This is a genomic window from uncultured Polaribacter sp., from assembly GCF_947497125.1.
In the GTDB taxonomy this organism is placed as follows: Bacteria; Bacteroidota; Bacteroidia; order Flavobacteriales; family Flavobacteriaceae; genus Polaribacter.
The window spans coordinates 57,672-115,342 of sequence record NZ_CANMFI010000005.1; the positions used below are offsets into that span (position 1 = coordinate 57,672).

At 31.1% G+C, this 57,671-nt stretch carries 52 protein-coding genes (2 of these 52 cut by a window edge); 26 read left to right on the top strand and 26 right to left on the bottom strand.

The window, feature by feature from the left end; genetic code table 11:
* From Q0678_RS08790 to rplU, 10 genes are all read right to left on the bottom strand, one after another.
* Window positions 1-1,253, bottom strand: partial view of an ATP-binding protein gene (locus tag Q0678_RS08790; RefSeq protein ID WP_299057169.1) — the 5' portion only. The gene continues 157 nt to the left of window position 1, outside the view; only the first 1,253 of its 1,410 coding nucleotides appear in the window; it begins with the start codon at window positions 1,251-1,253; its stop codon lies beyond the left edge, outside the window.
* Between the two features lie 95 nt (window positions 1,254-1,348).
* A complete protein-coding gene (locus Q0678_RS08795) occupies window positions 1,349-2,521 on the bottom strand; it encodes an NTP transferase domain-containing protein (RefSeq protein WP_299056746.1) in 1,173 nt (390 codons plus the stop codon).
* An 84-nt stretch (window positions 2,522-2,605) separates the two neighbouring features.
* Window positions 2,606-3,079, bottom strand: a complete 474-nt coding sequence (gene moaC / locus Q0678_RS08800) for a cyclic pyranopterin monophosphate synthase MoaC (protein WP_299056748.1) — start codon at window positions 3,077-3,079, stop codon at window positions 2,606-2,608.
* A complete protein-coding gene (locus Q0678_RS08805) occupies window positions 3,079-4,335 on the bottom strand; it encodes a molybdopterin molybdotransferase MoeA (RefSeq protein WP_299056751.1) in 1,257 nt (418 codons plus the stop codon). The genes moaC and Q0678_RS08805 overlap by 1 nt, the downstream gene beginning before the upstream one ends.
* Before the next feature lie 122 nt (window positions 4,336-4,457).
* Window positions 4,458-5,450 (bottom strand): GTP 3',8-cyclase MoaA, encoded by a 993-nt coding sequence (moaA, locus tag Q0678_RS08810; protein WP_299056754.1) that lies wholly within the window; start codon window positions 5,448-5,450, stop codon window positions 4,458-4,460.
* Window positions 5,451-5,864: a YeeE/YedE thiosulfate transporter family protein gene (locus Q0678_RS08815; protein WP_299056757.1), complete on the bottom strand. Its 414-nt coding sequence runs from the start codon at window positions 5,862-5,864 to the stop codon at window positions 5,451-5,453. It abuts the gene before it with no gap.
* A gap of 12 nt (window positions 5,865-5,876) precedes the next feature.
* Complete coding sequence (locus Q0678_RS08820; protein ID WP_299056760.1) at window positions 5,877-6,434, bottom strand: YeeE/YedE thiosulfate transporter family protein; 558 nt, start codon at window positions 6,432-6,434, stop codon at window positions 5,877-5,879.
* 18 nt (window positions 6,435-6,452) lie between these two features.
* Window positions 6,453-7,703 (bottom strand): glycosyltransferase N-terminal domain-containing protein, encoded by a 1,251-nt coding sequence (locus Q0678_RS08825; protein ID WP_299056763.1) that lies wholly within the window; start codon window positions 7,701-7,703, stop codon window positions 6,453-6,455.
* 91 nt (window positions 7,704-7,794) lie between these two features.
* Window positions 7,795-8,055, bottom strand: coding sequence for a 50S ribosomal protein L27 (gene rpmA / locus Q0678_RS08830; RefSeq protein WP_036824185.1), 261 nt, complete (start codon window positions 8,053-8,055; stop codon window positions 7,795-7,797).
* 21 nt (window positions 8,056-8,076) lie between these two features.
* Window positions 8,077-8,580, bottom strand: coding sequence for a 50S ribosomal protein L21 (rplU, locus tag Q0678_RS08835; protein WP_299056778.1), 504 nt, complete (start codon window positions 8,578-8,580; stop codon window positions 8,077-8,079).
* Between the two features lie 237 nt (window positions 8,581-8,817).
* On the opposite strand from rplU, the gene Q0678_RS08840 reads away from it, so the two are divergent.
* Both Q0678_RS08840 and Q0678_RS08845 read left to right on the top strand, forming a co-directional pair.
* Window positions 8,818-10,131: a pitrilysin family protein gene (locus Q0678_RS08840; protein ID WP_299056780.1), complete on the top strand. Its 1,314-nt coding sequence runs from the start codon at window positions 8,818-8,820 to the stop codon at window positions 10,129-10,131.
* Window positions 10,132-10,150: 19 nt separating this feature from the next.
* Window positions 10,151-12,199 carry a pitrilysin family protein gene (locus Q0678_RS08845; protein ID WP_299056783.1) on the top strand — a complete coding sequence of 683 codons (2,049 nt, stop codon included), beginning with the start codon at window positions 10,151-10,153 and terminating at the stop codon, window positions 12,197-12,199.
* 859 nt (window positions 12,200-13,058) lie between these two features.
* On the opposite strand, the gene Q0678_RS08850 is transcribed toward Q0678_RS08845, so the two are convergent.
* Window positions 13,059-13,931 carry a DMT family transporter gene (locus tag Q0678_RS08850; RefSeq protein ID WP_299056784.1) on the bottom strand — a complete coding sequence of 291 codons (873 nt, stop codon included), beginning with the start codon at window positions 13,929-13,931 and terminating at the stop codon, window positions 13,059-13,061.
* 93 nt (window positions 13,932-14,024) lie between these two features.
* On the opposite strand from Q0678_RS08850, the gene Q0678_RS08855 reads away from it, so the two are divergent.
* Window positions 14,025-14,477: a heavy-metal-associated domain-containing protein gene (locus tag Q0678_RS08855; RefSeq protein ID WP_299056786.1), complete on the top strand. Its 453-nt coding sequence runs from the start codon at window positions 14,025-14,027 to the stop codon at window positions 14,475-14,477.
* Window positions 14,478-14,548: 71 nt separating this feature from the next.
* Here Q0678_RS08855 and Q0678_RS08860 read toward each other — a convergent pair whose 3' ends face one another.
* Window positions 14,549-16,090 carry a glycine--tRNA ligase gene (locus tag Q0678_RS08860; RefSeq protein WP_299056789.1) on the bottom strand — a complete coding sequence of 514 codons (1,542 nt, stop codon included), beginning with the start codon at window positions 16,088-16,090 and terminating at the stop codon, window positions 14,549-14,551.
* A 125-nt stretch (window positions 16,091-16,215) separates the two neighbouring features.
* On the opposite strand from Q0678_RS08860, the gene Q0678_RS08865 reads away from it, so the two are divergent.
* From Q0678_RS08865 to Q0678_RS08875, 3 genes are read left to right on the top strand one after another with little or no spacing between them, the layout of a single operon-like run.
* Window positions 16,216-16,902, top strand: a complete 687-nt coding sequence (locus tag Q0678_RS08865; protein WP_299056791.1) for a ComF family protein — start codon at window positions 16,216-16,218, stop codon at window positions 16,900-16,902.
* 57 nt (window positions 16,903-16,959) lie between these two features.
* The gene (locus Q0678_RS08870) at window positions 16,960-18,576 is read left to right on the top strand and encodes an Ig-like domain-containing protein (RefSeq protein WP_299056793.1); all 1,617 of its coding nucleotides are present in this window, start codon (window positions 16,960-16,962) and stop codon (window positions 18,574-18,576) included.
* A 55-nt stretch (window positions 18,577-18,631) separates the two neighbouring features.
* Window positions 18,632-19,432 (top strand): hypothetical protein, encoded by an 801-nt coding sequence (locus Q0678_RS08875; protein WP_299056796.1) that lies wholly within the window; start codon window positions 18,632-18,634, stop codon window positions 19,430-19,432.
* Window positions 19,433-19,437: 5 nt separating this feature from the next.
* On the opposite strand, the gene Q0678_RS08880 is transcribed toward Q0678_RS08875, so the two are convergent.
* Both Q0678_RS08880 and rsmI read right to left on the bottom strand, forming a co-directional pair.
* Complete coding sequence (locus Q0678_RS08880; protein ID WP_299056799.1) at window positions 19,438-19,785, bottom strand: HopJ type III effector protein; 348 nt, start codon at window positions 19,783-19,785, stop codon at window positions 19,438-19,440.
* Window positions 19,786-19,806: 21 nt separating this feature from the next.
* The gene (rsmI, locus tag Q0678_RS08885; protein WP_299056802.1) at window positions 19,807-20,478 is read right to left on the bottom strand and encodes a 16S rRNA (cytidine(1402)-2'-O)-methyltransferase; all 672 of its coding nucleotides are present in this window, start codon (window positions 20,476-20,478) and stop codon (window positions 19,807-19,809) included.
* Window positions 20,479-20,690: 212 nt separating this feature from the next.
* Between rsmI and aspS the strand changes: the two genes are divergently transcribed.
* The 3 genes from aspS (at window position 20,691) to Q0678_RS08900 (ending at window position 25,010) form a co-directional block, all read left to right on the top strand.
* Window positions 20,691-22,448, top strand: a complete 1,758-nt coding sequence (gene aspS, locus Q0678_RS08890) for an aspartate--tRNA ligase (RefSeq protein ID WP_299056805.1) — start codon at window positions 20,691-20,693, stop codon at window positions 22,446-22,448.
* Between the two features lie 72 nt (window positions 22,449-22,520).
* Window positions 22,521-23,228 (top strand): DUF6503 family protein, encoded by a 708-nt coding sequence (locus tag Q0678_RS08895; protein ID WP_299056808.1) that lies wholly within the window; start codon window positions 22,521-22,523, stop codon window positions 23,226-23,228.
* Window positions 23,229-25,010 (top strand): chloride channel protein, encoded by a 1,782-nt coding sequence (locus tag Q0678_RS08900; RefSeq protein ID WP_299056810.1) that lies wholly within the window; start codon window positions 23,229-23,231, stop codon window positions 25,008-25,010.
* A 182-nt stretch (window positions 25,011-25,192) separates the two neighbouring features.
* Here the strand turns inward: Q0678_RS08900 and glpQ are convergent, their stop codons facing one another.
* Window positions 25,193-26,167 carry a glycerophosphodiester phosphodiesterase gene (gene glpQ / locus Q0678_RS08905; RefSeq protein WP_299056813.1) on the bottom strand — a complete coding sequence of 325 codons (975 nt, stop codon included), beginning with the start codon at window positions 26,165-26,167 and terminating at the stop codon, window positions 25,193-25,195.
* A 48-nt stretch (window positions 26,168-26,215) separates the two neighbouring features.
* Here glpQ and Q0678_RS08910 point away from each other — a divergent pair, with 48 nt between their 5' ends.
* Window positions 26,216-26,455, top strand: a complete 240-nt coding sequence (locus tag Q0678_RS08910) for a hypothetical protein (RefSeq protein ID WP_299056816.1) — start codon at window positions 26,216-26,218, stop codon at window positions 26,453-26,455.
* Here Q0678_RS08910 and Q0678_RS08915 read toward each other — a convergent pair.
* Entirely contained in the window at window positions 26,452-27,426 is a 975-nt protein-coding gene (locus tag Q0678_RS08915) for an endonuclease/exonuclease/phosphatase family protein (protein ID WP_299056819.1), read from the bottom strand. The genes Q0678_RS08910 and Q0678_RS08915 overlap by 4 nt on opposite strands.
* A 321-nt stretch (window positions 27,427-27,747) precedes the next feature.
* On the opposite strand from Q0678_RS08915, the gene hflX reads away from it, so the two are divergent.
* A complete protein-coding gene (gene hflX / locus Q0678_RS08920) occupies window positions 27,748-28,968 on the top strand; it encodes a GTPase HflX (RefSeq protein ID WP_299056822.1) in 1,221 nt (406 codons plus the stop codon).
* A gap of 52 nt (window positions 28,969-29,020) precedes the next feature.
* Here hflX and Q0678_RS08925 read toward each other — a convergent pair whose 3' ends face one another.
* From Q0678_RS08925 to Q0678_RS08950, 6 genes are all read right to left on the bottom strand, one after another.
* Window positions 29,021-30,136 (bottom strand): CNNM domain-containing protein, encoded by a 1,116-nt coding sequence (locus tag Q0678_RS08925; RefSeq protein ID WP_299056825.1) that lies wholly within the window; start codon window positions 30,134-30,136, stop codon window positions 29,021-29,023.
* A gap of 87 nt (window positions 30,137-30,223) precedes the next feature.
* Window positions 30,224-31,141, bottom strand: a complete 918-nt coding sequence (locus tag Q0678_RS08930) for a DUF3078 domain-containing protein (RefSeq protein ID WP_299056836.1) — start codon at window positions 31,139-31,141, stop codon at window positions 30,224-30,226.
* A 56-nt stretch (window positions 31,142-31,197) separates the two neighbouring features.
* On the bottom strand, window positions 31,198-32,079 hold the full coding sequence (locus Q0678_RS08935; protein ID WP_299056839.1) for a DUF3078 domain-containing protein: 882 nt from the start codon (window positions 32,077-32,079) through the stop codon (window positions 31,198-31,200).
* Window positions 32,080-32,089: 10 nt separating this feature from the next.
* Entirely contained in the window at window positions 32,090-32,596 is a 507-nt protein-coding gene (locus Q0678_RS08940; RefSeq protein ID WP_299056844.1) for a DUF2480 family protein, read from the bottom strand.
* Window positions 32,597-32,692: 96 nt separating this feature from the next.
* Window positions 32,693-33,013 carry a DUF59 domain-containing protein gene (locus tag Q0678_RS08945; protein WP_299056847.1) on the bottom strand — a complete coding sequence of 107 codons (321 nt, stop codon included), beginning with the start codon at window positions 33,011-33,013 and terminating at the stop codon, window positions 32,693-32,695.
* Between the two features lie 31 nt (window positions 33,014-33,044).
* A complete protein-coding gene (locus Q0678_RS08950; protein WP_299056850.1) occupies window positions 33,045-33,464 on the bottom strand; it encodes a SufE family protein in 420 nt (139 codons plus the stop codon).
* Between the two features lie 155 nt (window positions 33,465-33,619).
* Here Q0678_RS08950 and Q0678_RS08955 point away from each other — a divergent pair, with 155 nt between their 5' ends.
* The 3 genes from Q0678_RS08955 (at window position 33,620) to Q0678_RS08965 (ending at window position 39,670) form a co-directional block, all read left to right on the top strand.
* Window positions 33,620-34,546, top strand: a complete 927-nt coding sequence (locus Q0678_RS08955; protein ID WP_299056852.1) for a PfkB family carbohydrate kinase — start codon at window positions 33,620-33,622, stop codon at window positions 34,544-34,546.
* Window positions 34,547-34,615: 69 nt separating this feature from the next.
* On the top strand, window positions 34,616-36,514 hold the full coding sequence (locus Q0678_RS08960) for an amidophosphoribosyltransferase (RefSeq protein WP_299056855.1): 1,899 nt from the start codon (window positions 34,616-34,618) through the stop codon (window positions 36,512-36,514).
* A 177-nt stretch (window positions 36,515-36,691) separates the two neighbouring features.
* Entirely contained in the window at window positions 36,692-39,670 is a 2,979-nt protein-coding gene (locus Q0678_RS08965; protein ID WP_299056857.1) for a T9SS type A sorting domain-containing protein, read from the top strand.
* Window positions 39,671-39,698: 28 nt separating this feature from the next.
* On the opposite strand, the gene Q0678_RS08970 is transcribed toward Q0678_RS08965, so the two are convergent.
* Window positions 39,699-40,847: an aminotransferase class I/II-fold pyridoxal phosphate-dependent enzyme gene (locus Q0678_RS08970; RefSeq protein WP_299056860.1), complete on the bottom strand. Its 1,149-nt coding sequence runs from the start codon at window positions 40,845-40,847 to the stop codon at window positions 39,699-39,701.
* Between the two features lie 60 nt (window positions 40,848-40,907).
* Window positions 40,908-41,363, bottom strand: coding sequence for a DinB family protein (locus Q0678_RS08975; protein ID WP_299056863.1), 456 nt, complete (start codon window positions 41,361-41,363; stop codon window positions 40,908-40,910).
* A 40-nt stretch (window positions 41,364-41,403) separates the two neighbouring features.
* Here Q0678_RS08975 and Q0678_RS08980 point away from each other — a divergent pair, with 40 nt between their 5' ends.
* Window positions 41,404-41,757, top strand: a complete 354-nt coding sequence (locus tag Q0678_RS08980) for an arsenate reductase family protein (protein WP_299056866.1) — start codon at window positions 41,404-41,406, stop codon at window positions 41,755-41,757.
* Here Q0678_RS08980 and Q0678_RS08985 read toward each other — a convergent pair.
* Window positions 41,754-42,737, bottom strand: a complete 984-nt coding sequence (locus Q0678_RS08985) for a glycosyltransferase family 4 protein (RefSeq protein ID WP_299056869.1) — start codon at window positions 42,735-42,737, stop codon at window positions 41,754-41,756. The two genes, Q0678_RS08980 and Q0678_RS08985, sit on opposite strands and share 4 nt — an antisense overlap.
* An 11-nt stretch (window positions 42,738-42,748) precedes the next feature.
* Entirely contained in the window at window positions 42,749-43,489 is a 741-nt protein-coding gene (locus tag Q0678_RS08990) for a hypothetical protein (RefSeq protein WP_299056871.1), read from the bottom strand.
* A gap of 156 nt (window positions 43,490-43,645) precedes the next feature.
* Here Q0678_RS08990 and Q0678_RS08995 point away from each other — a divergent pair, with 156 nt between their 5' ends.
* From Q0678_RS08995 to Q0678_RS09045, 11 genes are all read left to right on the top strand, one after another.
* On the top strand, window positions 43,646-44,284 hold the full coding sequence (locus Q0678_RS08995) for a thymidine kinase (protein ID WP_299056874.1): 639 nt from the start codon (window positions 43,646-43,648) through the stop codon (window positions 44,282-44,284).
* Window positions 44,285-44,312: 28 nt separating this feature from the next.
* Window positions 44,313-45,416: an alanine racemase gene (gene alr, locus Q0678_RS09000; protein WP_299056876.1), complete on the top strand. Its 1,104-nt coding sequence runs from the start codon at window positions 44,313-44,315 to the stop codon at window positions 45,414-45,416.
* Window positions 45,417-45,461: 45 nt separating this feature from the next.
* Window positions 45,462-45,872, top strand: coding sequence for a large conductance mechanosensitive channel protein MscL (gene mscL / locus Q0678_RS09005; protein WP_299056878.1), 411 nt, complete (start codon window positions 45,462-45,464; stop codon window positions 45,870-45,872).
* Window positions 45,873-45,972: 100 nt separating this feature from the next.
* On the top strand, window positions 45,973-47,130 hold the full coding sequence (locus tag Q0678_RS09010) for a tyrosine-type recombinase/integrase (protein WP_299056881.1): 1,158 nt from the start codon (window positions 45,973-45,975) through the stop codon (window positions 47,128-47,130).
* Window positions 47,131-47,179: 49 nt separating this feature from the next.
* Window positions 47,180-47,836, top strand: coding sequence for a hypothetical protein (locus Q0678_RS09015; RefSeq protein WP_299056883.1), 657 nt, complete (start codon window positions 47,180-47,182; stop codon window positions 47,834-47,836).
* A 150-nt stretch (window positions 47,837-47,986) separates the two neighbouring features.
* Window positions 47,987-49,033: a nuclease-related domain-containing protein gene (locus Q0678_RS09020; protein WP_299056885.1), complete on the top strand. Its 1,047-nt coding sequence runs from the start codon at window positions 47,987-47,989 to the stop codon at window positions 49,031-49,033.
* 316 nt (window positions 49,034-49,349) lie between these two features.
* Window positions 49,350-52,403 (top strand): TaqI-like C-terminal specificity domain-containing protein, encoded by a 3,054-nt coding sequence (locus tag Q0678_RS09025; RefSeq protein WP_299056889.1) that lies wholly within the window; start codon window positions 49,350-49,352, stop codon window positions 52,401-52,403.
* Window positions 52,404-53,254: 851 nt separating this feature from the next.
* The gene (locus Q0678_RS09030) at window positions 53,255-53,911 is read left to right on the top strand and encodes a hypothetical protein (RefSeq protein WP_299056883.1); all 657 of its coding nucleotides are present in this window, start codon (window positions 53,255-53,257) and stop codon (window positions 53,909-53,911) included.
* Between the two features lie 150 nt (window positions 53,912-54,061).
* Complete coding sequence (locus Q0678_RS09035) at window positions 54,062-54,586, top strand: hypothetical protein (protein ID WP_299056892.1); 525 nt, start codon at window positions 54,062-54,064, stop codon at window positions 54,584-54,586.
* A 1,277-nt stretch (window positions 54,587-55,863) separates the two neighbouring features.
* The gene (locus Q0678_RS09040) at window positions 55,864-56,181 is read left to right on the top strand and encodes a DUF6660 family protein (protein ID WP_367181511.1); all 318 of its coding nucleotides are present in this window, start codon (window positions 55,864-55,866) and stop codon (window positions 56,179-56,181) included.
* A 75-nt stretch (window positions 56,182-56,256) separates the two neighbouring features.
* Window positions 56,257-57,671: the 5' portion of a TonB-dependent receptor gene (locus tag Q0678_RS09045; protein ID WP_299056899.1), read on the top strand. It continues 745 nt past the right edge of the window; 1,415 of the gene's 2,160 nt are visible here — the first part of the coding sequence; it begins with the start codon at window positions 56,257-56,259; its stop codon lies beyond the right edge, outside the window.

The following is a 57,671-nucleotide window of genomic DNA, read 5'->3' on the forward strand; positions in this document are numbered from 1 at the left end:
TCTTTTACATTTTCAGAAATCCCTTTACCATTATCAGAAACTATAATTTTTATTCGATTTCCTTCGGATAAAACGGTTACTTCTATCTGCGGATTTTTTGTATTCTCTATAGCCTGATTTGCATTTTTAACCAAGTTTGTTACTATTCTAATCAACTGTGTTTTATCTAGATTGGCAAATAATTCTTGCTCTTTTGGCAGGTACTTTATGTAATCTTCATTAAAAATATCTAGAGCCATTTTTACCACACCAATTACTTCTATTTTTTCTCTTTTTTGAGTTGGCATTTTTGCAAAATCAGAAAATGCAGAAGCAATCGAACTCATAACATCTATTTGCTGAATTAAAGTTTCGCTATATTCTGCCAATTTCTCTTTAGAGTTGGCGTCTTTTGGATCAAATTTTCGCTCGAAACTTTGAACTGTTAAACGCATAGGAGTTAACGGGTTTTTAATTTCGTGGGCAACTTGTTTTGCCATTTCTCGCCAAGCTTGTTCTCGCTCACTTTTTGCCAATTTAACGGCACTTTCTTGCAACTCATCAATCATACTATTGTAGGCCTCAACCAAAACCTCAATTTCTGTACTTGCATTGTTTAGGATAATTTTTTCATTACGCTTGTTTAATCGCGTTTGCTGCATTTTATCAGAAATAGTTATAATTGATCTAGTTATATAACTAGACAAAAAATAGGCAAACGAAATTGCAATTAAAAACATCAATATATAGACTATTCCTAACCTTAAAATAAACTCTCTTAACTCTTTTTCTATTTCAGAATTGTCTTGGGTAAATTGCAATTCTAAAATACCAATTCTATTAAATTTTGCATCATGAATGTATGAATATGAAGACTGATAACCAATACCATTTTGTTCGCTAGCTTTTAAAATTTTATGGTTCGAATTCTGAGACAACTCTTTAATAATATCTTTTGGTATAGGTGGCAACTCAATTTTTTCGAAAGCTGCAGCAATAGAAGTCTTTAATAAGTTACCTTTAAGATCATAAATAGAAATATTTAAACTATTAATTGTAGATATCTCATAAATACGCTCTTTAAAGATTTTAGCTAAATTTTCTGTATTTACTTGATACGTAGTTTTACTTTTTAACTCGAGCTCTATGGTTTGTTTTGTTGTAGACTCTTTTCGTTCGAAACGCTGAATGTTATAATCTTTGGTTTGCTCGTCATATTGATAAACTGTAACTACCAATATTAGTATAGATGCCAATAAAACCAATAGAATCATCGATAAAAAAATACGAATTCTTAAAGATATGTTTTTAAAACCAATCAAACTTTTTACTTTATTTATGTTAAAAATTTATTTACAAGTGTTTAAAGTTACAACTTATTTAGTTCATTTAATGCCTCTTTAAATGCCAATGGTGTGTTAATATTTCGAATTAGTGCATCCTCTATTTCAATAATTTCAACATAAGAATTGATTAACATTTTTCTTGGACACGAATACCCTTGCGCTAAATATTGTAATAAAATAGGATACGCTTTTGGTTCGTAAATTGTAATTAATGGCTCTACAAATTCCTTTCCTTTTCCTTTAATTGCAGTTGCAACTTTAGATGGATTTCTATTTTTTAACAACAATTGAATTACGTCTTCATCTACAAAAGGAACATCTGTTGCCATTACCAACCAAGCCGAATTTGGGTCTTTCTGAAACGCAGAACAAATGCCCCCAAAAGGACCAAGATTTAAAAAAACATCTGGAATTTCTTGAGACTTCTCGGCTGTGCTCGAAATGACATCAATTTCCTTTTTGTCAACTTGAGCATAGTCGAAAGGTCTAACCGAATAAAACGTTTCCAAATTATTGTTTTCTAACAACTCTTTTACATGTTCTTTTTGTGGTTTACCAAAATAATTTAATTGCGATTTATCGGCTCCCATTCTGGTGCTTTTTCCACCAACCAAAACCAAACCTTTTACATTCGGAATTGTTTTTTCTAGCAATCCAGAAATATGATTTGTAATTTTTTCAATCTCAGAAAGTTCGTATTGCGGAATCTCTTTCCAATTCGGAAATTTATCTTTTATAGATTGAAAAGGAGCAACATCTTTAGACAATTTGATGAAAAATTCAATCTCAGAAATTTGGTCAATTCTTTTATTAATGGATGCTTCTTTTTCTATATCTAAAAAAACCACTTGTTTAGAGCCTGTATAATGATTTCCGTTGATAAATACACAGTCAAATTGGGCAAAATCTAATCGTTGTTGAAATTTATTGATGTTTCCAGAAGTTGATATTTGAACATTACCTTCGTGATGAAAAACGTATTCAGATAACCGATAATTGTCATCTCTAGCGGAGTCGAGAGATTTTGCGTGCGAAGCATCAAAATATGCCAATTTAAAATTAGCTATTTTCTCTGAAACTTTATGAACCAAATCTGCAATAACTCCACATTTTGTTCCCAAGAAAACCAATTCGTTGGTTGCAAAAGTAGCGTTGTTTCGTCTTTCTAAATTTGTATGTTTTTTGTGTTTACTCATTTATGCTAAATTTGTTTCAGTATCTTTTTGTCTGTTCGAGCGCAGTCGAGGACTAATACCTTTCGACTCCGATTAGGGTGACATTTAATTTTTAATATCAGATTTTCCACCAGTTTTCTCTAACAATTTCACCTCTTTAATAATCATTTTCTGACTGATGCTTTTACACATGTCATAAATGGTTAAACAAGCAATATTTGCACCAGTTAAGGCTTCCATTTCCACACCTGTTTTCCCTTCAATTGTTACTTCGCAAATAATTTCTATGTTTTCTAAATCTACAATATCAATATCAATTGCAACACCATTAATTAATAATGGATGGCACATCGGAATCAATTCAGAAGTCTTTTTCACTGCCTGAATTCCGGCAATAATTGCGGTTTGAAAAACAGGGCCTTTTTTTGTGATTAACTCATCGTTTGTAAAATGAGAAATTATTTCGGCCCCTAAAAACATGTTTGCTTTTGCAATGGCAGTTCTTTTGGTAATTTTCTTATCAGAAACATTTACCATTTTAGGATTGTTTTTGGAATTTAAATGACTGAATTCACTCATTATCTATATCTTATAATTGGGTAACTTTCCCCTTTTTTAAATGTAGTTGTATCTTTTGGCAATTGCATAAATGCATCTGTTTTTACCAAACTTGCTAAATCTCCAGAACCGTTACCCGAAAATGGAGTTGCAATTAAATGCCCAAATCGGTCACTTAATTTTACTTGTAAAAAATAGGTTAAGTTTGGTTTAAAATGAACATCTTCGGCTAAAATTGCGGTTTCTATTTGCTGTTTAACTCCTACTGACTTGTAATACCAAGGATAAAAATACGCTAAACAATTTACAAATGTAGAAATTGGATTTCCAGGAAATGCAAACACAACTGTATTCTTTTTATTTTTAGTATCTCTACTATTTTTCGCATCCTGACAAACATTCTCTTTCATTAAGTTAAAAACATCAAAAACACCAAACCAAAAAGGCTTTCCAGGTCTTTGTGTTACTTTATGAAATAATTTTTCTACACCCAACTCATTCAAAACTTCTGGTAAAAAATCGAATTTCCCTTTACTAACAGCTCCACTAAAAAGCAACACATCATAGGTTTGCAAATAGGTTTCTATTTTCTCTTTTAGAATGGATTTGTCATCTGTAATATGAGCAGTTTCAGAAGGTATTTTTAGTTTTTCTAACAAAGAAACCAAAGTAAAAACATTGCTTCTTCTTATTTGATATGCTAACGGAATTTCATCAACACCAACCAATTCATCTCCTGTAGAAACAATCATTACTGTTGGTTGTTTGGCTACTTTTACTTTTGATTTTCCAACGGTTGCCAATACACCAATTTCTGCTGCAGAAATAACAGTATTTTCTTTAATTAAATGGTCGCCAACTTTTCCGTCTTTTCCTTTTTGATGAATGTTTTGGCGGTTATTAATTTCATTTATTTGAATTGTTGCAACCCCATTTGCAATTTCTAGGTCTTCATATCGAATAACAGCAGAGGTGTTTTTTGGCAACACGGCACCTGTCATTACCTCTAAACAATTTTCTGAATTTTGAAGTGAAATTTGAGCACTTCCAGCAGCTTGAATTCCTTCAATTTTAAAAACTCTTTGTCCGTTTTTGAATTTCGAATAATCTATTGCAATTCCGTCCATAGAAACTCTATCAAAAGGCGGAAAATCTCTATCGGCAACAATGTTCTCTTTTAAAATTCTTCCTACAGAATTGATAAACGGAATTTCTTCAACTCCAAAATCTTGGGCTGAATCTAGTACTGTTTGTAAAGCTTCTTTTACTGAAATCATTTTCTTTTGTCATTCCTGCGTAGACAGGAATCTATTTATATAGTTTCTATGGATTCCCGATTTATCGGGAATGACATTTCGTTATTTGTTTAAACAGTTACACGATTAATCAAATAAACATTTTACCCTCCAATCGTACTCATACTTTCAGAAACATCCCCTTTTGTTCGGTTTGCTTCAGCTATAAAACCATTTTCTGGTTTCTTTTTTACCAAACTTAAAAAAAGTTCTTTTAAATCGTCATTAGAGGCTCCGTTTCTAATAAAATCTCTTAAATTAAAAACACCATCATCAAACAAACAGTTTTTAAAAGTTCCGGTAGATGTAATTCTAATTCGGTTACAATCACCACAAATTGTTCTTGTAAATGCCGGAATTATACCAACAGTACCTTTATGATTTTCTATTGAAAAATTACGTGAAGTAGATGATTTTTCAGATTGAATTTCAGCAACATCAAACTCAGATTTTATTTCATTTAAAATTTTATTATAATTCCAACTTTCCTGCATTTCACGTTGTCCTTTTCCATTAAAGGGCATTTCTTCTATAAATCTTACTGCAATGTTTTTATCTTTTGTTAAGGCTACAAAATCATTAATTTCATTGGTATTTATGCCAGATTGCACAACAACATTCAGTTTTAAATTCATGCTGCTTTTTTCTAGCAATTCCATGGTTTTAAAAACTTCATCAAAAACATTTCTACGTGTTATTTTATTAAATGTTTCTGCTTGCAAACTATCAATACTAAGATTGATGTTTTTTACCTTTTTTAACTTCTCTAAGGTATCAATATGATTAGAAATCAATGCCCCATTGGTAGTTATATTAATATCTTCTAACAAATCGTTATAGGATAACATTTCTAAAAATCCAATAAAATCTTTTCTAACAAAAGGTTCTCCACCAGTTAATCTAATTTTATGAACACCCAATTCTGTTAACACACGAATTACACGATACATTTCTTTAAACGTTAATAGCTCTTGTTTTGGTACAATATCAATACCATGTGCAGGCATACAATACTGGCAACGTAAGTTACAGCGATCGGTTACCGCTAAACGAACATAGTTAATTTGTCTTCCAAAAGAGTCTACTAGTGTACTCATTTAGTTGGGTAATTTTTTACTAATGGCACCGTACAAAAATGTACCGATAAGCGCTCCTAATAATAAAATTAAAGCAGGTACTAATTTGAAACCTAAAATAACAAAAATAGGTGCAGCACAAGCGCCTGAAATACCCCAGCCTAAACCAAAAAGTGCGCCTCCAAAAAGTGTGCTTATATATCCTTTTTTCTTTGGTTTTGGAGTAATCTTATGACCATTTATATCTTTTATTTTCCCTGTTTTAAAGAGTTGCATAAAAATTGCAGAAACAAGGACTGCTCCTCCAATAATTCCGAACATATGAAATGATTGAAAAGTAAACATTTCGTAAAAACGATACCAAGAAATGGCTTGTGTTTTACTTAAAACAATTGCAAAAAATATACCGAGTATTAAAAATTTGATGTTTTTCATTTCTATATTATTTTAAAATAAAATTGGTATTAAAAACCAGGTAGCTATAATACCACCAATAAAAAAGCCAATAACTGCTAATAATGAAGGAAATTGCAAACTACTTAAACCGGTAATTGCGTGCCCAGAGGTACAACCACCTGCGTAACGAGTACCAAAACCAATAAAAATACCTGAAACAATAAGTATTAAAAATCCTTTTAAAGAAAAGACTACTTCGGTACTAAAAATTTCATCTGGAAAATATTGAGAAGCAACATTCAAAAATCCTAAATCAGATAATTCTTGAATCGTATCTGGATTTAAATCGATGGTTGGATCCGGAATTAAATATCCTTCTGTAATAAAACCACCAATAATTAAACCAACAATAAATAATAGTGCATAATCTCTTTGTTTCCAATCTTTCTTAAAATAATCAGATACTTTTCCGGCACCAGACATTGTACATAAGGTTTCAAAATTAGTAGACGCCCCAAAATTTTGTCCGAAGTAAAAATAAAGCAATAATGAAATTGCTATTAAAGGTCCGCCAATAAACCATGGCCAAGGTTGTAGTATAAAATCCATATTTATTTTCTATTATTTTTAGGGTTTCCTATTGCTAACCAAATATTCATTTATATAATTCATTATTAATTCTGTGGCACCTAAGTGATCTTTAATATACCTATTATTAATAACACCTGTTAGCTTTCTAAAATTATCATCTTTTTTAAAGTTGATAAGAGTTTTATTAAATTCCACTTGATTTTCAATAGAAACACAACCTCCAATTTTAACCAAATCTACTGCTTCTTTAAATTTACTATAGTTATTTCCAATAATTACAGGAATACCAAAAGTTGCAGGTTCTAAAATATTATGTAAACCTGTTTTTAAACCTCCGCCAACATATGCAACATCTGCTGCTGCATATATTTTAGTTAATAAACCAATCGTATCGATTATAAAAACATTGTATTCTTTTAAATTTTTATCTTTTTTATCAGAATATAAGACCGATTTTGCAACAATCGATTTTTGCAACTCTAAAATTGCTTCTCTTTTGATATTGTGCGGAGCTATGATAAATTTCTCATCATTAGTTGCGTTGTTATTGATATAATTTACTAATAATTTTTCATCGTCTACCCAAGTACTTCCTGCAACTAAAGTGTATTTACCTTCTTTAAATTCTTCTATGAAGTGAAGTGTATTATCTTGTGTTATAATTTTTGACACCCTATCAAAACGGGTGTCACCAGCTACAGTTACATTTTTAAAATTGATAGAATTTAGTAAATCTTTAGAGTTTTCGTCTTGCACAAAAAAATGATGAAACGCTTTTAAAGAATTTCTCATAAAACCACCATAGGACTTAAAAAAAATCTGATTTTTTCTTAATATCCCAGCAACTAAAATAGTAGTAACATTTTGTTGTTTTAACTCATTTAATAGGTTGGGCCAAAATTCATATTTTACAAAAACCGCTAGGGTTGGCTTTACTAACGATACAAATCTTTTTGTATTAGATTTACTATCTAAAGGCAAATAGCAAACAACATCTGCTAAATCGTAATTTTTTCTGATTTGATAACCAGAGGGAGAAAAAAAAGTGACTAAAATTTTATGCGTTTGATATTTTTTCTTGATTTTTTCGATGATAGGTCTTGCTTGCTCAAACTCACCCAAAGAAGCAACATGAAACCAGATAGTTGGTTCTCCTTTTAATAAAGACAGCTTCGAAAATGTTTCTTTTCTACCCGTTACAAAAAGCTTTATTTTTTGATTAAAAAAAGTAACAACCGGCAGTAAACTAGCTACTAAAAAAACAAAAAAGTTGTATAATAAATTCATTCTTGTAAAAATACAAATTCGGTAGAAAATAAAGGCATAAAAAAACGCTCAAACAATGTTTGAGCGTTTTAAATATAAGATATTTTATTTCTTAAACTTCAAAAGGAGTTATAGAAACATATGATCTATTGTCTTTTTTCTTACGGAATTCTACAACACCATCTACTTTAGCATGTAAAGTATGATCTTTACCCATGTAAACGTTTTCACCTGGATTGTGAGTTGTACCTCTTTGACGAACAATAATATTACCTGCAATTGCAGCTTGTCCTCCAAATATTTTTACGCCTAATCGTTTTGATTCTGACTCTCTACCGTTCTTCGAACTACCTACACCTTTTTTATGTGCCATGTTATTGAGTTTTAAAGATTATTACTTAGTTAATGCGTCTATTAATTCTGCTTTCTTTAAAGAAGTATATCCTTTAACACCAGCTTCTTTAGCAGCAGCTTTTAATTCAGCAACAGTCATAGAACTAAAATCTTTAGAGACTGCCTTTACCTCTGCTTTAGGAGCAGCTTCCTTTTTTGGAGCAGCTTTTTTAGCAGTTGTTTTTTTAGAACCAGAAGCAGCAATAGACTCAATTTTAATCTCTGTCAAATACTGTCTGTGTCCGTTTTTCTTTTGGTAACCTTTTCTTCTTTTCTTCTTGAAAACGATTACTTTATCACCTTTAAGGTGACTTAAAATTTGAGCTGTTACTGAAGCTCCTTCTATAGCTGGGGCGCCAATTGTTACATTTCCTTTGTCATCAAGTAAAAGAACATTATCAAAAACAACTTTTGATCCTTCTTCTCCTTGCAAACGGTGAACGTATACTTTTTGGTCTTTTGCAACTTTAAACTGCTGCCCTGCCATCTCTACGATTGCGTACATACTATCTGTTTTGCGTATTATTAGTAAATATTTTGCATTAACCTAATGAAAATGCGGATGCAAATATACATCTTTTTTAGTATTTAACAATAAACTTTAATTTATAATTCAAAAATAAGGTTTTACTAAAAAACACAAAAACTGCTTTAAATAAATTTTTTATATTCTTTAACGTTATTTTAATTCTATTATTTTATTTTTGGTTTATATATAATCATAAATTTAAAAAAAAAATCAATGAAAAAAAGTTTTCTATTACTAGCTGTTGCTTTTTTGGTTTCATTTTCATCAAATGCACAAAAAGTAGCATTTGTAGAATATGACCTTTCTAATGGCATGCACGTTATTTTACACAAAGACAACTCTGCACCTGTCGTTACTACCTCTGTAATGTATCATGTTGGAGCTAAAGATGAACAACCAGACAGAACCGGAATGGCGCACTTTTTTGAGCACCTACTATTTGAAGGAACTAAAAACATTAAAAAAGGAGAATGGTTTAAAATAGTATCCTCTAATGGTGGTAAAAATAATGCGAATACCACAGATGATAGAACTTACTATTATGAAGTTTTTCCATCAAACAAATTAGAATTAGGCCTTTGGTTAGAATCTGAACGTTTACTTCACCCTGTAATTGGGCAAGATGGTGTTGATACACAAAACGAGGTTGTTAAAGAAGAAAAGAGATTACGTGTAGACAACCAACCATACAGTGGCTTTTTAGAGAATGTAAAATTAAATATGTTTAAAAAACACCCTTATAAAGGAACTACTATTGGAAAAATGCAACATTTAGATGATGCTACCCTAGAAGAGTTTTTGGCTTTTAATAAAAAATTCTATGTACCAAACAACGCTACTTTAGTGGTTGCAGGTGATATTGATATTGCAGATACCAAAAAAATGGTTGAGGCTTATTTTGGACCAATACCTAAAGGCGAAGACATTACTAGAAGCTTCCCAAAAGAAGACCCTATAACAAGCCCTATCAATGCAAAGGCGTATGATGCAAACATACAAATACCAGCTATTATTACCGCTTACAGAACACCTTCAATGAAAACAAGAGACTCTAGAGTCTTAGACATGATTTCATCTTATTTAAGTTCTGGAAAAAGTTCTGTTTTGTACAAAAAATTAGTAGATACTAAAAAAATGACTCTTCAGGTTGGTGCTATAAACCTAAGCCAAGAAGATTACGGAACATACATTGTATATGGTTTACCACAAGGTGAAACTAAGTTAAATGATATTGTTAAAGAAATAGATGAAGAAATTGTAAAAATGCAAACTGAATTAATCTCTGAAAAGGATTATCAAAAATTGCAAAATAAGTTTGAAAACAACTATGTAAACTCTAACTCTAGCGTAGAAGGGATTGCAAATTCTTTAGCACGTTACAATGTTTTATACGGAGATACAAACTTAATTAACACAGAAATAGAAATCTACAGATCTATTACCAGAGAAGATATTAGAGAGGTTGCTAAAAAATACTTAAACCCTAACCAACGTTTAATTTTAGAATACCTTCCAAAGAAAAAATAAATCAAAAGACACACTAATTATGAAAACAAAAATTTTATCGTTAATAGCAATAGTAACCATGTCTTTTGCTTTAAACGCACAAATAGATAGAAGTAAAATGCCTAAGCCAGGACCAGATCCGGTAGTAAAACTTGGTAAAGCAAAAGAATTTAAACTAAAAAACGGAATGCGAGTAATTATGGTAGAAAACCATAAATTACCAAGAGCATCGGCTAATTTGACCATTGATAACAAACCTGTATTTGAAGGTGATATTGCTGGAGTATCTGGCATGATGGGTAGTTTACTTGGAAGAGGCACAGCGTCTATTACAAAGGATGAATTTAATGAAAAAGTAGATTTTTTAGGAGCTAATATTAACTTTTACAGCGGTGGTGCATACGCTTCTTCTTTAGCAAAATACTTTCCTGAAATTTTAGAATTGATGGCCGATGGAGTTAAAAATTCTGAATTTTCTCAAGAAGAGTTCGATAAAGAAGTTAAAATAACTTTAGACGGTATAAAATCTAACGAAAAAAGTGTTACTACAATTGCTAGACGTGTAGAAAATGTTCTTAATTACGGAAAAAATCATCCTTACGGAGAGTTTACAAGTAAAGAGAGTGTTACTAAAATAAATCTAGAAGATGTTAAACAATTTTATACAGATTATTACAGACCTAATAATGCTTATTTAATTATTGAAGGCGATATTAATCCGAAAGAAATTAAAAAATTAGTGAAAAAATTATTTTCTGATTGGAATAAAGGAACCATTCCTACTCAAGAAATGCCTGTTGCAGAAAATGTTTCGGCTACAGAAATTAATTTTATAAACATGTCTAATGCTGTTCAATCAGAAATTGCAGTAATCAACAATACCAATTTAAAATTAGGTGATGAAGATTATTACGCAACTTTATTAGCAAATCAAATACTTGGTGGCGGTGGCACTGCGCGTTTGTTCCAAAACCTACGAGAAGATAAAGGGTATACGTACGGTTCTTACTCTAGCATCCAACAAGATAGATATGCTGCTAGTTTTAAAGCTACAGCAAGTGTTAGAAATATGGTTACAGACAGTTCTGTTGTAGAGATTAAGAAAGAAATCAATAAAATAAGAACTGAAAAAGTTACTGAAGAAGAGCTTAAAAATGTAAAAGAAAAATACATTGGTAGCTTTGTTATGGATGTTCAAAAACCAAGAACTGCTGCAAGTTATGCGCTTAACATTGCACGTTACAACCTGCCAAAAGATTTTTACGCAAACTACATTCAAAATATTAATGCAGTTACCTTAGAAGATGTGCAAAACGCAGCATTGAAGCACTTTAAAGCAGATAATGCTAGAATAGTAATTACTGGAAAAGGAATAGAAGTTTTAAGTAATCTTGAAAAATCTGGCTACCGTATTAACTATTTTGATGCCTACGGAAACGCTACTGAAAAACCAGAAATGACAATGCCAATTCCTGATGGGATGACTACAGCAGATGTTGTTAATAAGTACATAATGGCTATTGGAGGTGAAGACAAGGTAAATTCGGTTAAAACTATTATGATGGTTTCTAAAGCAACTGTGCAAGGAACTCCTTTAATGATGATCATGAAAGCAAGTGATAAAAATAAAAGTTCACAAGCTATTTCTGTGATGGGCAATGTAATGCAAAAAACCGTTTTTAATGGTAAAACTGGTTACTCTGAAGCTAGAGGTAATAAAATGCCTATGACAGAAGAACAATTATCTGAAGCTACAAAAGGCAATGCTCTTTTTAACGACTTGGCATACACTAGTGGAAAATTAATAAGAATTGAACCAATTGAAAACGAGAATGCTATTGTTTTAAAATATAATGATACTGAAGTTTTTTACAACTTAAAATCTGGCTTAAAGATTAAAGAAGTTAAAACTGTAAAAACTCCTGACGGAAAAGAGGTAAAAATTCCTACTACATTTTCTGATTACAAGGCAGTAAATGGAATTTTATTCCCTCATGCAATTGGTGTAAAAAGTGGCCCAATGAATTTAGATTTTAAAATTTCTGAAATCAAAATAAATGAAGGAGTTTCTGATGCAGATTTTGAATAATCTGAACGGACATTAAAGCAAGCATAAAAAGAGTCAAAATTAATTTTTTGACTCTTTTTTATTTGCTAATTTCTAATCATATTTATTTGCTATTTTAAAGAGTTTTGAGGCGTTTTTTTAAACAGAAATTCACAAACATTTAAAAACAGTCTTTTCGTTCAATTTGTAATTCTACAAGAAACTTTTACGAATTGCTTGTTTGTATGAGACGCTTACAGCGTGACAAAACAGGGAGGAGAATCCCATCTTCCTCAAGAGAAGAAACACTCTTATTTTAGTTAGTCTGCTTTTTTCACTCGCAACGCTTGTCACTTCGACTGTAGAGAGAAGTCGCATAACAGTGATAATGAGAACGTGAGTTTCTTTATATGATTTCTCCTAGCGTCGAAATGACAATGCTGGGTAGAAATGACAATACTTTACCCTTATAATAAACCGCAATACTTAACACTTCGACTGTAAAGAGAAGTCACATAACAGTGATAATGAGAACCTGTGTTTCTTTATGGGATTTCTCCTAGCGTCGAAATGACAAATCTGGGAAGAAATGACAATACTTTACCCTTATATTAAACCGCAACACCTGTCACTTCGACAACGGAGAAGTAACATAACAGTGATAATTTCTACTATCGTCGAAATGACAATGCTGACTGGAAAATCTCCTCTTAATTTTCCTGTTTCTTCTTGGCTAAATAAAGGCTCTATGAAGAAATACTCTTGCATGAGACCCTTTCAGAGTGATAAACATTACGTAAAAAACTAATGTAAGAGTATTTACAATTTTGTCTATTTCTCTTACGTTTATTCTTTTTTCTCTCTTCCAACTCCTATCTTCCAACTTCCCTCTAATTAAAACCTACTTCCTCTTGTTTACCAAGTAAACTCCTAATAAAATAACAAAACCTCCTAAAATCTGAATTAAACTTAATGTTTCGCCATCTAAAGCTCCCCAGAAAATAGCAACAATCGGAATTAAATAAGTCACCGAAGAAGAAAAAACTGGCGTTGAAATTTGCACTAACTTATTATAAATTGTCTTGGCTACACCAGTGCCAACAATAGATAATATAAGTAAATAACCAAGTGATACTAGTCCTTTTTTATCAAACACAAATTCGTTAAAAAAATTAGTACATACTAAAACTATAATTGCAGGAAATAATAACAATAAAAAATTACCTGTTGTAATTGCTAAGGCATCTAAATCATATAAATATTTTTTTATCATATTTGCATTTATAGCGTATCCTACTGAAGCAATAATTATTAAAATAGCATACCAATAATTTTGATCAGGATGTAAATTTGCTCCCTTTAAAATCAAAATCAAAGTACCAATTAAACCTATTAGTATTCCATAAAACTGTCTCTTTTTAAAAGAAAAACCAAAAACAGATGCACCAATAATTAGTGTATTAAAAGGCGTTAAAGAATTTAATATAGAAACAATAGCACTGTCGATACTTGTAATTGCAAAAGCAAACAAAAAACCAGGAATAAAAGTACCTGCCAAGGCTGTTAATGAAATATATTTCCAATGTTTTTTTTGAATTTTTCTTATGGATGAAGCAGCAACTGACAATAGAAAAATAGCTGTAAAAATCATTCTTAAAGCACCAAGTTGAATCGGAGTTACGCCCAATAATGCCTTTTTCATCAAGATAAAAGAACTTCCCCAAACTACAGAAAGTATAATTAGGTACATCCATTTTTGCTGCTGATTGTTCATAGGTTGCTTAAATTTTGTGTAAAAATCCGATAAATCTTTAAATATCAGCAAGAATATTTATAAATTTGTATGATAAATTTAACACTGACAAAAATGAAAATCCAAAAAATTATATTCGCAATCGCAATTGCATGTTTCACTCTTACAGCTTGTAAGAATCAAGAAAAAAAAGCAGAGAAAACGGAAGTTTTAGCCGAAAATAAGCAACGTGTTTCTTTAGCTATTTCTGGTATGACTTGCGAGATTGGTTGTGCAAAAACAATACAATCCAAACTTTCTAAAAAAGAAGGCGTTATAGATGCAAAAGTTATTTTTACAGACAGTATTGCAAACATAGAGTTTGATGCTAGCAAAACTTCTAAAGAAGATTTAATTGCTTTTGTAGGCGGTATTGCTGGTGGCGAATTATACAAAGCCAATGAAGTATCTAACAAAGAAAAGCATGCTTGTAATGATTCTTGTAAAAAAGAATGTGAAATGAAAGAAGGTAAAAAGGAATGTAAAGAAGACTGTAAAATGGCTTGTTGCACTTCAAAAAAAGCATAGTAAAAATAATAGACAATAAAAAAAGGCTGAATCTTAATGTAAGATTCAGCCTTTTTTTATTGTAACTAAAATTATATCTTCTGTAACCAAGTTTTTACAGCTACTTCTGCCTTAATTATTTCTTTTAAGTCTGCTATTGCAACACGCTTTTGATCCATTGAATCTCTGTGTCTTATGGTAACGGTTTTGTCTTCTAAAGTTTGATGATCTACAGTAATGCAAAAAGGTGTACCGGCAGCATCTTGTCTTCTATAGCGTTTACCTACCGCATCTTTTTCATCATAAAAAACATTAAAATCCCATTTTAACTCATCTAAAATTTCTCTGGCAACCTCTGGCAAACCATCTTTTTTAACCAATGGTAAAACCGCGGCTTTAAAAGGAGCCAAAACTGCGGGTAATTTTAAAACGGTTCTAGTTGTTCCGTTTTCTAACTCTTCTTCTTGTAGAGAATTAGAAAAAACAGCCAAAAACATTCTATCTAAACCGATAGAAGTTTCTACAACATAGGGTACGTAATTTTTATTTTCTTCATGATCGAAATACTGTAATTTTTTTCCAGAAAATTCTTCATGTGCTTTTAAATCGAAATCTGTACGAGAATGAATGCCTTCTAATTCTTTAAAACCGAAAGGAAAATTAAACTCAATATCTGCCGCTGCATCTGCATAGTGCGCTAATTTATCATGGTCATGAAAACGATAATTTTCTGCACCCATACCTAAAGATAAGTGCCACTTTAATCGTGTTTCTTTCCAAGTATCATACCATTCTTTTTGAGTGCCTGGCTTTACAAAAAATTGCATTTCCATTTGTTCAAATTCACGCATTCTAAAAATAAATTGTCTCGCTACAATTTCATTTCTAAATGCTTTACCAGTTTGTGCAATTCCGAAAGGAATTTTCATTCTACCAGTTTTTTGAACATTTAAAAAGTTTACAAAAATACCTTGTGCGGTTTCTGGTCTTAAATACAAATCCATCGCTGTATCTGCAGACGCACCTAACTTTGTACCAAACATTAAATTAAACTGCTTTACCTCTGTCCAGTTTCTAGAACCAGTTAACGGATCTGCTATTTCTAACTCTTCAATCAATGCTTTTACATCAGCTAAATTTTCTTCTGCTAACGACTTGCCCATTCTAGATAGAATGGTATTTATTTTATCTTGATAGCCTACAACTCTTGGATTGGTTGCTAAAAACTCGTCTTTATTAAAAGCGTCTCCAAAACGTTTTGCTGCTTTGGCTACTTCTTTATTTATTTTTGCTTCAATTTTAGCACAATAATCTTCTATTAAGACATCTGCTCTGTAACGTTTTTTAGAATCTTTGTTGTCAATTAAAGGATCATTAAAAGCATCTACATGCCCAGAAGCTTTCCAGGTAGTTGGGTGCATTAAAATTGCAGCATCAATACCTACAATATTTTCATGCATTTGCACCATTGCTTTCCACCAATAATCTCTAATATTCTTTTTTAGCTCAACTCCATTTTGAGCATAATCGTATACCGCACTTAATCCATCATAAATTTCAGAAGACTGAAAAACATAACCATATTCTTTAGCGTGCGATAATACTTTTTTAAATTGATCTTCTTGTTTTGCCATAATTATGGCAAAGATAAGCGATTACCTATATTTTTCAAGAAAAACCTTTTCATTTTTTAAAGTCTAATTTTAGCCACTTCTCTAGTAAATTAAAATCCGTATCTTTAAAAGGAATTCTTAAAAAAATGACAATTCTAAAAGATTTATTTCAAGTTTTTTATCCTAAAATTTGTGCAAATTGCGAGCAGCAGTTGCTACAAAATGAAACTATAATTTGCACATTTTGCAGACATGATTTACCATTAACTAATTTTAACTGTTACTCAGACAATAAAATTATTAAAAGTTTCTACGGAAAAGTAAACATTGAGTACGGGAATGCTTTACTGTATTATAAAAAACAAGGAATTACTAAAAAATTGATTCAGGAACTAAAATACAAAGGAAACCAACAAATTGGGGTTTTAATGGGAAATTGGTTGGGTGAAATTATAAAAAACAATCCTTCTTTTGCTAAGGTTGATTTTATTATACCAGTACCATTACATCCTAAAAAGGAAAAAATTAGAGGATACAATCAGGTTTCAGAGTTCGGTAAAACAATTAGTAAGCATTTAAACAAACCATTTCTTGAGAGTATTTTACAGAGAACATCAACATCTAAAACTCAAACTATTAAATCTCGATTTGAGCGTTTTAATAATAACGACACAAAGTTTACAACTAAAAACACAAACTTAATTAGAAACAAACATCTTTTACTTGTAGACGATGTAATTACAACCGGTGCAACTTTAGAAGCTTGTAGTAAAGCCTTACAAAAGACAACCGGAGTAAAAATTAGCATTTTAACTATGGCATATACTGCTTAAAATTTATGCTACATAAATGAAAAATATATTGTTAATTTGTATAAAAATTTATTATTTGTGAAACCATTTTTTAGAGTTGCTTTATTTTTTATTTTAACTATTGTTCTTAGTCAATGTGCTAGAACAGGAAGACCAGAAGGAGGTCCTAAAGACGAAGAAGCACCTTTATTTGTAACAGCAAATCCGGCATACAAAACAACCAATTTTAATAAAAAAGAGATAAAGTTGAGCTTTAATGAGTTTGTTAAATTAAAAGATTTAAACAAACAGCTGATAGTATCACCTCCATTAAAAAATCCTTTATTGGTAACACCACAAAGTACAGCAAGTAAATATTTAAACTTAAAAATATTAGATACATTATTAAAAAACACCACCTATATTATAAATTTCGGAAACTCTATTGAAGACAATAATGAAGGAAACCCATTAGAAAGTTTTAAATATATTTTTTCTACGGGTAAATTTATTGATTCATTATCAATAAAAGGAGAAGTTAAAAATGCGTTCTTAGCAGATAAGCCAAAAAATATAAATATACTATTATACAAAATAGATAGTACTTTTAATGACTCTATAGTTTTCAACAAAAAACCAAACTATGTTACAAATTCTTTAGATAGTTCGTTATTTAATTTAACAAATATTAAGGAAGGTAAGTATTTCTTATTAGCCCTAAAAGAAAAAAACAGCGATTATGTTTTTAATGCGAAAGAAGATGAAATTGGTTTTTACTCAGATACTATCGTTTTACCAAGAGACAGTGTTCTAAAAAACAACATATCTATTTTTAAAGAAAATCTAACTTATAAATTTAAACGAGGTAAAGAAATTAGTAAGGGAAAAATAGCTTTTGGGTATGAAGGAAAAATAGACTCCTTACGCATAGACGTTATTTCTAAAACTCCTAAGGAATTTAAAAGCATCTCTAAATTTGAGTTAGATAAAGATACTTTAAACTTTTGGTTTACACCATTTGAAGCTGATTCTTTAAATTTTATTGTATCAAACAACAAAACTATAGACTCAGTTACTGTTAAGCTTAGAAAAAAGAAAATAGACTCTTTAATAATCAGTTCTTCTATTAGCAGAACGCTTCATTTAAGAGATACTTTATTTATCAAAGGTACAAACCCTATTGTAAGCATAGATACCAGTAAAATAAAGCTAATTGACAAAGACTCTATAGCTGTTTCTTACACCAATTATATCTCTAAAAAAGAGAATAAATTTGCGCTAATTTTTGATAAAAAACCCAAACAAAAATATTCTTTAAAAATGCTGCCAGAAAGTGTTTTTGATATTTATAATCAAAAAAATGATACTTTAAATTTTAGCTTTTCTACTAAAGAAATTGAAGACTATGGAAGAATTACTGTAGACATAGAAAACGAAACACCTCATCAATTAATTATTGAAATTCTTGAAGGGGAAAAGAAAAAAAACCTTGTAGAAAAACACTTTGTAGAAAACAGTAAAAAACTAGTTTTCAATCTATTAGAACCTAACACCTACTATATTAGAGCTACTATAGATGTTAACAAAAATAACAAATGGGACACTGGTAATTATTTATTAAATCTTCAACCAGAAAAAATTATTTACTACGAAGAACCCTTAAAATTAAGAGCAAATTATTATTTAGATAAGAATATTTTTAGAATTAAAAATTAAACTTTGAAATTATAAAAATAAGCCTATATTTGTTTAAAAATAAGCCTCTAAACTTTTGAGAATTTTTTTAATATTTTTTGTAACAATTGTCTGTGTTTTAAAATCTCATTCGCAACAATTAAATCATGACATTGGTATTTATACCGGGTATGCCAGTATGCAAACAGATTACGGACAAAGATATAATACTGCCAGTAACATAGATTTAACTGCGGCTTCTTTTTCGATTGCTCACTCTTTATATTTTTATGAGTTACAACGTTCTTGGTTAGGTAGAAAAGATCTAAAAAACCATATTTTACTAAGAACTTCTATAAATTTAGAGACTAAAAGAGACTTATATCATAATGGTAAATGGGTAAATGGTACAGGTATTACTTCTACCTTATTAAGAGCTATGAAAGGAAGTGTGAAAAGTTATAGTGCAGGTATAGAAATAGAGTATCATTTTAGAGACTTGTCTGACTTTAATAGTAGTTTAGGAAGGGTGAGACACATAATAAGTCCATATATTAGTACTGGAGTTAATGTAATTAACTATGAAAACACACTAACTTCTGATCTAGGTGACTGGACAACTAATGAAATGTTTCTACCAGAAAAATATAGGCTAGATACAGCTAGAGAAATTGGAAAAGGAAATGCTATTGGATTAAGTTTAACAAGTGGTATTAGATTTAACATTCTTAGAAATCTTGATATAGACACTAGAATAACCTTAAACTTATACAACTCTGATTTTATAGATGGTATCAATGCAGATGTTCCCGAAAATAAAGACAACGAATCTTTAACTTCTTTTAAAATTGGAATTATTTACCGAATTAGAGATAGTAACGGTTTTAAATGTTTTTAATAAGATTAGTGCTCTTTTACCACTAAAGTGTTTTCATTAAAAGACAGTCCTTTAAAACCAGTTTTCATAAAATTACGAATATTTTGATGAGAATCTCCATCAATATCTTCTAAAACACTTTTATAATGCTCTCCAAAGCAAAATAAAGTTGCTTCTTTTGTTAACTTTTGATGCACAGCAAACGCAAATACTTTGCAAGAACCAGAGTTTTCGCCTGCATTGTTAGTAATGTCTCCGTTTGTAAAAGTGGTTGGTGTAAAGTTGTAATTATCTTCAATTACTTGCATGGTTTCTACAAATAAAATTGAAGTTGGGTTTCCTTTTAGTTTTGTCTTAAATTCTTGTATGCTCATTATAAATCTTTATATATAAATTTATTTTTTACCACCCACTACAACAACAATTTCACCTTTTGGCGGCTTGTTGGTGTAATGCGCTAATACTTCTGTTGCGGTTCCTCTTACGGTTTCTTCAAACATTTTTGTGAGTTCTCTTGAAACAGAAACAGCTCTTTCTGCTCCAAAATACTCCACAAAATGACTTAATGTTTTTACAAGTTTATGCGGACTTTCATAAAAAATCATGGTTCTTGTTTCTTCGGCAAGAAGCAATAAACGCGTTTGTCTTCCTTTTTTTACAGGTAAAAAACCTTCAAAAACAAACTTGTCGTTTGGCAAGCCAGAATTTACCAAAGCAGGTACAAATGCTGTCGCACCAGGTAAACAATCTACTTCAATGTTGTTTTCTACACAAGCTCTTGTTAATAAAAAACCTGGATCTGAAATGGCAGGTGTACCTGCATCTGAAATTAAGGCACAGGTTTCTCCGTTTTGTATTCTTTGCACAATTCCTTTTACAGATTTGTGCTCGTTATGCATATGATGACTGTGCATTTGCGTAGCAATTTCAAAATGCTTCAGCAATTTTCCGCTAGTTCTGGTATCTTCTGCTAAAATAAAATCGACGTCTTTTAAAACACTAATTGCTCTAAAGGTGATGTCTTCTAAATTACCAATTGGCGTAGGCACTAAATATAGTTTACTCATGTTTTGGTTATCTACTTTAAAATACAAATTTACAAACTAAATGCTTGCGTTACCGATTGAAGTGACATCCTTTTTGTTTTTCGCAAAAAGATATAACGAAAAGCGGGGCATTTCTGAGAAGAAATGAACGCCCAAAAAAGAGATATTTAGTAGAAAATGATTAATTTTGCAGCTGAATTCTAAAAAAATAGAATTATAAATTAAAAATTACAATGTATAGAAGTCATTCTTGTGGCGAATTAAACGCCTCGCATATAAATACTGAAGTAACGCTTGCCGGTTGGGTACAGAAATCTAGAGACAAAGGTTTTATGATTTGGGTAGACCTGCGTGATCGTTACGGAATTACACAGTTAATTTTTGACGAAGAGCGTACGCCAAAAGAAATGATGGAAAAAGCAAAATCTTTAGGTAGAGAGTTTGTGATTCAGGTAACAGGAACGGTTATTGAGCGTGAGTCTAAAAACCAAAATATGGCTACTGGTGCTATTGAAGTACTTGTTAGCAAACTAGAGATTCTTAACAAAGCGAAATTACCACCTTTTACTATTGAAAATGAAACGGATGGCGGCGAAGATATTCGTATGAAATACAGGTATTTAGACATTCGTAGAAACCCTGTAAAAGACAGTTTGATTTTTCGTCATAAAGTGGCAATGGAAGTTAGAAAATACTTGTCTGACCAAGCATTTATTGAGGTTGAAACACCTTATTTAATTAAATCAACTCCTGAAGGAGCAAGAGATTTTGTGGTACCTTCTCGTATGAATGAAGGGCAGTTTTATGCATTACCACAATCTCCGCAAACCTTTAAACAATTGTTGATGGTTGGCGGAATGGATAAATATTTTCAGATTGTAAAATGTTTTAGAGACGAAGATTTACGTGCAGACAGACAACCAGAATTTACACAAATAGACTGTGAAATGGCATTTGTAGAGCAAGAAGATATTTTAAATATTTTTGAAGGCTTAACGCGTCATTTACTAAAAGAGATTCACAATTTAGAGGTAGATAAGTTTCCTAGAATGTTGTTTGATGATGCCATGCGTTTGTATGGAAATGACAAACCAGACATCCGTTTTGGGATGGAGTTTGGCGAGTTAAATGCGGTAACGCAACACAAAGATTTTGGCGTTTTTAATAGCGCAGAATTGGTTGTTGGTATTGCAGTTCCTGGTGGAAACGCATACACAAGAAAAGAAATTGACAAATTAATTGACTGGGTTAAAAGACCACAAGTTGGTGCTTTGGGAATGATTTATTGTCGTGTAAACGAAGACGGAACTTTTAAATCTTCTGTAGATAAATTTTACGATCAAGAAGATTTGGCAAAATGGGCAACAACTACTGGTGCCAAAGCAGGTGATTTAATTTGTGTTTTATCTGGTGAAACCAATAAAGTAAGAGCACAAATGTCTGCTTTAAGAATGGAATTGGCAGAACGTTTAGGATTGAGAGATCCAAAAGTTTTTGCGCCGCTTTGGGTAATTGATTTTCCATTGTTAGAATTAGATGAAGAAACAGGTAATTACCATGCAATGCACCATCCATTTACTTCACCAAAACCTGGGCAAATGGAGTTGTTAGAAACAGATCCTGGAGCCGTAAAAGCAAATGCCTACGATTTGGTGTTAAACGGTAACGAAATTGGTGGTGGTTCTATTAGAATTCACGACAAGCAACTACAAGCAACCATGCTAAAACATCTTGGTTTTTCTGAGGAAGAAGCAAAAGCACAGTTTGGCTTTTTAATGGATGCCTTTGAGTACGGAGCGCCACCTCATGGTGGTTTGGCTTTTGGTTTAGATAGATTGGTTGCTATTTTAGGCGGACAAGAAACCATTAGAGATTTTATTGCTTTTCCTAAAAACAATTCTGGTAGAGATGTAATGATTGATGCGCCAGCAGCATTAGATAACGAGCAACTAAAAGAGTTGAGTATTCAGTTAGCGCTGCAACAAAAATAAATGATACTGTTTGCAACAGTGTACAATAAAAATCCCATGCTGTGTAGCCTGGGATTTTTTTAGTATTTTTAAATGATGAAAAAAACAACCTTATTTATAGTTCTTCTGTTTGCCGTTAAAGTGTATTCTCAAGAAATTACAGGAAATCAGTTGCTTGAAAAAGCAATACAATACCACGACCCAAATAATAATTGGGCTACTTTTAAAGGAAGTTTTAAGGTTGTTATGGAAACTCCTAAATCACCCAAAAGAATTAGTGAAATATCAATTGATTTACAAGAACAGTTTTTTTCTTTGAAAACTAAAAGAGGTACTAATAACACAACATATAAAATTGACAAAAATGAGGTTATTATAAGTTTTAATGGAGAAACCGATTTATCTTCAACTACTTTAGAGAAAAATAATTTAAGTAAAGACCGTGCAAAAATGTATCAGAATTATTACACCTATTTGTATGGTTTGCCAATGAAGTTAAAAGATACAGGCACAATCATTCATCAAAAAGTAGCACGCAAAAAATTTAAAGGAAAAGAGTATCTAGTTTTAAAAGCAACCTATACCAAAGCAGTTGGTAAAGATACTTGGTACTTTTATTTTAACCCTAAAACCTTTGCTATGGAAGTGTATCAATTTTTTAAAGAAACAGAAAATAGTGGAGAATACATTTTGTTATCTGGTATAGAAACAATTAATGATATTAAAATACCTAAAAATAGAGCTTGGTATTATAATAAAGACAACAAATATTTAGGAACAGATATTTTATCAACTTACTAAATGTCATCAATAAGTAAATTACTAAAAAAGGTTTTAATTTGGAGATATAAATATATTTCTGAAAGACAATTTGTCTATATTTTAAGTGTTTTTGTAGGTTTTTTAGCCGGTTTTGGTACCGTTTTACTTAAAAACATTACGCATTATATACAATTATTATTATCCGTTAATTTTTTAAAAGAATCTAAAAACTCATTATACTTTATATTCCCTATAATTGGGTTGCTAATTGTTGCAATTATTAAAAAAACATGGCTCAAAAAACATATTGGTCATGGTATTTCTACCACCTTACACGCAATTTCTAAAAGAAAAGGAATCATACCAAAATACAATATCTATGCATCATTAATTACTGCTCCAATTACGGTTGGTTTTGGAGGTTCTGTAGGACTACAAGGACCAGCAGTAAGCGCAGGAACAGCTTTAGCATCTTACACCTCTAAGCTACTCCATTTAAACACAAAAACAAGAATGCTACTAATTGGCTGTGCAACTGCAGGCGCTATGTCTTCTATGTTTAAAGCACCTATTGCAGGTATTATTTTTGCACTAGAGGTATTTAGTTTAGACATTGCTTTTGTTTCTTTGGTGCCACTTTTACTGGCATCTGTAGCAGCTATTGTAACCTCGTATCTTTTTCTTGGGTCTGATGTTTTATTAGGTTTTGAACTGAATGATAAATTCGAAATTAATGAACTTGGTTTCTATGCCATTTTTGGAGTTTTTACAGGTATTATTTCGGTTTATTTTTCGGTGGTCTATTTTGCCATTAGAAAATTCTTTTATCAATTTCAAAAACGGTTTACTCGGTTAATTTTAGGCAGTGTAATTATTGGTGGTATTTTATATTTAATTCCTTCATTGTACGGTGAGGGTTACGGATTGATCAATAATTTATTAAAAGGAAATCATATTGCAGCTATAGGAAATACGCCCTTTTCATTTGATCACAATAATGTTTGGAGCATCATTCTTATTTTACTGCTCATAACCTTTTTTAAAGCTATTGCAATGAGTACAACCTTTGCTGCAGGTGGTGTTGGTGGTATTTTTATTCCTACATTGGTCATGGGCGCTTCATTAGGCAATGCCTTTGGTAAAATAATTAACAATATGGGCTTGGGCTTCGAAGTATCTGAAGCAAATTTTACACTAATTGGCATGACAGGCTTAATGGCTGGTGTTTTACACGCACCACTTACCGCCATATTTTTAATTGCAGAAATTACAGGCGGCTATGACTTATTTGTTCCCCTAATGCTGGTTGCGGCAATTTCATTTTCATTTACAAAATATTTTGTTTCTAACTCAATTTACACCTACAAATTGGCCCAAAGAGGTGAACTCATTACACATAATAAAGACAAAAATGTAATGATGATGATGCAAATAGACAACCTTATAGAAACCAATTTTAAAGCTGTACAACCAGAAATGAAATTGGGTGAAATGCTAAAAAAAATAGTAACAAAATCTTCTAGAAATATTTTTCCGGTTGTAAATAAAAACAATCAATTTTTAGGCATCGTTCTGTTAGACGATATTAGACCTGTAATGTTCGACACCGAAATTTACAACTCAGTTACCATAGATGCTTTTCTAAAAGCAGCTCCAGAAATTATTAACGAAACCGATTCTATAGAAAAAATAATGGATAAATTTAAAGACAGCAATGCCTGGAATTTACCTGTTGTAAAAGAAGGTGTTTACAAAGGTTTTATTTCTAAATCTAAACTACTTACTGCCTATAGAAATAAACTGATAGAGGTAACAAGTTAGTTTTTTTTGAAGCTATTTCCTGCTTTCGTTACTCGCTTGCCGATAAAAATCGGCAGAGCTCAAACACACCACTCAATCAGGGCTAAACTTGTTTGCTAGCTTCTGTTTTTATTTTAAATGAAGTGATTTATATCTAAAAAAAGCTAGTAATAGCTCAAAAAATTACCTCAATATCAGACTACTTATTTATTCAGAAAAGTAACTACCAAATCAGGAAAATCTGTAAAAGCACCATCTACATTAGCATCAATTAAAAGAGTTTGCATCATAGCATCAAAAGAAGAAAACTCATCTAATTGGTCTGCCCTAAAAGTATACGGATGCACTTTTAAACCAAGAGCATGTGCATCAGAAACCAAAGATGTAAACTGCCATTTTTCTTGAACTTTTCTATCTAACACTTGCTTATACCAAGGGCCAATACCATCTGCATAACTTGCAAAATGTTTTAAGTTATTTACCTCTTCTGGAAATTCCATTAACTGCACCAAAAACAAATCAGACTTTAATTCAACACGAATTCTCTCTAATTCTTTCGCATCAAAACATTGTAAATTGCAAGCATCTTTTTTGGTGGTGTAACCATATTCAGACAATATTTGCAATACAATTTCTGTAAGCTGCTTGCCTTCTTTTGCATGAAATGCTGGGTCTTTAATTTCTGGATAAATTCCGATTTTTTTCCCAGTAGCTTGGTTCAAACCCTGAATCAATTCTATTTCTTGCTGTAACGAGTGTAATTTAAAAGTACCTTTCTCTTTCGGAAATCTATTCGGATAAAATTGTTTGCCTGTAACAGGATCAAAACGTTCAGAAACAGCCAGAGTTTGTAATTCTTCAAAAGTAAAATCAATTACATAATACCTATGATCGTTTCTCTTTCTATCTGCAAACTTTGTAGCAACATCGGTAACGTCATCTAAATAAATATCGTGTATTACAATAGGAACATCATCTTTACTTAACACCAAATCTTGTTCAATAAAATCTACATTCATTGCAAATGCCATTGCCTTTGCCTCTAAAGTGTGTTCTGGCAAATACCCCGATGCGCCTCTATGGGCAATAACTACTTTTGTGTTCATTGGTTGTTGTTTCTTTGGTTGGTTGCATGAAAAAAAGAGCAACCCCGTTAAAAAAAATAAAATAAACTTCATTCTAATTTAATTTAGCATTTAAAGATATAACTTTTGTAATTTTGTAGGATGAAATTAGCATTAAAAATATTATTTATTGTCTTTTTAGTTTGGATGATTACCGGAGGTTATTTAGTAAATACAGCACACGAAAAAGCTCAAATTGTTATGGGATTAGGAGTCTTATTTTTCTCATTTGTATTTATGCCTTTATTTATTTACTACAGATACAAAGATGGTAAATACAAAAAATACATTTTAAATGACGAAAAGTTAAGAAACGCTTTTAAACAACAAGGTAAAGATTAGTCTTCTTTCTCTAAAAATGCGTAAACCGGAAAATGGTCTGAAAAACCACCTTGATACCAAGGACCAATATAAGTTCTAAAAGGGCTTCCTTTTAACTTTCCTTTAAATACTTTTAGCCACTTTTTATTAAAAACCTCTGCGTGTTTAAAAGTAAGTGCTCCTGTATTTTGCTCTAAAAAGTTTTTAGAAAATAAAATCTGATCAAATAAATTCCATTTTCCTTCATAAGTTAAAGATCCAACATGATCTTTATCCCACAAACTATTCATTGGGTTAATAAAACCTTCGTTTTCAATCAGTTTTACACTTTTACTAGTTGGGTCGTCATTAAAATCGCCCATCACAATAATTTTTGCATTAAAATTTGTATCCCTAATTGTTTCAATGCCCTTTTTTAAAGTTTTGGCAGCAATCATTCTCTTTGGGTCAGATTCTTCTACTCCTTCTCTTCTAGAAGACCAATGGTTAACAAAAACATGAACCATTTCGCCATGTAAATGTCCGGTTACCTCTAAAATATCTCTAGTATAATCCCTTTCACCTTCATCGTTTTCTAAATAAACAGCATGTGTTTTAGAACCTAAATATTCAAAAAATTGTTTATTGTAAATAAGGGCAACATCAATACCACGCTCATCCGGAGAATCATAATGTACAAAACCATAATGGTGTTTTTTTAGGTATTTAGATTGCACCAAGTCTTTTACAACCCTAGCATTCTCTACCTCTACCAATCCAACAATTGCTGGCGGAAACTTAGAAACATTTTGCCCTAATTGAGCAATTACACTCCCTAATTTTTTAAGTTTATCTGTATATCTTTTGTCTGTCCATTGGTTTTTCCCATCCGGAGTATAATCATCATCAAAAGTAGTTAGGTTATTTAATGTATCAAACAAATTTTCTACATTATAAAAACCAATTGTTGTTTTATTTTTATTCTGTAATCTTCTTTTTAGAAAATCAATCATAACTGCATTTTTTGTAAAAGTAACTAAATATTAAACAAGCTAGTTTAAAAATATGAGTGGGATTTTTTATAAAAATATGTTAAAAAATTAGTTTTACCTACTTTATTAAAAGTATTACTATTATATTTGCATAGAAGATAATTATTATTATTTTTTTGAATTAATTTTGGTTGATTGATTTATGTGGTGTCAAATTTATTTTTGGCACCATTTTTTTTGTTTCAAACTTAATACCGCCAAAATCAACGTAACTTTTATAAAAAACTAGAGAGGTAATTTTTTTGTGTATTTACAATACAAAACTTTGTATTTTTGCATTCTATGATAGACGAACGCGAAGTTATTTCTGAAAAAACTGTTTTAATTGGTATTATCTCTCAAAAGCAAGATGAAACCCAATCAACCGAATATTTAGACGAATTAGAATTCTTAACATTAACTGCAGGCGGTGTCTCTGTAAAACGTTTTGTGCAAAAAATGGAGAAACCAAACCCTAAAACTTTTTTAGGTGTTGGTAAATTAGAAGAAGTTAGAGATTTTATTGCCAGTAACAACATAGGTACTGCCATCTTTGATGATGAATTATCACCTGCACAAATACGTAACATAGAAAAAATTTTAGACTGTAAAATTTTAGATAGAACCAATTTAATCTTAGACATTTTTGCTCAAAGGGCTCAAACAAGCTCTGCAAAAACACAAGTAGAATTAGCACAGTGCCAATACTTACTACCTAGATTAACCAGACTTTGGACACACTTAGACAAGCAAAAAGGGGGTATCGGAATGCGTGGACCTGGTGAAACGGAAATAGAAACAGACAGACGTATTATTCGTGATAAAATAAACATCTTAAAAAAGAAGCTAATTACCATCGATAAGCAAATGGGTATACAGCGTAAAAACCGTGGTAAAATGGTGCGTGTTGCCCTAGTAGGCTATACCAATGTTGGTAAATCTACCTTAATGAATGTAATAAGTAAAAGTGATGTTTTTGCAGAAAACAAGCTGTTTGCAACATTAGATACCACTGTTAGAAAAGTGGTTATTAAAAATATTCCTTTTTTACTAACTGATACTGTTGGGTTTATAAGAAAACTACCAACGCAGTTAGTAGAATCATTTAAATCTACCTTAGATGAAGTTAGAGAAGCCGATCTTTTACTACATGTTGTAGACATTTCTCATCCTAATTTTGAAGATCATATTGCCTCTGTAAACAATATTCTAGCAGATATTAAGTGTGCAGACAAACCAACTTTAATGGTTTTTAATAAAATTGATGCCTATTCTTACAAAACTATCGATGATGATGATCTTACTACCGAGAAAGGCAAAGAACACTATACGCTTCAAGATTGGAAAAAAACGTGGATGAATGACTATGATGTACCGTCTATATTTATATCTGCATTGAATAAAAATAACTTAGAAGAATTTAAAGAACAGTCTTATCAAGAAATTAAAAAAATTCACATACAAAGATTTCCGTACAACGATTTCTTATATTATGAATTTAAAGAAGAAGAATTAGAAGAGTAAAACTTATCTACCTTTTTTATTTATTTTGTAATTAATTTTAGTAAGATTATCATTAATTGGTCTCATCATTTTTAAGAATGTCTAAATCTTTTAATCGATTTTTCCATGATTCTCTGGCATGAGCTTGTAAATCTGCTACAGAATCACTTTCATCTATAATTTCTAAACCTAATAATGTTTCTATAACATCTTCTTGAGAAATAAGTCCGCTAACAGAACCATATTCATCTACAACTAACGCAATATGTTCTTTCTCTTTAATTAATTTATCAAATAAATTAGGTATTGTTAGCTCTCTATTGGTAATTATAATGTTTCTTTTAATTGATGATAAAAGGGCGTTTCCTTGGCCGTTGATAATTGCTTCTAAAAGGTTGTCTTTTAAAAAATATCCAGTTATTTGATCTTCTTTGCCAGAAAAAAGTGGCACTCTAGAATAACGTAATGTTTTGTGGCTGTCATAAAAAGATTGTATTGTTTGTTTTTCATCAGCAATTTTTAAGACACTCCTTGGGGTCATTACATCTTTAACTTTCACCTCTTTAAAACGAAGTAAATTTTTAATAACCTTAGTTTCACTTTCTCTAAAAACACCTTCTTTTTCAGCCATTTCTGTCATCACTAAAAACCCCTCTCTACTTAAAACACTACCATGCCCTTTGGCTCCAATTAACTTTGTTGTTAACTGTAATAACCATAAAATACCCGTCCATTTTAATGGAAAAATCATTATGTTTAACGCTTTTGATGTAAAATTAGCTAGCTGTTTCCAATAAGTAGCACCAATTGTTTTGGGTATAATTTCTGATGCGACCAAAATTAAAATAGTCATAATAGTAGAAACAACACCTACCATAATATCTTCAGTAATTTGAATTCCAAAAACAGTTTTAACAACCGTTCCATACATTTCTACATAAGCAACTTTTGCTTGTACACCTACTAATATTGCGCCTACAGTATGTGCAACTGTATTAATAGTTAAAATTGCAATTAAAGGCTTGTCTACATCTTTTTTAAGCACTTCTAAATTAGTAGCAAAAGCTTCTCCTTCACTTTTTTTAAGATTGATAAATGTGGGTGTTATACTTAATAAAACAGCTTCTAAAATAGAGCACAAAAATGAAAAGAAAATAGAAATTGTTGCAAATAAAATTAGTAAGGTCATTCGAATGTTTTTATAATGTAAAAATAGTTAAAAATAAAAAACCTCAAGAAAGTAATCTTGAGGTTTTGTAAAAATAACTTTTAACAATTAAAAGGCGTAACTTAAACCTAATAAATAATAAGATTGCAACTTGTTATCTAAAGTGCTAAAAGTAGCATTTGCATCATTAATTAAAGCATTGTTTAAGGCTTCTTGCTTATTGTTACGTAAACCAACTTCTAAACCAACACCAATCCCTTTCCAGATAGTATATCCAAAAGAGTTTGTCCACGTCCAGTTAGATAAATCTGAAGAATTATAACTTTGAAACATAGATAAGTTAGATTTTACACTTAAACCACCATATTTATTGGTATAATCTGCAACAATTTTTGCTCCTAAAGAAGATTCAAATACTGTATCTCCGTCACTAAAAACAAAGTTGTAGTTTCCTGGATGCATTACAACTACTAAATTGTTAGTTGGCGTCCAAGTTACACCGGCACCTAAATCTAAATAACCAGGATTGTTAAAATTATCTATTATAGTGGTTCTGTATTCACCTAAAGCAGATAACGCCCATTTTTTATTCAATCTTTTACCATATAAAGAGCTAATGGTAAAAACATCCGTAGCTGTATCAAACCCTTCGTCTCCAGAAACACCAGATTCATCTAGTTTTACCCAACCTAAATTAATAGCTGCAGAGTTCCTCCAAAAGAAATCTTCTTGAATTAAATTAGCAAAACCATTTACGGTAACCCCTATATTTCCAGCTTCAGCCGTTGGCGCATTTCTAGCATACCAATTATTAAACCCAGATAAACTAGCACCTACAGTACCAAAGGCACCTTTTCTCCATCCTGGCAAAGCATCTATTTTTGCTTGTAACGCAGCTACTTCTCCTTTTAATTTAGCAATTTCAGCATTTTTAGGTGCTTGTTCTGCTTTTAGCTCTTCTGCTGTTTGTGCATTTGTTATGGTGTATAAAAACGATAAAACAACCACTAAAATAACTTTCTTCATATTTTTTAATTTATTTTTTTTATTATTAAACTTTTACTTTTAAGACAATATTTCTTTTAATAAGTCACTTTTTCATGAAAACTATAATTTAACCCTAACCCAAACAATTGTCTAAATTGCACTTTACTAGAGGCATTGTCATCTACAATGGTATGAAATGTCATGAGCATTTTAATATTTTTATTGACTTTAAAACGAATGTTGGTTAAATAATCTACATCTACATTCCCAACATTAGCTAAATAATCAGAATATAGGGCTAAAATATTTTCCATTTCTACATTATCTGCAATTGTAAATTTAAAATACCCAGACAAGTTAAAACCCAAACTAAAAGCAGTATTTCTTCCTTCGGATACTCCAAATTTCCCTGAAAAAAAATCACTTACAAGCGTATATCTAGCGTTCGCAGGAGCAATATTTATATTTAAATCATCCGATTTTTTCCATAACATCCCAGGACCAAAAGTTAGGTATGCAGGTGCAAAAAACTCAGACACCAAAGTTTCTGGTGTGGTTTTGTAATTAAAACCTTTTGTATACTGGGTTCTAAAGTTACCGATAAAAGAAAAAAACCAATAGTTGCCTGTTCTAAGTCCGAACAGTGAATTTATTTCGATACGGTCGTCTGTTTTTCTATATCCTTTATCACTAATATGACTTAATCCGTAACCAGTTATCAACCTACTATCCCAGTTAATACCCTTCTTTTTGTAGTTAAAGTCGTAATTTATATTTAAGTTTCCGGCTACGGTGTTTTCTCCTCCAGAAGACCAGTTAGAAAAAGAAGATTGATTAAAAACGAAAGCAAACCTACCATGAATTTTCCATGTTGGTTGTGGCAGTGTATCTTTTTTCTTTTTTTGAGCATACAAAGCAGAACTACTAACTAAGAAAAGCAAAAAGAGGAAACAATTTGTTTTAAAAAAATTAGTCATTAATGTAATCTTATTTTTTATTTTTATAGATAGGCACGGTAGAACATGCCTCGCCAAAAAGAATAGAACTGGCAATAGGCTGTAATTTTGCAATTAAAAAAGCAAAAGCAGCGCTAGGTATTGGTTTATCTGCACATCCTTTAATAATAACCGGTTTGTCGGTATAGTCTCTAAAATCTACAAATTCTAATAATTCTTGGTACAAAACGGTCTCTAACAATTCTAAATTACCAATAACTGTTTTATTTGTATGCGGTATTAATTCTGCAGCTACTAGCATAAATGCCCAAGAAGGTATTATGGCGTCAACAGAGCAAGTAACAGCTACAAAACAATTTTTATATTGAGACCAATCATGGTTTTTAACAGATGCTCTAAAATCTTTTTCTTTTAAAATTAACTCTTGAAACAACCAATCTTTTACATCAAATAAAACACGTTTTCCTTCTGGATAAATTTCCTCTAAATCAAATGTTTTAAGTTTGCTATTGGCAACCCTGTTAATTATTTCTTCCATTTTTATTTAAGTTTCAAAGTTGTGTGATTTTTATACTTTTTGCTAAATACAAACTACTAATCACAAACCACTAACTACTAAGTACTAATCACAAATTTAAAGCATCCCCAATTCTAACTTCGCCTCTTCACTCATCATTTCGTTTGTCCAAGTAGGATCGAAAGTAATTTCTACCTCACACTCATTAATCTCTTTTAAAGATTTTACCTTATCTTCTACATCTCTAGGTAAACTTTCTGCCACTGGGCAGTTAGGAGACGTTAAGGTCATTAATATTTTTGCATTATTTTCTTCGGATACAAAAACATCGTAAATTAAACCTAACTCATAAATATCTACTGGTATTTCGGGATCGTAAATTGTTTTTAAAACTCCTACAATTTTATCTCCTATCTCTTCTAATTCTTTATCTGTCATTTTTATGTGTTTTTAAATGCACTTAAAATATTTACATTTTAGCTTGCTGTGCAATAGCATACATTTTTATTTGTTTTAGCATAGAAACCAATCCGTTTGCTCTTGTTGGCGATAAATGTTCTTTTAAACCAATTTCGTCAATAAAATTTGTATCTGCTGCTAAAATAGCTGATGCCTTTTGGTTCGAGTAAACACGCAATAATAATGCTACAATACCCTTTGTTATTATGGCATCACTATCTGCTGTAAATTTAATCGTTTCATTTTCTAACTCAGAATACAACCATACTTTAGATTGACAGCCTTTAATTAAATTTTCATCCAACTTATACTTGTTGTCAATAATAGGCAAAGATTTACCAAGTTCTATCATATATTCGTAACGTTCCATCCAATCATCAAACATCGAAAACTCGTCAATAATTTCTTCTTGTATTTCTTTGATAGTCATTTTTAAAACTTATTTTTGTGGTTTCGTAAAAAGTATATTTCAAAATACAAAAATACGGATTAAATTTAAATTCTGATTCCTTTAAATTGAGGAATCTTTAGATAAAATAGCCAATAAAAATTGGGTGTTTATTAGTAAAATTATAAATATAGAGAATGAGTAAATTATTAGCAGTTGGTACGGTAGCTTTTGATGCTATTGAAACTCCTTTCGGAAAAACAGATAAAATATTAGGAGGTTCTGGCACCTATGTAGGTTTGGCAGCGTCTCAATTTGGTATAGAAACCGGAGTTGTATCTGTAGTTGGAGCAGATTTTTTAGATACTGATATTAAAATGATGAATGCGAAAGGCATTAATACGGATGGTATTGAAATAGACCCTAACGGAAAAACATTCTTTTGGAGTGGTAAATATCATAACGATATGAATTCTCGTGATACGTTAATTACAGAGTTAAATGTTTTAGAAACTTTTACACCAGTTGTACCAGAAAGTTTTAAAGATGCTGGTATTGTAATGTTGGGTAATTTACACCCATTAACACAAGCTTCTGTATTAGACCAAATGACAGAAAAACCAAAATTAGTGGTTTTAGATACCATGAATTTCTGGATGGATATTGCTTTAGACGATTTACATACGGTGTTAAAAAGAGTAGATGTTATTACCATTAACGATGAAGAAGCACGTCAATTAAGCGGAGAATATTCTTTGGTAAATGCTGCTAAGAAAATTCATACAATGGGCCCAAAATATGTGGTTATTAAAAAAGGTGAGCACGGTGCTTTACTTTTTAATGATGGTAAAATGTTTTTTGCACCAGCCTTACCTTTAGCTGAAGTTTTTGACCCAACAGGCGCAGGAGATACCTTTGCAGGTGGTTTTTGTGGTTATCTGGCAAAAACAGAAGACATTTCTTTCGAAAATATGAAAAACGCCATTATTTATGGCTCTAACCTTGCCTCTTTCTGTGTAGAAAAATTTGGTACAGAACGCATGCAAGAGTTAACAAAAGAAGAGGTTGCAGCGCGTTTGCAAGCTTTTAAAGAATTAACACAATTTGATATAGAATTAAATTAACAAATACATCCGCGTTTAAACACGCGGATTTTTTTTTTACATAACACAACAACGAAATACTAGAAACCGATGAGTGATGCTTTAAAACACGAATGTGGAATTGCAATGGTTAGATTGTTAAAACCGTTACAATATTATAAAGACAAATACGGAACTGCCTTTTACGGAATTAACAAAATGTATTTGTTAATGGAAAAGCAACACAACCGTGGGCAAGATGGCGCAGGTTTTGCAAGTGTTAAGTTTAACGTAAACCCAGGAACTAGGTATATTAGTAGAGTTCGTTCTAATCAATCGCAACCGATACAAGATATTTTTGGGCAAATTAACGATCGTTTAAACGGTGTTTTAGAAGAAAACCCAACAAAAAAAGACGATGTAGCTTGGCAAGAAGAAAACATGCCGTATGTAGGCAACTTGTTTTTAGGACATGTCCGTTACGGAACTTTTGGTAAAAATAGTATCGAAAGTGTGCATCCATTTTTACGACAGTCTAACTGGAAACATCAAAATTTAATTGTTGCCGGTAATTTTAATATGACCAACTCTAAGCAAATGCTAGAAGAGTTGATAGAGTTGGGGCAACATCCAAAAGAGTTTACAGACACGGTAACTGTAATGGAAAAAATTGGACACTTTTTAGAAGATGAAGTTGCTGGTTTGTACATAAAAGCAAAAGAAGCTGGTTTTAATAAAAAAGACGCTTCGCCTTTTATAGAAGAGCATTTAGATTTGCAAAATGTTTTACAACGTTCTGCTAAAAACTGGGATGGCGGTTATGCAATGGCTGGTTTAGTGGGGCATGGAGACGCATTTGTTTTAAGAGATCCTTCCGGAATTAGACCTACTTTTTATTATCAAGATGATGAAGTTGTGGTGGTTGCATCAGAAAGACCTGTAATTCAGACGGTTTTTAATGTTGCTATTGATAAAGTGCAAGAATTAGAAAGAGGACATGCCTTGATTATTAAAAAAGATGGACAAATTGATGTAAAATCTATTTTAGATCAGAAAGAGAAAAAGGCTTGTTCTTTTGAGCGTATTTATTTTTCTAGAGGAAGTGATGCGTCTATTTATGAAGAACGAAAAAACTTAGGAAAACTAGTGTTTCCAGAAATATTAAAATCGATTGACAACGACATTACAAATTCGGTTTTTTCTTACATTCCAAACACAGCAGAAACTTCGTTTTACGGAATGACAGAAGCTGCAGAAGACGTTTTAAATCAACAAAAAACAGCTAAAATTTTAGCAGGTGGCACTAAATTATCCGCAGAAAAAGTAACTGAAATTTTATCTGAAAGACCACGTTTTGAAAAAATTGCCATTAAAGACGCAAAATTAAGAACGTTTATTGCAGATGATAATTCTAGAGACGATTTGGTTGCGCATGTGTATGATGTAACTTATGGTGTTGTAAAACCAACCGATAACTTGGTAATTATAGACGATAGTATTGTTAGAGGAACTACGTTAAAGAAAAGTATTATTAAAATTTTAGACCGTTTAAATCCAAAGAAAATTGTTGTGGTTTCTTCGGCACCTCAAATTCGATACCCAGATTGTTACGGAATTGACATGGCAAAAATTGAAGATTTTATTGCTTTTAGAGCTGCATTGGCTTTGTTAAAAGAAACCAATCAATACCATATTGTAGATGAAGTATATCAAAAATCGATTGCTCAAAAAAACTTGCCAGACAGTAAAATTGTAAATCATGTTAAAGAGATTTATGCACCTTTTACTAGAGAGCAAGTATCTGCTAAGATTGCGCAAATGTTAAAAACAGACAGTATTAATGCAACGGTTGAGGTTATTTATCAATCTGTAGAAAACTTGCACATTGCATGCCCAGACAATTTAGGAGACTGGTATTTTACAGGAGATTACCCAACAGATGGCGGGCATCGTGTGGTAAACCAAGCATTTATAAACTTCTATGAGGGTAATAACGAGAGAGCTTATTAATTTGTGTATCATTTTAAAATTTAATAATTTAGCAAGAATAATTTAAAAAGACCGAATTTCGATTTCATCCCCCTTAACGTATAAAAAAATTATAAAGGGATGTTATTTTTTTTACAAAGGTGTAATCATCGTAAAAGTCATTATTTAAAATTAATTTTAAGTATAAAACCCTACACATTGATTAGGACTCATTGTTTTCTATTTGCTTTAATTTTATGCTTCGTTAGCACTTTTGCACAAACGGGCCCAGGAGGAGTTGGTAAAACCGATGGATCTTCTAATTTAGTATTGTGGTTAAACCCTGACAAAGGTTCTAATACTGGAAATACTTGGACAGATCAATCTGGGAATGGGTATGATTTTAGCTCGAGTAATGGGGCAACATTAAATACAGCTGATGTAAACGGCTATAATTCCTATTTGTTTAACGGAAATAATAATTTTTTTGACAAATCATTTGAGAGCGATTTAAACCCAAGCACGTTTAGTATTTTTGCTGTAAATAATATAAATTCAACAACAGATTACAAAGCAGTAATCTCTAGTAGAGATGCATCATCAGGTAAAAAAGGATTTATTTTGTATTCGTATCCAGATTCAAATGAGTGGGTATTTTGGACAGGTTCAACATCTATTCGAGAATGGCTTAAAACATTTAGCGGTACATCTACCGTTGGTTCTTGGACTATTCAGAGCATATTTTATAAAAGTGGTACAAACGGCAAAAGAATCTTTATAAATAATACTCTAAAAGGAACTAGTAGTGGAGAGATGACTTTAAACACCACAAAACCATTTAGAGTTGGTGCTGGAGCAAATGACCAAAATCCACCAAAATTTTATTTTAATGGTAAAATGGGAGATATCATTATGTTTAATACCGTTTTAAATACTGCAAAAAGAATAATTGTTAATAATTATTTGGCTTCCAAGTACGGGTTTTCTTTATCATCAGATGATTATTATGATGAAGACACGCCAACCAATGGTAATTTTGATCATCATGTAGCCGGTATTGGTCAGGCAACAGACGGATCTAATCACACAGATTCTAAAGGGACTGGTATTGTTAGAATGAATACCCCAAGTAATTTAAACGATGATGATTTTTTGTTCTGGGGAAGCAATACCAAAGGCAACCTAACCTTTGCAGCCACTACAAACAACTACAAAGAAATAATTTCTGCAAAATGGCGTGTTAGCAAAAGAAATAATTTAGGTACCGTTAGCGTTGTTGTAGATTTATCGGGTATAAACTTATCTAATAAACCATCTTGCGCCAATCTAAAATTAATTGTAGACAATGATAGTGATTTGTTATCGCCAACCGCTAGTTATAATCTACTCCCTATAGGAACAGACTTATACCAAGCAAACAATGTCGCTTTTTTAGACAACGATTACTTTACCATAGAATTTCCAAAACAAATAGTGTTAGATAATACTCAATTTTACAATGGCTCTGGTACTGCAAACGCGCCTTCAGTTTCAGATAATTGTTTAAAATTATTGGTAAAATCTACCGCAGATGGCTCTGTACAACTTACAGAAAATGCCAGTGTTAAAGATGTTGAAGTAGAAACTGGTGGTACATTAGTTGTAGCTTCTGCAAAAAGTGTAACGGTTGCTAATGGAATTCAGTTAGATGGAGAAATTCGTTTGATTGGCGATGCTCAATTGATACAAATGCAAAATGGTGGCAGTCAAGTAACTGGTTCTGGTAATTTGTATCGAGATCAACAGAGCATAACCGTTAACACTTATCAATCGGGTTATTGGTCTTCACCTGTTACAACCAACGGTGCTACATATACAATTTCTGGAGTTTTAAAGGACGGCTCTTCACCAACAACTGCTTCTACGAATCCGCCAAATATAAATTTTACAGACATACACACATTAGATGGTTCTAAAACAAGCCCAATTACTATTAGTGGACGATGGTTGGCCAAGCATGTAGATGATACTAATTGGACGTACCCAATAAGTCCTACAACAGAACAATTGAACCCAGGCGAAGGTTTTAATATGAAAAGTACTGGAGGCGGTGTTCAAAATTTTACATTTAAAGGAATCCCAAATGATGGCACCTATACATCTACCATAAATTCTGGCAACTACAGTTTATTAGGCAATCCATATCCTTCGGCAATAGATGCAGATATCTTTTTAACAGACAATCAAAATGCCATAGATGGTACACTGTATTTTTACAACTCATCGGCTACAGATAACTCTCATTACGTAGGCGAATATTCTGGTGGTTATGCTACAAGAGTCATTGGCATGGGAACTCCTTTTAATGGTGGTATCAGTCCCCAAAAATTTATACCAGTCGGTCAAGGTTTTTTTGTAGGCAGAACTAGTTCAGGCTCTGGAGTTGTTGAATTTAATAACGGGCAAAGAGTCTTTGAAACTTTGGGTGCAAACTCAACCTTTTTTAGTAGATCGTCTGTAACTAACTCTTCTTTTCCTTTATTACGAATTGGGTTTGAGTTTAACACATCAGACACAGAAACCTATAAACGTCAATTAGCCATTGGTTTTAGAGGACTTACACAAGGGTTTGAGAATGGTTATGATGCAATTATGTTTGATAAAAAACCCACAGATATTGCGCTTAAAGTTGATGACAAAGAAGAGCCATTTGTGATTACCGGAATCGAAAATTACAATTCAGATTTAGTGATACCACTTTCGGTATATGCATCAGAATTAAAAGAAGTTACTTTTAAATTAGATGAAAAATATGGTATTTCTGAAAATGTGTATTTAAAAGATAAACAAACAGATTTAATCTATAATTTAAGTGATACCAATGCAACTCTAACGCTTTCTCCTGGTAATTACGATGACAGGTTTTATGTAGCATTTAAAGAGTCTGTTTTAAATTTAGAAGAAAACCAACTACTAAATACTCATTTTACAGTTTCTCATAATAGAAATAACAAAAAACTATCTGTCGTTAATAACAGTAATAGTCTTGTTAAAAAAATAAGTATCTATAATTTTTTAGGACAGCAAGTAGCAACAGTTAACACTCAAGAAAAACTTAAGTTGAAAAAAATTATTTTAAGTACTACTCTATTAAAAGAGGCTATCTATTTTATTTCTATTACAACCGATAAAGGGGTCATTAATAAAAAATTTTATTAGATAAATTGTAATAAAAGCTAATAATTATTTACGCTGTTAGTGCTTGTTCTAAATCTACAATTAAATCATCTACATCTTCTATACCCACGCTTAAGCGCAATAAAGAATCTGTAATACCCATTTGTAATCTTTTATCTTTTGGTATTGATGCATGTGACATGGTTGCAGAATGATTTACCAAACTTTCTACACCGCCCAAAGATTCTGCCAAAGTAAAAAGTTGCGTATTTTTTAAAAAACAAATTGTTGCTGCACTCGTTTTATCTTTTAACTCAAAAGAAACGGTACCTCCAAAATTTTTCATTTGCCTTTTGGCTACTTCATAATTTAAATGCTCTTTAAAACCCGGATAATATACCTTATCAACTTTTGGATGTTTCTTTAAAAAATGAGCTATTTTATTTGCGTTTTCGCAATGACGTTGCATTCTAATATGCAAGGTTTTAATACCTCTTAACGCTAAAAAAGAATCCATTGGTGCTGCAATTGCCCCAGCTGCAAACTGAATAAAATGTAGCTTTTGTGCAAGTTTTTTACAATTAACAATTAAAGCACCCATAATTAAATCGCTATGACCGCCTAAATACTTTGTTACAGAGTGCATCACTATATCTGCACCTAAAGACAATGGTTGTTGTAAATAGGGTGTTGCAAAAGTATTGTCTACAGCTACTAAAATTGAAGAATCAATTTGATGAACCGCAGTGCTTACCGCCTTAATATCAACAATTTTCATTAACGGATTTGTAGGAGTTTCTAACCAGATTAACTTTGTTTTGTCTGTAATCTTATCTGTAATGTTTTTTACATTGTACTGGTCTACATAGATAAATTGCAATCCGTATGTATCAAAAACATCTGCAAACAAACGATAGGTACCACCATACAAATCATTGCCTGTTATTATCTGATCTCCTGGTTTAAGTGTTCTTAAAACACAGTCTATAGCTGCTAAACCCGACGAAAAAGCAAAAGCAGCTGTACCATTTTCTATGGCCGCCAATTTATTTTCTAAGGCAGTTCTTGTCGGATTTTTTCCTCTAGAATACGTGTATTCTTGTGCAATACCAGGTGTTTGAATTGCATAAGCAGAGGTTTGAAATATTGGGGTAGCCAAAGCACCTGTCTCTTTTTCTACTTGTTGGCCACCGTGAATGGCTTTGGTATTAAATTTCATTTTTTTGAAACTTTATTGTTATTCACCTAATTCATCAAAATAAAAAAGCCTTTTTAAATATTATAAAACCTTTTTGATGGCTCTAATAATTCCGTAATGAATACCTTCATGAAAATTATTAAACGTAATGGCTGTTTCCATAGAATCTAAAACAATGCCTGTACTTGTTGGATAATTTGAATAGCTTTCGAAAATACCTGCATTAAAATCTTCTTCTAAAGTATCTGGTAAACCTATTAATAAATCTTTTACCTCATCAAACTCTTCTTCTGTAAAAACTTTTGTTGGTAAGGTTCCTTTTTTGTGCTCGGCAATTAATTCATCTGGACACAAACAGTTTAAGTTTGCTAATTTATAATGTAGCAATTGTTGTGTAACTACTAAATGAGCCACATTCCAAGCAATGCTATTTTTAAATCCTTTAGGTATGGTATGTATTTGCTCTAATGTTAAATTATCTAATTCTTTTAAAACAAGCTCTCTAGATTTTTTTAAAACTTCGAATTGTATTTTCATTTTTATGTGTAATTTTGAAGTGTAAATATAATTTATTAAAATGAAGAAAGTCTATTTTTTAAAAACTTGTAGTACTTGCCAAAGAATTTTAAAAGAAGTAAACACTACTAATTTCGAGCTTCAAGAAATAAAAACAAACGCTATTACAACCAATCAGCTAGAAGAAATGTTTTTATTAGCTGGTAGTTACGAGGCGCTCTTTAACAAACGAGCGCAGTTGTACAAAGCCAGAAATTTAAAAGAGCAAGTAATTAGCGAGCAAGATTACAAACAATTAATTTTAGAAGAATACACTTTTTTAAAGCGCCCTGTTTTTATGGTTGATCAAGAAATTTTTATAGGTAATAGCAAAAAAGTAATTGAGGCTTTAAAAGAAAAATTAGCTAAAATTTAAGCCGATAAGTACAACTTTAATAAATTTTCTGCTTCTTTTTGAGCGCTCCAATGTTCTAAAATTGTTTCTCTAGCCTGTGTACCTGTGTTTAGGGCTTTATCTTCTATCATTTTTAACAAAAGATTCTCTAACTCTACAACATTTCCTGGTGCAAACAGATAACCATTTTTTGCATGCTTTATTAATGTAGAATGCACTCCAACATTTTTTGTGGCAATTACTGAACAACCTACAGACATTGCCTCTAGCGTAACCAAAGAAAATCCTTCTGTAAAACTTGGCACTACCACAATATTAGCCGCTTGATAATAAGAAACGATATTGGTTGTTTCTTGTATAAAGTAAACTTGTTTATCTATTTCAAATGTTTGTGATATTATTTTTAACTCGGCTAAAAAAGCTGGCTTATCTACAGTGCCAACAACTACTAAAGCCCAATCTTTATGTTTCTTTAAAACTTTGACAGCATTTAAAAGTGTTAAATGTCCTTTAGATTTTCGAACTCTACCAGCACAAAGAATGATCTTTTTTTTAGCAACTTCTTTTAAAACAACCTCATTTTTAGGTGTAAATTGCTGCACATTAACACCATGCCCTATAACCGTATTTTTAATTCCTAAATTTTTACCCATCTGATCGATAAGCGTAATTACTTTATCTGCTTTTTTCAACAAAAACATTGTTAACCAAGAAGGTTCTGTATCTGAATGTCTGGTTGCAATTAAAGTGAATTTAGCTCCTAAAAACCTATAAAATAACATTCTTAAAAGTTCGTTATTTCTGTGGCAATGAACTACAACTTTTGTTTTCGAAAATAAGAGTTTTTTTAAGTCGCCTTTAGAAATTTTTAATCCATCTACATTATAACCATAGATATAGGTTTCAATCTTTTTACTTAAAAAAGGCAATACATTTTCGATACTTCGCGTAACACCTGTTCTTCGTTTATGAAAATGAGTATGAATTAAAATAGGTTTCAAGAGCAATATTTTTAAGCAAATTTGCGTGTTATAATTTCTAAAAAACGAGTTTCTAAATCCTCTTTCCCTTCCCAATTATAATCGGGCTTTACCATTTTAGAAATAAACTTTTTCGCATCTTTTTCTGTGTTGTAAGAGTTTAATTGAGACATTACCCTATTAAAATCTTCTTGACTGTCGTTAAACAAGTTTTTAACAAACGCAATGCGATCGTTTAAACCAATTTGTATGCTTAAATTTAAGGTATCATTTAAAGATTTTGACTCAGGTAAATCGAACAAAGTTGCCATTTCATCCACAGAAATAGTATCTTTTAATTCTTCTTCTAAAGAAACTTGTTTGGGTGCTTCTGTTTCCACAGAATTTACAACACTCTCTTCTGTAAAAACCTCTTCAGAAGATAATATACGCTCTAATTCATCAAAAGGTTGTTCTTTAATTTCTTCTACTACAGCCTCTGCTAAGATTTCTTTTGCTGGTATTTCTGGCTCAGTTATTTCTTCTTTTTCGGCAACCAAGTTGGTTATTTCCTCTTTGCTTACAATTGCCTCTTCTACTGCTACTTCTTGTATCTCTTCTTTGGTCTGTTTAATTTCGAAAGCAACCGTTGCTAATTTGGTTAATGTTTCTTTTGTTTCTTCTAAATTAGGGGTTGTATTTACGTATTCTTCTACAAAAGCCAATACCGATAATTTTTCGTAGAGCTCTTTAGATTTTTCTTTTAAAGCAAAAACATCTGCTTTATTTTTCATTTTTAATATGCTATGCGCTAAACTTATTAAATCGGTTTCTAATCTTTTGTGCATAAGTTGTAAATTGATGTTCTTTTATATGAGTAAATAATCTTAAATTTGTTTAAAAAATAAGGTTGATTTTAACTTTAAAATTCTAACGCATAAAAATACAAAATGTTTCTCGAAAATACAGTAAATCACATAGAACAATTTGGATGGATAGAAGTAATTTGTGGTTCTATGTTTTCTGGTAAAACAGAAGAATTAATAAGACGTTTAAAACGAGCACAATTTGCAAAACAGCGTGTAGAAATTTTTAAACCTTCGGTTGATGTTAGATATGATGAAGAAGAAGTTGTTTCTCATAATGATAACAGAATACGTTCTACACCAGTACAAATAGCATCAAATATTCGTTTATTAGCAAATGATGTTGATGTTGTTGGTATTGATGAAGCCCAATTTTTTGATGATGAAATTGTGTCTGTTTGCAACGACCTAGCCAACAGAGGCATTCGTGTTATTGTTGCGGGTCTAGACATGGATTTTAAAGGAAATCCTTTTGGTCCAATGCCTGCCTTAATGGCTACTGCAGAGTATGTTACCAAGGTGCATGCTGTTTGTACTCATACCGGTAATTTGGCACATTATAGTTTTAGAAAAGCAAAAAATGACGCATTAGTTTTACTGGGTGAAACTCAATCTTACGAACCACTTAGTAGAGCTGCTTATTACAAAGCCCTTAAAAAGCAAGCAGAATCGTCTGATATAGCATCCGAAGAAATAACATCCGAAGAAAACAAAACATCATAAAAAAGAGCAATTATAGCATTTAACAACTATGAATACAAATGTTACGGTTTTAGAAATAAATGGTACTGCTTTAGAACACAACTTACATTATTTTAAGAAAAAGTTAGCCCCAGAAACAAAAATTTTAGCAGTTGTTAAAGCTTTTGGCTATGGCAGTGATGGAGTACAAGTTGCAAAATTTTTAGAAGACAAAGTTGCCTATTTTGCCGTAGCATACACCCAAGAAGGCATTGCTTTAAGAGATGCTGGTGTAAAAACACCTATATTGGTATTGCACCCGCAAATACCAAATTTAAAAGCCATCATTTCTTATAGATTGGAGCCAAATTTATATAATTTTAAAATTTTTAATGCATTTTTAAAGCTTGCAGACGAGGCTCCTTTGATGAATTATCCTGTGCATATAAAATTTAATACTGGTTTAAATAGATTGGGGTTTTGGCATACAGATGTCCCTAAAATACTTAGTAGTCTTAAAGAAACATCACATATTAAAGTTGCATCTTTGTTTTCTCATTTAGCAGCTAGCGAAGACCCAGAGGAGCAAGAATTTACTACCAATCAAATACATAATTTCGCCTATATTGTTAAGCAATTTTACAGTCATCTTAGTTATGAACCTATGTTGCATATTTTAAACACTTCTGGTGTAATTAATTACCCAAAAGCGCAGTTTGATATGGTAAGAATAGGGATTGGTTTGTATGGTTTTGGAAATGATGAAACTGAAACTGCTGCATTAAAAAACACTCATAATTTAACTTCTATCATTTCTCAAATTCATTTGATAGAACCCGGAGAAACTGTTGGTTACAACAGAGCTTTTGTTGCTAAAAAAGCAAGTAAAACCGCTACAATTCCCATTGGCCATGCGGATGGTTTGTCTAGAAAGTTGGGTAATAACAAAGGATATGTGTTAATTAATAATAAGAAAGCAAAAATAATTGGCAACGTTTGTATGGATATGATTATGGTTGATGTTACCCTAATTGATTGCCAAGAAGGCGATGCGGTTGTGATATTTAATTCGCAAGAAATGATACAACATATTTCAAACGCATCAGAAACAATACCTTACGAAACCTTAACAGCAATTTCTGCACGCGTGCAAAAAAAATTAAAAAGAGAATAGTTTTTAGTACATTCGCTATCTAATCATTAATTAAAAAATAAAAAAATGTTTAAAGAATTTAAAGAATTTATTACTGGCGGTAACGTTATCGAGTTTGCTGTTGCAGTAATTATGGCAGGTGCAATTGGCAGTGTTGTTAAAGGGTTTGTAAGCAACATTGTAATGCCTGTAGTTGGCTTATTTACTGGTGGTGTTAGCTTTTCTGACAAGAAATTTATTTTAACTGAAGCTGTTTTAGACGCTACAGGAAAAGTAGCTACACCAGAAAATGCAATTTTATATGGTGCTTGGATAGATAGTATTATCAATTTAGTTATTGTAGGTTTTGTAATGTTTTTAATGATCAAATCTTACAATAAAACTAAAAAGAAAGAAGTACCTGCACCAGAGGCACCAAAAGGGCCTTCTCAAGAAGAATTACTTGCCGAAATTAGAGATTTGTTATCTAAAAAATAACTTTTTTATTACATTAAAATGATAAAGGCGGCCTATATAGACCGCCTTTATTTTTGCTTTTGAGCTATTTTTTTTGTACTTTTAAACAAATGAAAAAGAGATGAAAGCGCTACCAATCATTAATTTTGAAGAAAAGATATTCAAGAAAAAGAAACAACTTTTATTAAAATTCCCCTACAATAATACTTTAATAAATTATTTAAGAAAAATGCCTTTTGTATACTGGAGTTCGACTTTAAAATGTTGGTACACCGAAGACAATGGCAATAACTTGATAAAAATTAAAGCTGCCCTTAAAGATGTTACTCAATTAAATACCAAAAACTTATCTTCTAAAAAGTTATTTAAAAGAGACTTAAATATTGATCAGAAAAAGTTGCTAAATAGTTTTTATCTTTATTTAAAAGGTAAAAGATACAGTGCAAGTACAATTAGTACCTACACCCATTTTATGGCCGATTTTATTGGTTTTAATACAAAAAACGAATTGAATAATTTAACATCAAAAGATGTCGATTTATTTATTGAAAGTGTTTTTATAGAAAGAGAATATTCGATTAGCACACAAAGACAATTTATAAGTGCTTTAAAATTATTTACTGTGTTTTATCCGCATACTCAAATTGATAATTTAGTCTTAGAGCGTCCAAAAAAGTCGAAAAAATTACCCAATGTATTGTCTCAAGAAGAAGTTTTAAGAATTATTAGCGCTACACAAAACTTAAAACACCGGGCAATTATAGCATTGTTATATTCTTGTGGATTAAGAATTAGCGAATTGATTAATTTACGTTTGGCCGATTTTAATTTAGAGAGAAAACAATTGATAGTAAAAGAAGGTAAAGGCAGAAAGGATAGATATGTGAGTTTAGCAGATAGTTTTATGCCTTTATTATCTAATTACTACTACAGCTATTTACCAAAAATATATTTTGTTGAAGGCAATAATAATCAAAAATACAGTGCAGAGAGCGTACGACAATTTTTAAGAAAAAGTTGTTTAAAAGCGAATGTTAAAAGACGGGTAACACCACACACTTTGAGACACAGCTACGCAACTCATTTATTAGAGAACGGAGTAGATATACGATACATACAGTCTTTATTAGGACATGCCAGACCAGAGACTACAATGATTTACACCCATGTAAAGCGAAAGGATTTAATGGAAATACAAAACCCACTAGATATTGCTTTACAAAAAGCACAAAAAGTTGATAATGAGAAGGGAAATGTTTTGTTATCCCGAAATTTTTAGGTAAAATCCCTTATATTTGATTTAATATAACTAGTTACCACCAATTTGAATGAATCGCATTTTAAAAAACATATTAATAATTCTAACAGTTGGAATATTCCAAAATATACTTGCGCAGGAAACGAAAGTTGGAAAAGTGACAGTTGTAAAATACAGAGATACTAACGACAAATTCACGGAATCGACAACTGACTCTACTCTAGCGTATTTGAATAAAAGAGAACACAATATTTTAATTACAAATAAGAAAGACACTATACGACTGAAAACTAACTCTCGTGGAATTTTTGAAATCCCAAAAAGATATTTTACTTATTGTAGTATAACTGTAAATCCTAAAACAAAAGACTTACGAGAAGAATTTTTGTTTATGGAAGGTCTTGGGATAAAAGATAGTCTCGAATTTGAAATTTATGATTATCATATTTCAAATAAAATCGATTCGACAAAAGCACCTGAATTCTATACTAAATTCAACACTAAAAAGGCTGAACAGGACTTTTATGCTGGAAAAAAAAGATACTTACTTGGAAATGGAATTGAATACTCGAATAAATTTATTGAACAATTGGAATTAAAATCTAAAGAATATCGATTTGAAATTGAGTATCCCGAAAAAATGTATGGAATTTTGGAAGAACATCGAATTCTATATAGATATAACGACCGAATGAAAGAATTGCTCGGAATAAAAAACTGGTGGTAACACCGTGTATAATTAATTGCTTGGTTTTGGGCATTTTCCGAAAATCTTCGCAGATTTTCAAGTCAGTAAATATTTAGTAACTTTAGTGCTTGAGAGCAAGCAACTAATCATACACAAGAACGTTGGCTGTAATTTGAGAGAAATTCGTAAATGGCAAGAATATACGGAAAAATAGAATCACTGAAATCTCTAAAATCTGAATTAGAGAATAATGGAATTTCCAGATTTAATTCTGTAAAAGAAATTAAAGATTTTTTATCAAATTATAATTCAGAAAAACTCACTGTTCTTAATAATGAATCAGATAAATTAGAAAAAGAATATTCTGAAACATGTTCTAATCTAAAACGAAGAATACATAACAAAACTGAAAAAATCAATTTAGAAACTGAAAAAATTGATAATCGAATTTCTGATTTACTGAAAAAAGTTAATATTATTAATACGAAAAATATTAACTTTCTAAAAAAAATAATCTCAACTGTAAAACTATATTCTCTAAAAAAGCAATTGAATTACTTCATTAAAAATAAAAATGAATTATTAAGTGCTTCGGTAAAAGAGATAACGAGAAACATTGAAAATGATGAGATTTTCATAAAAAAATACGAAACTAAAAAACAAAATTTAATTGAAAAAAGAGCAAAATCTAAAATAGAAAAATTAGAATATACACGAAATGTTTTAGAAAACTCAAGAAATCTAATTTCAGGAGCAATAGGAGAAAATTTAGTAGTTAAAGAAATTAAGAAACTTTCAGATGAATATGTATTAATTAATGATTTCAATTTAAATTTTTCTCGTCCAATTTTTTACAAAAAGCATAATCAAAGGATATACTCTGTACAAATTGATCACCTTTTAATTTCAAAAGCAGGAATTTTTATAATAGAAACAAAAAACTGGAGCAAATCATCAGTCAATACTATTAATTTAAGGTCGCCGATTGAACAAATTGAAAGGTCAAATTTTGCACTTTATGTCTATATCTCCGAAAATATAACATTAAATGAACATCATTGGGGAGAACAACAAATTCCAATACGAAATCTTATTGTTATGATTAATAATAAGCCAAAAGGTAAATTTAAGTATGTAAAAATTAAACTCTTAAACGAACTTAATGATTATATAAGTTATTTCGAACCTGTTTTAACGGAAAATCAAATAGATAGAATAACAAATAAATTGATTTAATGAAAAAACTACAGCCAACACCGTATAAACTTTATTGCTGGTTTTGGCTCACTTGGGAAATTCCTCCGGAATTTCGCCGTTCGTATTTTATTTACTAAATTCACTGCTTAAACAACGCAACAAAGCTTATACAACAACGTTGTGTGTAATGTAAAAATCGTGCTAAAATTGAACATTTGAACTAATAAAGCCAACGCTCAAACAGCACATTTATTTTTTTTGCCAACGCGAAAAGCCAACGCGTAAAAAAATAAAAGAGCTGTTTCTTGCCAACGCTCGGAATAATATTAAATTTGAGAAAAAACATTAAACCTATATGAGCTTATTTCAGAACTCTGTTCTAAACAAATATTTAAAAGGATTAGATTCCGAAAAAGTTAATGAAGCTTACGAAAGATTTACAAGCCATTTCCATAATCCTACCATTCAAGAAAACATAAGGAATTCCAAAGAGGAACAATACCAAGGCGAATTTCTGATTGACCTTTTTGTAAACGTATTCGGATATATTAAAAACCCAACGCCTGATTTTAATCTCACAACGGAATTAAAAAACATAAAAGGTTCAAAAAAGACTGATGGAGCAATTCTAAAAGGCGACAAAGCACTTGCAGTTATTGAGCTAAAAGGAACAAACACAACCGATTTAAGCAAAGTAGAAACACAAGCATTTGGATATAAAAACAACCAACCAGGTTGTAATTATGTAATTACTTCCAACTTTGAGAAATTGCGTTTTTACATTGACAATGCAGTAGATTTTGAAGAATTTAATTTATTTCAACTTACTAAAGAGCGTTTTGAAATCCTTTGTCTTTGTCTTTCGTCAGAATATCTTCTAAAAGACATTCCTAAAAAGATTAAAGATGAATCCTTAACTCAAGAGGAAAACATCACTAAAAAATTATATAAAGATTACGCATCATTTAGAAATGAAATTTTTGATGCAATCCAAAATGAAAATCCTGAATACGATAAGCTTACTTTATTCAAGAAAACACAAAAACTACTTGACCGTTTTCTATTCATATTCTTTGCAGAAGACAGATTATTACTTCCACCTAATTCTATTCGTTCAATTGTAAACCAATGGACTGATTTAAAAGATAAATACGATGAGTATTTTCCTTTGTACGACCGATTTAAAAAGTATTTCGGTTATATGAACACAGGACATAAAGGACAACAACACGACATTTTCGCTTACAATGGTGGACTTTTTTCACCAGACGATATTTTAGATAATATCAAAATCAATGACGATTTACTTTACAAACACACAGTTAATTTAAGCAACTACGATTTTGAGAGCGAAGTAAGTGTAAATATACTTGGACACATCTTCGAACATTCGTTAAACGACATTGACGAAATACAAGCAGAAATACAAGGAATTTCATCTGACCAAAGTAAAACCAAACGTAAAAAAGATGGCGTTTTTTACACACCAAAATATATCACAAAATACATTGTAGATAATACTATTGGTAAACTTTGTGAAGAAAAGAAAATCGAACTTGATATACAAGAAGCAGAATACGAGAAAGAACGCAAAGGAAGACAAAAAGCAACTTTAAAAAAACTGACGCAAAAATTAGATGATTATAGAAAATGGTTATTGCAAATTACCATTTGCGACCCAGCTTGTGGAAGTGGTGCCTTTTTAAATCAAGCGTTAGAATTTCTAATTGCAGAACATCAATACATTGACGAATTACAAGCCAAATTGTTTGGAGATGCATTAATTTTGAGTGAAGTTGAGAATGCGATTTTGGAAAATAATATTTACGGTTTAGATATAAATGAGGAAAGTGTTGATATTGCTAAACTTTCACTTTGGTTGAGAACTGCACAAAAAGGCAGAAAATTGACCTCATTAAATAGCAATATCAAACCCGGAAATAGCTTAATCGATGACCCAAGTGTTGCAGGCAAAAAAGCATTTAATTGGCGAGAAGAATTTCCAAAAGTTTTTGCTAAAGGTGGTTTTGATGTTGTAATAGGAAATCCGCCATATGTTTTCACAAGAACAGGAGAATTTATGGAAGAATCCAAAAACTATATTTTAGACTATGTTCTTGAAAACTCAATCTCTACAACTTCAAAAGGTTTAAATATTCAGAAAGGCAAAATAAATCTGTTTGCAATTTTTATTATAAAATCAATTGAAATCCTTAATAAAAACGGTTACCAGAGTTTTATAATTCCAAATAATATTTTAAGAGCTACGCCTTATGAAGCCATAAGAAAATTTCTTCTTGAAAAATCTACTATCAATGAAATTGTTGATTTAGGTAAGGGAGTTTTTTCAGACGCAACAGTTTCTACAGTTATAATGTCACACTCTCATTTTCGAGAAAACGCCAAAATTAACATTACAAAAAATGTAAAAGATTTAGTTTCTAAAAATTGTGAATATTCAAAAGTACCTCAATCATTTTTCTTGAAAAATGAGCAATATGTTTTAAATATACTTGTAAACGCAGAGGATATTGAAATAATTGATAAAATAGAAAAGGTTGAAAGTAAACTCGGAGACTTTTTTAAATTCATCTCACCTGGAATAGATGGCGACAAAAATAAATATGTTGCAAAGTCTAAATTAAATGACAAATACAAACCCTTATTATACGGTAAATCATTTACCAGATACAGAATACGAGAAACCAATGATTATATATTGTACGATAGAGAGCTTCTAAATCGAGCAAGAAAAGAAGAAATATATTTAAGCGATAAAATAATAATACAAAGAATTAGTGGTGGCTTAATGCCATTAACAGGCACTATTGACAGAAACCAATATTATACTTTTAATTCTGTAAATAATTTAGTCCCTAAAAAAAATTATAAAGAGAGTTTAAGTTATTTTCTTGCTTTATTAAACTCAAAATTGATAAATTGGTATTACGCTATTAAATTTTCAAATCGCTCAAACTTAACTGTCAATATTTCAAAAACTTTTCTTGAAATTCTTCCTATTAAGTTAAGTTCAGATGAGTTGTTATTGAAAAAATTCAAAACTATGGTTGACAACCTATTGGAGATTAACAAAGACTTTCAAAAAATATTAAGTAGTTCAATAAACTTAATTGAGACCAAATACGACAACATTGAAAACAACAGAAAAATAAATGCTTGGTATAAGTTAGAATTTAAAGATTTTATATCTGAATTAAGTAAAAATTCAGTTTCTCTCACAATTAGCGAAGAAGCTGAATGGATGGAATATTTTAACGAGCAAAAACAAAAAGCGGAAAAATTAAAAACAGAGATAGACAAAACCGAATATGAATTAGACCAAATGGTTTATGAATTGTATGGACTGACGGAAGACGAAATTAAAATAGTTGAAGAAGCCACAGCTTAAGCCATACACATTTGCAATTCGCTTCAGCCAACACACAAGCCCAAAATTGCAAAAGAGTATGTCTTGCCAACGCTCACATTTGAACTAAATAACAAACATCGAAAAACCAAGCAGAACGCAAAACACTACACACAACAACGTGTATAAAACATAGCTATTATAAGCTTTCCAAGAGGTTTTTGTATATTTACAAAGTACGCCAAATTTTTTATTTGGTTATATTTAGAAAAGAAAATTAAACATAAAAATAAAAAATTCGGCTCGTGCTAAATCCGAAAAGTTAGCGACTATTTATACGCTACGTTTCATACACAAGACCGTTAACCGCTATTTAAGCACAGAAACGCAGAGAAGATTACGTTCTCAAAATAAGTGATTTTTGGGGTGTGAAAATCCTCGATATATTTGATAATTGAAACTCGGAATTTTGAACTGAATTTTGAAACTTGCCGAACCTTACGTGAAAACTCAGTTTGTCCGATAATTGAAACTCGGAATTTTGAACTGAATATTAGAACTTACCGAAAGTCGCGTGAAAATTACAGCGTGAAAAACTCAGCTTGTCTGAATTTTAGAACTTGAATATAATAAAGTAAATTAAAAACTATTTTGAACGAAAAAAATGGTTAAATTTATCAATAAAAACAGCGGTTAACACCGTATATAGCAAATGGGGCTTTTAGGCAAAATCCAAAAGTTTGTGCTTGTCCCGAAAATCGCCAAATTTTTTATTTGGCTTTAAAGTAAAATAAGATAAAGCAAAATAAAAAATTTGGCTAAGTGAAAGCCCGAAAGAAAAACACTTCCTTCTGCCCCACTTGCCATATACAAGACCGTTACCACCAATTTGAATGAATCGCATTTTAAAAAACATATTAATAATTCTAACAGTTGGAATATTCCAAAATATACTTGCGCAGGAAACGAAAGTTGGAAAAGTGACAGTTGTAAAATACAGAGATACTAACGACAAATTCACGGAATCGACAACTGACTCTACTCTAGCGTATTTGAATAAAAGAGAACACAATATTTTAATTACAAATAAGAAAGACACTATACGACTGAAAACTAACTCTCGTGGAATTTTTGAAATCCCAAAAAGATATTTTACTTATTGTAGTATAACTGTAAATCCTAAAACAAAAGACTTACGAGAAGAATTTTTGTTTATGGAAGGTCTTGGGATAAAAGATAGTCTCGAATTTGAAATTTATGATTATCATATTTCAAATAAAATCGATTCGACAAAAGCACCTGAATTCTATACTAAATTCAACACTAAAAAGGCTGAACAGGACTTTTATGCTGGAAAAAAAAGATACTTACTTGGAAATGGAATTGAATACTCGAATAAATTTATTGAACAATTGGAATTAAAATCTAAAGAATATCGATTTGAAATTGAGTATCCCGAAAAAATGTATGGAATTTTGGAAGAACATCGAATTCTATATAGATATAACGACCGAATGAAAGAATTGCTCGGAATAAAAAACTGGTGGTAACACCGTGTATAATTAATTGCTTGGTTTTGGGCATTTTCCGAAAATCTTCGCAGATTTTCAAGTCAGTAAATATTTAGTAACTTTAGTGCTTGAGAGCAAGCAACTAATCATACACAAGAACGTTGGCAAACAGTTAAAAACTGAATACGAATGAAAATTTCAGAAGAAAAATTATATAAATATTTAGAAATTATTTTATTAGAATCTGAAATTACAGAGCCTAATAGCTCTATGAATATTTTACACGAAAAATATCTGAATCCAATAACAGAATCAGAAAGAGAAGAGTACTTTAACATTACTAGCGGCATTGTATTATTAGGTGTGAAACTTGGATATTTTAAATATTTATCAAAAGAAACAGATTGGTATGAATTGACTGAAAAAGGCATAAAAGCAAAAGAAAAAGGTGGGCATTTTAAATATTTAGACTTCATAGAAACAAAGGAATTAGAAAAAGTTAAGCCGACAATTATTGCCGAAAATTATATTGGTGGAAATAATCACGGAATTCAATCATCACGAAGTGCTTTTGATAACCCCGAAATACATAAACAAAGTAAAATAACAGAAACTAAACCTCCTAAAAGGTCTTTTCTAGAAATTACTTCTTGGGTAATTGGTGCGGTTGCAGCTATAATTGCTATATATGAATTCATAATTAAAAAGTTATAATATACTTTCACTTAATATCGGTGTGAAAGTTAGACCGAATAAAAACCGATTTGCCAACACCGTGTATAATTAATTGCTGGGTTTGGGTATTTCCCGAAAATCCTCGCAGATATTCAAGTCAGTAATATTTAGTAACTTTAGTGCTTGAGAGCAAGCAACTAATCATACACAAGAACGTTGTAAAAAACTGTACTCAGCAAACTCGGGAGAAAATAGTTGAACAAAATTCTTGAATTTAAAAACAGTTATTTTAAACACTCTCTCGCTCGTGGAGTTTTGCAAAATGAATTAGATAAAAAAGGGTTTAAGAAAATCGGAGAAATTACTCAAACGGAAAACATAAATTGCGGAATTATCACTCAAACGTGAATTTATCAGTTTACTCAAAAGATCAAAATGCGGAATTAAAATCTTTGCGGAATCTACTCGTAAAATCTTAAAACAGAAAATTGAAAAAACAGAATAAAAAATAAAAAAACAGCTATTTTACAACAACGTGTATAAAAAATTGCTAAATTTAGCTTAATCAAAAGTCAGTGCTTTTTTGCAAACAACAATTTTCCTGCGGAAAATAGCCGTTTGCTTTAAACGCAACTTTCTATAACACAAACACGTTGCAAGTAATAGCGGAAAACACTCAGACTGAAAAAAAATTGCGGTTTTAAACTCTTGAATTAACTGTTTCTAAATTTGGAGAAATTCGTGAAAAATGAGACACTCTCTCGCTAATGAAAATTTTATCAAAATGCGGAATTTCCAATATTGTGGAATTGAGCTGCATTCGGAATTGAGCAAGTTGGCGGAATTATCTCTCAAGCGAAAAAATGTAACTGTATTGCCTAAGTTTGCGGAATTAATCAGGTTTACGGAATTGAAAGCTATTAGATTAATATGAAAAACAAAGAATATAATGGGTGAAAAAACTACTACTTGCAACAACGTGTATAAAAAATTGCTATATTAGTCTTAAACTAAAACTAATTGCTTTTTTATGTACTACTGATTTTCCGTTGGAAAATCCTCGCACATAAAACAGCAACTTTCTATACACAAATACGTTGTGCATAATGCGGAAATCGTGCTAAAATTGAACATTTGAACTAAAAACGCCAACGCACAAACAGCACATTTATTTTTTGCCAACGCTCGAAAAGCCAACGCTTAAAAAAATAAAAGAGCTGTTTTTTGCCAACGCGCAACAACAAACCTAACAACCGAAAAAATGATAAACCAACTTTGCAACACCATTGCATTGAAAAGTTTTTATCTTTGTACCAATGAAATTTATTACAATCATATTATCGCTAATAATACTTTTTTTGTCAATCAAACCTTGTTCTGATGGAAATAATACTGAAGACCAACACCAAGACGAAATAAGTGCTGAACACAATCATCAAAATGATAGCGATGATACTTGTCCAATAACTTGTATTTGTAATTGTTGCGGAATAGCAATCACATACCAACCACTTCAAATTTTCGAATTAGGTATTAACAACTCAATTTCTACAGAAATAATATTTGTTTACCAATCAATTTACAGATTTGATTATCATTCAAATGTTTGGCAACCGCCACAATTGATAAGCTAATTTAAAGACGTAAACGTCAAAAAAATTTAGTTAATCAATTTTACATTTTCAATGAATAAATACATATTGAGCACAATGCTCACAATTATAATGTGCTTTTTTGCCAAAGCACAAACATCTGATATACAAATAAAAGTAGTTTCAGAATCTGAAAACGAGCCATTATTAGGAGCAACAGTCTATTTTGAAGTTTTAGAAAAAGGAGCTGTAACCGATTTTGACGGAATTGCAACTTTTACCGAAATTCCAAACGGAGAACACAATATCATAATTTCTTATTTAGGTTTTGAAACCTTAAAAACGACTATTCAAATCCCAAGTAATGCAGACTTAATTTTCAAATTAAAAAGTGGAGGAAACGAATTGGACGAAGTTGTTTTGCAATCTTCAAGAAGTACAAGAACTGTAAAGAAAATCCCAACAAGAATTGAATTTATTGGAGTTGAGGAATTAGGCGAAAAAGCAATTATGAATCCAACCAATATTTCAATGGTACTTCGAGAAAGTACAGGAATTCAAATGCAACAAACCTCTTTAAGTAGTGGAAATACAAACATTAGAATACAAGGTCTTGATGGTCGTTACACACAACTTTTAAGAGACGGATTTCCACTTTATGGAGGTTTTTCAAGTGGTTTGAGTATTCTACAAATCCCACCTTTAGATTTGCAACAATTTGAAATCATTAAAGGAAGTTCTTCAACACTTTATGGTGGTGGAGCAATTGCAGGTTTAATAAATATGGTTTCAAAAACACCTGACGAAGAACCTGCTTTAGACATTATGTTAACGCAAACACAAGCTTTGGGAAGTACTGCAAACGTATTTTACAGTAAAAGGAATGAAAAATTTGGTGTTTCACTTTATGGTTCAGGTCATTATCAAAAAGCTTACGACCCAGAAGATGATGGTTTTAGTAATTTACCAAAAACAAAATCTATTTCATTTAACCCAAAATTCTTTTATTATCCATCTGACAAAACTACGTTTTGGTTTGGTTTAAACGGAACATACGATGACAGAATTGGTGGAGACATCACCAAAATAGAAAGTGGCGAAAATGGAATTCATCAATATACAGAGGAGAACATTTCAAAAAGATTAAGTAGTCAAGCAGTTTACAAAACTCAAATAGATTCTATTAGTTCTTTGAACATTAAAAATAGTGTATCATTTTTCGATAGAAATTTAACGATTCCCGATTTCAATTTTGATGGTAAACAAACAAACACATTTACAGAAATAACTTATCAAAGAGAAACTTCAAAAACAGATTGGATTTTTGGAGCAAATTTGTATACATCAAACTTTGATGAAAATGATACTGCAACTTTACAACGTGACCAAAAAGACATCACTTATGGAATGTTTGCCAACAATATTTATGACCTTTCCGATAATTGGATTTTAGAAACTGGATTGAGAGCAGATTACAATACTGATTTTGGCTTTTTCCCACTTCCAAAAATTTCATTGCTTTATAAAAATGA

Bases quoted from the DNA above. Each gene is read 5' to 3' on its own strand.
- Q0678_RS08955 (WP_299056852.1), top strand. From the start codon at position 33,620: ATGAGTAAATTATTAGCAGTTGGTACGGTAGCTTTTGATGCTATTGAA.
- Q0678_RS08990 (WP_299056871.1), bottom strand. From the start codon at position 43,489: ATGAAAAATAAAGCAGATGTTTTTGCTTTAAAAGAAAAATCTAAAGAG.
- moaC (WP_299056748.1), bottom strand. From the start codon at position 3,079: ATGAGTGAATTCAGTCATTTAAATTCCAAAAACAATCCTAAAATGGTA.
- Q0678_RS08975 (WP_299056863.1), bottom strand. From the start codon at position 41,363: ATGAAAATACAATTCGAAGTTTTAAAAAAATCTAGAGAGCTTGTTTTA.
- Q0678_RS08805 (WP_299056751.1), bottom strand. From the start codon at position 4,335: ATGATTTCAGTAAAAGAAGCTTTACAAACAGTACTAGATTCAGCCCAA.
- Q0678_RS08970 (WP_299056860.1), bottom strand. From the start codon at position 40,847: ATGAAATTTAATACCAAAGCCATTCACGGTGGCCAACAAGTAGAAAAA.
- Q0678_RS09040 (WP_367181511.1), top strand. From the start codon at position 55,864: ATGAAATTTATTACAATCATATTATCGCTAATAATACTTTTTTTGTCA.
- Q0678_RS08915 (WP_299056819.1), bottom strand. From the start codon at position 27,426: ATGATTGATTTTCTAAAAAGAAGATTACAGAATAAAAATAAAACAACA.
- Q0678_RS08980 (WP_299056866.1), top strand. From the start codon at position 41,404: ATGAAGAAAGTCTATTTTTTAAAAACTTGTAGTACTTGCCAAAGAATT.
- moaA (WP_299056754.1), bottom strand. From the start codon at position 5,450: ATGAGTACACTAGTAGACTCTTTTGGAAGACAAATTAACTATGTTCGT.
- Q0678_RS08900 (WP_299056810.1), top strand. From the start codon at position 23,229: ATGTCATCAATAAGTAAATTACTAAAAAAGGTTTTAATTTGGAGATAT.
- Q0678_RS08960 (WP_299056855.1), top strand. From the start codon at position 34,616: ATGAGTGATGCTTTAAAACACGAATGTGGAATTGCAATGGTTAGATTG.
- Q0678_RS08950 (WP_299056850.1), bottom strand. From the start codon at position 33,464: ATGACTATCAAAGAAATACAAGAAGAAATTATTGACGAGTTTTCGATG.
- Q0678_RS08820 (WP_299056760.1), bottom strand. From the start codon at position 6,434: ATGGATTTTATACTACAACCTTGGCCATGGTTTATTGGCGGACCTTTA.
- Q0678_RS08840 (WP_299056780.1), top strand. From the start codon at position 8,818: ATGAAAAAAAGTTTTCTATTACTAGCTGTTGCTTTTTTGGTTTCATTT.
- Q0678_RS08855 (WP_299056786.1), top strand. From the start codon at position 14,025: ATGAAAATCCAAAAAATTATATTCGCAATCGCAATTGCATGTTTCACT.
- Q0678_RS08815 (WP_299056757.1), bottom strand. From the start codon at position 5,864: ATGAAAAACATCAAATTTTTAATACTCGGTATATTTTTTGCAATTGTT.
- Q0678_RS09035 (WP_299056892.1), top strand. From the start codon at position 54,062: ATGAAAATTTCAGAAGAAAAATTATATAAATATTTAGAAATTATTTTA.
- Q0678_RS08925 (WP_299056825.1), bottom strand. From the start codon at position 30,136: ATGACCTTACTAATTTTATTTGCAACAATTTCTATTTTCTTTTCATTT.
- Q0678_RS08825 (WP_299056763.1), bottom strand. From the start codon at position 7,703: ATGAATTTATTATACAACTTTTTTGTTTTTTTAGTAGCTAGTTTACTG.
- alr (WP_299056876.1), top strand. From the start codon at position 44,313: ATGAATACAAATGTTACGGTTTTAGAAATAAATGGTACTGCTTTAGAA.
- Q0678_RS09030 (WP_299056883.1), top strand. From the start codon at position 53,255: ATGAATCGCATTTTAAAAAACATATTAATAATTCTAACAGTTGGAATA.
- Q0678_RS09020 (WP_299056885.1), top strand. From the start codon at position 47,987: ATGGCAAGAATATACGGAAAAATAGAATCACTGAAATCTCTAAAATCT.
- Q0678_RS08945 (WP_299056847.1), bottom strand. From the start codon at position 33,013: ATGACAGATAAAGAATTAGAAGAGATAGGAGATAAAATTGTAGGAGTT.
- glpQ (WP_299056813.1), bottom strand. From the start codon at position 26,167: ATGAAGTTTATTTTATTTTTTTTAACGGGGTTGCTCTTTTTTTCATGC.
- Q0678_RS08860 (WP_299056789.1), bottom strand. From the start codon at position 16,090: ATGGCAAAACAAGAAGATCAATTTAAAAAAGTATTATCGCACGCTAAA.
- Q0678_RS08995 (WP_299056874.1), top strand. From the start codon at position 43,646: ATGTTTCTCGAAAATACAGTAAATCACATAGAACAATTTGGATGGATA.
- Q0678_RS08940 (WP_299056844.1), bottom strand. From the start codon at position 32,596: ATGGAAGAAATAATTAACAGGGTTGCCAATAGCAAACTTAAAACATTT.
- rplU (WP_299056778.1), bottom strand. From the start codon at position 8,580: ATGTACGCAATCGTAGAGATGGCAGGGCAGCAGTTTAAAGTTGCAAAA.
- Q0678_RS09015 (WP_299056883.1), top strand. From the start codon at position 47,180: ATGAATCGCATTTTAAAAAACATATTAATAATTCTAACAGTTGGAATA.
- mscL (WP_299056878.1), top strand. From the start codon at position 45,462: ATGTTTAAAGAATTTAAAGAATTTATTACTGGCGGTAACGTTATCGAG.
- Q0678_RS08880 (WP_299056799.1), bottom strand. From the start codon at position 19,785: ATGAGCATACAAGAATTTAAGACAAAACTAAAAGGAAACCCAACTTCA.
- hflX (WP_299056822.1), top strand. From the start codon at position 27,748: ATGATAGACGAACGCGAAGTTATTTCTGAAAAAACTGTTTTAATTGGT.
- Q0678_RS08935 (WP_299056839.1), bottom strand. From the start codon at position 32,079: ATGACTAATTTTTTTAAAACAAATTGTTTCCTCTTTTTGCTTTTCTTA.
- Q0678_RS08795 (WP_299056746.1), bottom strand. From the start codon at position 2,521: ATGAGTAAACACAAAAAACATACAAATTTAGAAAGACGAAACAACGCT.
- rpmA (WP_036824185.1), bottom strand. From the start codon at position 8,055: ATGGCACATAAAAAAGGTGTAGGTAGTTCGAAGAACGGTAGAGAGTCA.
- Q0678_RS08845 (WP_299056783.1), top strand. From the start codon at position 10,151: ATGAAAACAAAAATTTTATCGTTAATAGCAATAGTAACCATGTCTTTT.
- Q0678_RS08895 (WP_299056808.1), top strand. From the start codon at position 22,521: ATGATGAAAAAAACAACCTTATTTATAGTTCTTCTGTTTGCCGTTAAA.
- Q0678_RS08865 (WP_299056791.1), top strand. From the start codon at position 16,216: ATGACAATTCTAAAAGATTTATTTCAAGTTTTTTATCCTAAAATTTGT.
- rsmI (WP_299056802.1), bottom strand. From the start codon at position 20,478: ATGAGTAAACTATATTTAGTGCCTACGCCAATTGGTAATTTAGAAGAC.
- Q0678_RS08930 (WP_299056836.1), bottom strand. From the start codon at position 31,141: ATGAAGAAAGTTATTTTAGTGGTTGTTTTATCGTTTTTATACACCATA.
- Q0678_RS08850 (WP_299056784.1), bottom strand. From the start codon at position 13,931: ATGAACAATCAGCAGCAAAAATGGATGTACCTAATTATACTTTCTGTA.
- Q0678_RS08910 (WP_299056816.1), top strand. From the start codon at position 26,216: ATGAAATTAGCATTAAAAATATTATTTATTGTCTTTTTAGTTTGGATG.
- Q0678_RS09025 (WP_299056889.1), top strand. From the start codon at position 49,350: ATGAGCTTATTTCAGAACTCTGTTCTAAACAAATATTTAAAAGGATTA.
- aspS (WP_299056805.1), top strand. From the start codon at position 20,691: ATGTATAGAAGTCATTCTTGTGGCGAATTAAACGCCTCGCATATAAAT.
- Q0678_RS09010 (WP_299056881.1), top strand. From the start codon at position 45,973: ATGAAAGCGCTACCAATCATTAATTTTGAAGAAAAGATATTCAAGAAA.